The sequence below is a fragment of the Agromyces sp. NPDC055658 genome, assembly GCF_053618155.1.
On the sequence record NZ_JBSHHD010000010.1, the window covers coordinates 1 to 56,697 of the forward strand.

Consider the following 56,697-nt stretch of genomic DNA (forward strand, 5'->3'; position numbering starts at 1 on the left):
CGTTCGCGTCGCACGGGCCGCGGCTCGCATGCGTCCGCACCGCGTGCCGGGTGTAGCGTCGAAGGCGATGACCGACTCCGCCGCCCCGTTCTCGTGGCGCGGCATCGTCCTCCCGGCCTACCTGCCGACGCTGCTGTTCTCGCTCGGCGAGGGGGCGATCATCCCCGTCATCCCGGTCGTCGCGACCGAGCGCGGCGCCTCGCTCGCGCTCGCGGGGCTCATCGCCGCGATGCTCATGGTCGGCGAGCTCGTCGGCGACCTGCCCGCGGGGTGGGTCGTCGCCCGCATCGGCGAGCGCAACGCCATGATCGGGGCGGCGCTGCTCGCGGTGACCGGCGTGCTCATCGCGCTCGCGTCGCCGACGACGGTCGCGCTCGGTGTCGGGGTGTTCCTGCTCGGGCTCGCGACGGCGGTGTTCGGGCTCGCCCGCCACGCATTCCTCACGAGCTACGTGCCCGAGCGGGTGCGCGCCCGCGCGCTGTCGACGCTCGCGGGCGTGTTCCGCGCCGGCTGGGCGGTCGGCCCGTTCGTCGCGGCGGCGATCATCGCGTTCGCGGGCTCCTCGGAGCCGGTGTTCTGGGTGCTCGTCGCGAGCTGCTTCGCGGTCGTCGTGGTGCTCGTGCTGCTGCCCGACCCCGAGCAGGCGTTCGGGGCCGCACGGCGCGCGCGTGAGGCATCCGCGGTCGAAGTGCGTCGCGGCACCGCCGGCGAGGCCGACGCGGCGGCCGCATCGCACGGCGTGTTCCGCGCGATCGTGGTGCACCGCGAGGTGCTCGCACGCATCGGCACGGGCATCGGCATCCTCGCGGCGCTGCGCGCGAGTCGCACGATGATCCTGCCGCTGTGGGCGGTGTCGATCGGCATGCCGCCCGAGCAGGCGGCGCTCGTGATCGGCATCTCGGCGACGATCGACTTCGCGCTGTTCTACGTGAGCGGGCAGGTCATGGACCGGTTCGGCCGCATGTGGAGCGCCATCCCCGGGCTGCTCGGGCTCGCGGTCGGGCACCTCGTGCTCGCGTTCACCCACGACGTGCCCGCTGCGGCCGCGTGGTTCACGGCGGTCGCGCTGCTCTTCGGCGTCGCGAACGGGCTGTCGAGCGGGGTGATCCTGACCCTCGGCGCCGACCTGGCACCGAAGGCGAACCCGGCCCCGTTCCTCGCCGCGTACCGCACGATCGGCGACACCGGCCAGGCGGTCGCGCCGCTCGTCGTCGCGGGCGTGACGTCGCTCGTGTCGATCATGGCCGCGAGCGCGACGATGGGCATCGTCGGCCTCGTCGGGGCGGGCGTGCTCTGGCGCTACATCCCGAGGTACGTGCCGCGCCGCCTGCGCTGACCGGCGCCGTCAGCGGCCGTTGACCTTCTCGAGCTGCATGACGAGGATGACGCGGTCGGCGTGGTCGGCGGGCACCGCGGTGTCGGGGTCGCCGTACCGCTGCCCGAGGTGCACGTAGAACGCCCCCTCGGGGTCGGGGACGACTTCGGCGAGCCGGCCGCGCACCTCGACGTACTTGTGCGCGTTCTCGGGGTCGGTCATCGCGAGCGTCATCGCCGGGTTCTTCTGCAGGTTGCGGAACTTCGCACGCTTCGTCGTGTGCGTGAAACGGATGGTCTGGGTGTCGGCATCGAACTCGAACCACATCGGGTTGACCTGCACCTCGCCGTTCGGGCGCGTGGTGCCGAGGAAGGCGAACACGGGCGCGTTGAGGATGCGGGCGAAGTGGTCTGAGATCTCGATGGTCATGCTTCAAGTCAATCAGGCGCGGGCGGCCGCATATTCCCGATCAGGCAGCGCGCGGGCCATCGTGCGTCAATGGAAGACCGACCGCGCGGTCGCCGTCACCTCGATGGGCACCGCCACCGGGATGAGGTCTGTCGAGATCGGCGCGTGCCACACGGCGCGCAGGGTCACGGTCGCGGTGCGGCCGTCGGTCGACGTCGCCTCGACGAGTTCGACCGCGTCGAGTTCGTGCACGGCGTCGCCGAGGTAGTCGTTCGCGGCGCGCAGGACGCGGGCGTCGTCGAGTTCGACGGAGAGCGCGCCGTCGTCGACGCGCACCTCGTCGAGGTTCCACATCTCGGCGCCGGCGAGCGCGGCCCCGTCGGCGAGAGTGAAGAGTCGCTTCCGGTCGAGATAGAGCGATGTCGCCGATGCGACCACGAGTACGAGGGCGAGCCCGAGCGCGCAGAAGAAGATCGTGAGCAGCATCGTGGATCCGCGTTCGTCGCCGCCGGCACCGGCATGGCACTCGCGTCTCGGCTCCGCTCCCCGGCGGAACCGTGCGGCCCAGCGCGTCACGGGCGATCACCCGCGAATCGCGACACCGTCTGCGTCGCGCTCGCATCGAGCGGAACGCTGCCGACCCGGTCGAGGTCGAGCACGTCGGGGACGAGGGGCAGGCGCACCGTGGCCCGGACCGACACCCGCACCCGGCTGCCGGGTGCGGCGCAGTCGCCCGCCTGGCAGTCGAGCTCGACGGACGCCTCGCCGGCCTCGATCCCGTAGTCCGCGAGCGCGACCGCCACCGCGCGCTCGACGGCGATCTCGGCGTCGCCCCGACCACCCGCCTCGACGGCGACCCGGGCGGCCTGGCGGGCGGCACCCTCGACCGCGAGCGCACCGCCCTGCACGGCGGCGATCGCGAGCACCAGGTAGACGAGCGGCACGAGCAGCAGCATCCCGACCGTCAGGAACTCGAGCGACGCGGAGCCCCGCTCGCCGTCGTCGCCACTCGGGCCCGCCGGCCACCGCAGGTCAGCCGAGGCGTTCGACCGCCGCATGCCCGGTCACCTCCAGCCCGCGATCGAGGCCGAGCAGTCCGACGACGGGCAGCGTCGCACGAACGGTCACTGCGACGACCGGAACGCCGTCGATCGTCGTGCGCGACGCGCTCACCTCGCCCGCATAGTCGCTCGAGATCGCAGCCGAGATCAGCTCCCGCGTGCGCACGACGCCGTCGGCATCGCTCGACCCGGCGAGCGATGCGTACCGGGCTCCCTCGGCCGCAGCATCGAGCACCGTGTTGCGCACATGGAGCGCGAGCCCGAGCTGCACGACCGCGAGCGCGAGCACCGTCAGCAAGACGCCGACGAGGGTGAACTCCGCGACCGCCGAGCCTCGTTCGTCGGCGAGTCGCGCCCGCACCACCGCGAGCGAGCGCCGGATCAGATGCCGAGCACTCGATCGATCGCCTGGTTGAAGACGTCGCTCAGCGCGGGACCGGCGAGGCCCCAGATGACGATCACGAGCCCGGCGGTCATGAGGGTGATCAACACCCAGCCGGGCACGTCGCCGCGCTCGTCGTGGATTCGGCGCATGATCTGCTGTCGCATGGGAGTTCCTTTCGTCGTCGGGCATCAGAAGCCCGCCTGCAGTACGAGGTAGCCGGGGAAGAGCGCGAAGGCGATCGTGACCGGGAGGATGAGGAAGATCAACGGCACGAGCATCGCGATCTCCTTGCGGCCGGCCGCCTCGATGATCGAGCGCTTCGCGGCCTCGCGGGCGTCGCCGGCTTGGGCGCGCAGCACGGCGGCGAGGGGTGCCCCGCGCTCGAGCGCTCCGAGCACCTGATCCAGCGCGCGAGTGAGCCCGGGATGGTCGACACCGTCGCGCAGCTCGGCGAGCGCCGTCGCGAGCGGTACGCCGGTGCCGACCGTCGCGACGACCCGACCGAACTCGGTCGGCAACTCGCCGGTGCCCGCTGCCGACACCCTGCGCAGCGCGTCGAGCATGCCTTCGCCTGCGGTGAGGCTCAGCGTCAGGAACTCGAGGACGGTCGCGAGCTCGGATGAGATGCGGGCGAGGCGCCGTCTCGCGCTCCGCTGCAGGACCCAGTCACGTCCGATCGCGCCGAGCGCCGCCGCGATGAACGGAGCCGTGATCCGCACGATCGCGGGCAGCGTCGCGAAGCCGGGTGCCGCCACGGCGAGAGCTGCCCCGAACACGAACCCGCCGGCCGCCCACGCGAGCTGCTCGCCGCGGAATCGCTCGACACTCGCCGACGAGCCCGCCTGCCGCAGGCGCCGTGCGATGAGGTCGTTGCCGCCGAGCCACGACGACAGCACTCCGCGCAGCCGCTGAGCGGTCGGCGCGACGAGCGCTGCGAGCACGGGGCCCGGGTCGGCGGGTCGTCGTGCGAGCATCGCCCGTGCCTCCGCAGAGAGGTCGGCGACGTATGGTGCGACGCGTTCCGCGAGGCGCGGACGGCCGATCCGCGGCAGCGTCGACACGAGCATCCAGAGACCGAGGCCGGCGGTGACGCCGAGGACGAGGCTCAGTGCCCCGACGGTCGTCAGTTGAACCATCGTCGCTCCTCGGGAAGCCGGCCGAGCGCGATCATGGCGCGGTACGCAACGAGGGTCACGCCGAGGCCGACGAGGATGAGGACGGCTCCGGCCGGGCTGTCGTAGGCGATGATCGCCTCGTGCCGCGAGGCGAGCACGAGCAGCAGCAGCCAGGGGGCGGCAACGCCGAGCCGAGCCGCGTTGCGGATCCAGGACTGGCGCGAGACGACCTCGGCGCGGAGTGCCGCGTCTTCACGGAGGTACCCGGCGAGCGCGCGCAGGACTGCGGTCACGTCGCTGCCGCCGACCTCCCGCGCCATGCGCAGTGTTTCGAGGATCCGGTCGGAGACGGGATCGGCGAGCTCGGCCTTGAGCCCGTCGAGGCAGGCGGAGAAGTTCGCCGTGCGCCGGTACTCGCGTTCGAACGCGGCGAACGCGGGTCGCGTCGGAGCCGGGCCGAGCTCCGCGAGGGCTCCGAGGCTGTCGGGCAGCGACATGCCCGCCCGAACCGACGCGACCAGGTGGTCGACGACGTCGGGCCAGACCGCGCGATTCGCCGCGCGCCGGCGGGCCGCGCGGCCGCGCACGACGAACGGGACGAGCGCGCCACCGAGGAGCGCACCGATCGCGGTCAGGAACGGTATGCCGAAGATCGCCTGCGCGAGGGCGGCGCCGACGAGGGCGAGCGCGAGGCCGACGGCCACGATGACGGGCAGCGGCACGCCGCCGAGCCCCGCCAGGGCGAGTTCGCCGCGAAGGCGGTCGAGCGAGTCCGTCGCCCTCGCGGAAGCACCCGCGACGCGCGGCCAGAGCAATGGTGCGGCGATGAGCAGGATGCCGAGGCCGAGCACCGCGCCGAGCACGAGACTCATTCGACCACGCCCAGGACGTGGTCGGGGTCGAAGCCGCGGGCCTCGAACTTCTCGAGGCGGGCCGGGCGCGCCCCGGTCGCCCTCAGCACGCCGTCGCTCGTCGCGAAGATCGCCTCCGCGTCGACACTCGCCCCGCTGGCTGCACCGGTGGGCGCGAGGATCTCGGCGACGCGGCGGTGTCCGTCCCGGTCGATCGCGAGGTGGACGACGAGGTCGATGCAGCTCGCCACCGTCGGAACGACGAAGGCGGAGTCGATGTTCCGTCCGGCGAGCAGCGGCAGCGTGCACAGCTTCGCGAGTGCGTCGCGAGCCGAGTTCGCGTGGATGGTGCACATGCCGGGAAGACCCGAGTTCAGCGCGATGAGCAGGTCGAGGCTCTCGGCCTCTCGCACCTCGCCCACGATGAGCCGGTCGGGGCGCATGCGCAATGCTTCCTTGATGAGCCGTCGCAGGGTGATCTCGCCGGTTCCCTCGAGGCTCGGCTGCCGGCACTGGAGGGCGACGAGGTCGCGCACGTCGAGGTCGAGCTCGAAGGTCTCCTCCACGGTGACGACCCGGTCGCCCGTCCGCGCGCCCGACATGAGGGCGTTGAGCATGGTGGTCTTGCCGGTGTGCGTCGCCCCGGAGACGAGGATGTTCGCTCCGGCGAGCACCGACATGCGCAGGTACTCGGAGGCCTGGACCGTCAGCGATCCGAGCTCGACGAGCGCCGCGAGCGACCTGATGCGCCGCTGGAACTTTCGGACGTTGACCGCCCAGTGCTCCCTCGCGACGTCGGGAATCGCCACGTGCAACCGCGATCCGTCGGGCAGCGAGGCATCGACGAACGGCGAGCTGAGGTCGACGCGCCGTCCGGTGTGCGCGAGCATGCGCTCGACGAGTTCGCGCACCTCGCGGTCGCTCAGCACGAGGTTCGTCAGTTCGGAGACGCCTCCGCGCGCCACGAACACGCGGGCCGGACCGTTGATCCAGATCTCTTCGACGGTGTCATCGTCGAAGAAGGGCTGCAGGGCGCCGTACCCGGTGAGCGCGGCGACGACGTCTCGCGCGGTGCCCGCCTCGTCGACGAGCCCCGAATGGGCGCCCGCGAGCGCCCGCTCGCTGTACCGTCTCACCTCGTCGTGCGCATACCGGGCGGCGACGTCGTCGTCGCCCGCGAGATCGACCCCCTCGCGCAGCACCCGCGTGCGCACGCGCTCGGCGATGGTGCGGACGGCGTCGGACATGGCATCCATCATGCGGTGGGGCCCGACGACTGCGTCGAAGTTATCCACAACGCCAGCCGCGAGCCATCCACGTCGTCGGCGCACCACCCTGCGACATCCATTTCTTGTTCACATTTATTACTTGATCTGTTACAGTACTTCACATGATCCAAGATTCAGCGGCATCCGGCGACGCCTTCGCGGCCGACCTGCTGCGCGGGCACACCGACACGATCGTGCTCGGCGTGCTGCGCGAGCACGACAGCTACGGCTTCGAGATCTACAAGCACATCCGCGATGCCACGGGCGGAGGCTACGAGATCAAGGAGGCGACCCTCTACGCCAGCTACCGCCGGCTCGTACGCGACGGTCTCGCCGAGGCGTACTGGGGCGACGAGTCGCAGGGCGGCCGCCGCAAGTACTACCGCATCACCGACGCGGGCCGCGCCGCCTTCCGCCAGAACGTGGCGAGCTGGGTGGCCACCCGCACCGTCATCGACTCCCTGCTCGGCAGCCAGACGGCGCCGGCGAACACGAAAGGCTCCCTGCGATGAGCGACAACCGCAGCCCCCGCACCTCGACCGAGGTGCACCGCCTCCTCGACGAGGCCTTCGCGGGCATCGACCCCACCCCCGAGGCGCAAGACCTGAAGGAGGAGATCCGCGACAACCTGCTCTCGCGGGTCGCCGAGCTCGAGGTCGCCGGCGCCTCCCCCGCCGAGGCCGCCCGCCGCGCCGTCGACGAGCTCGGCGACGTGCGCGAGCTCGTCGCGGCGGCGACCGGCGACGCGGATGCCTCGGCACCCGCCGCACGCGCCGCTCGCCCCGCGGCATCCGCGGCCCAGACGGCCCTGCGCCACCGGGTGCGCCCGAAGCCCGCGTTCGTCGTGCGCACCGTCGTGCTCTCGATCGTCGCGGCGGCGGCGCTCGTGACCCTCGTGCTCGGCCTCACCCCGCTCATGCCGCTCGCCGCCGGGCCGCTCATCGCGATCGCCGCCGCGCTCGGGCTCGCGATCGGCGTCATCACGGCCGACGCGCTCCGCCAGGAGACCACGACGAACTACCCGCTGCCGACCGGCCGCGCCGTCGCCTTCGGTGCGGCGACCGGCACGCTCGTCGCCTCGCTGGGCTTCGCCGCCGTCGTCGTCTGGCGGCTCGAGCTCGTCTGGCTCGTGCTCGCCGCGGTGCTCGCCGTCGCCGCGATCGCCGTGCTGAGCGCGCTCGGTGCCACCCAGACGAACCGGCACAAGCCGTGGGTGGTCGCGATGCACCGCGACGCCGTCGAGGTCGGCAACCGCTTCGAGCAGGACCCGGCCGCGGCCGCCCGCTTCGGCATCTACAGCGCCGTCATCTGGCTCACGGCGTTCGCGCTCGTGCCCGTGCTCGGCTTCACGGTCGGCTGGTGGTGGGCGCCGCTGCCGGTGGTCGCCGCGTTCATCGTCATGATGCTCGTGCTCGCGCGCATGCTGTTCGGCCACGACGCTCGCTCATCGCACTGATCGCGCTGTCGGCCCCGTCGCGCCCACCGCGCCGGGCAGGCCGAGCGGGCGCCGCGACCCCCGTCGAGGCCGCTGCGACGGCCGACGGCGAAAGCGCACCCGCATAGACTGAACGGGCACTCGCGGGAGTGGTGAAATCGGCAGACACGCAGGATTTAGGTTCCTGTGCCTTCGGGCGTGTGGGTTCAAGTCCCACCTTCCGCACGCGACGCGACGCGACGCAGCCCGACGGCGCTGCGTTCGACCGTTTCCGTCCGACCCGACTCGCCATGCATCAGGCCACGGGCCCCGTCAACCCCTCGCGGAGGAATCGGTTCCCGTGTTCTGCTGAGAGAGTCGCAGGGACGACGCCCCGGTGGTTCGGTCATCGGGATCAGGGGAAATACGGCCCGGGCTCGTGTGATCGACGCGAGCCCGGGCCGACTCCGTGTCAGCGGTCGATGACGGGCGGACCCGCCGCGAGCCGCGCTCTCGAGTACTGCTCGATGCGCTCGGCGGGCACCGACCAGTCGGTGTCGAGCCACCACGTCGCCCCCGCCTCGGCCCAACTGCGGACGACCGCGGCGTCGGAGGCCGGGTCGAGCCCCGCCGTCGTGCCCTCCTGCACCCAGTCGAACGGCTCGTCGGCGAGGCCGAGGCGCTCGCGCTCGGCGCGCAGCCACGCCATCGCCTCGGCGCCGATCTCGGGCGTGAACAGCTCGCGCTGGGCGTCGGGCCCCGCGGCGCCCTCGCCGGGCGGCGCGTAGTTGGGCAACCACCCGTCGAGGCGGGCGACGCGTCGCATGGATTTCGGGCGCGGCCACAGGCCGACCGCCCAGATCGGGATGCGCGGTTGCTGCACGGGCGGCAGCGGCAGCATGCGGTCGGTGCGCCGCACCGTGTAGTGCGCCCCCTCGTGCTCGAAGGGCTCGCCCCGCCAGAGCTTCGGCAGGAGGTCGAGCGACTCGTCGAAGACGTCGGCCCGCTCGCGCCGGCCCGGGTCGTGCTCGAAGATCCAGAAGCGGTCTTCGGCGTCTTCGGCGACGCCGAGCCCGGCCGACAGGATGACGCGCCCGCCCGAGAGCCGGTCGACCGTCATCGTCTGGCCCGCGAGCTCCCACACCCGGCGGCGGGGCACGGGCGTGAGCATCGTGCCCAGTCGCACGTTCGTCGTGCGCATCGCCGCCGCCGCGAGCACCGACCACGGGTCGGTCGCCCAGATGCCCTCCCACACGAAGAAGCCGTGCCAGCCGTACTGTTCTGCGAGCCCGGCCAGCTCGACCGCGAGTTCTGGGTCACTGCCGGGATAGATGAATCCGTAGCGCATGTCGGCGACCCTACGCGCGACGACCGACACGCTGCGACCTCGCCGACGGCGGCGGCGCGCGGACGAGCGCGGCCGGTGCCGCGCATCTCACCCCGCGGGGTGAGCCCCGGGTCATCCTGCAGTCGGATGCCGCGTCCAGGGGCCGCTCGGTAGACTCACGTCATACCCACGCCGCCCGCCGACCCGGTACCGCCGGGTCCGACGACTGGAGCCCATCCGCATGGTCCACACCGCCCTCATCCCGTGGCTCGACCCCGAGACGATCATCGGCGGCGCCGGGCCGTGGGCGCTGCTCGTCGTGTGCGGCATCATCTTCGCCGAGACGGGCCTGCTCGTCGGGTTCCTGCTGCCCGGCGACACTCTCCTCGTGATCTCGGGGCTGCTCTCGCACCCGCTGCCCGGTTCGCCCGAGGGCGTCTTCGGCATCAGCGTCTGGTGGGTGTCGCTGCTCATCGGACTCGCCGCGTTCATCGGCGGCGAGGTCGGCTACCTCATCGGCCACAAGGCCGGCCCGGCGATCTTCGAACGAAAGGAATCGGGCCTGTTCAGCGTCAAGAACGTCGAACGCACGAACGCCTTCTTCGACCGGTTCGGCGCCCTCGCGGTCATCCTCGCGCGCTTCGTGCCGATCGTGCGCACCTTCACCCCCGTCGCCGCAGGCGTCGGCCACATGCACAAGGGCAAGTACACGCTCTACAACCTCGTCGGCGCCGTGCTCTGGGGCTTCGGACTCACGATGTTCGGGTACGCGATCGGCTTCATCCCCCCGATCGCCGACTTCGTCAAGGAGTACATCGACCTCATCCTGCTCGCCGCGGTCGGCGGCACGGCCATCGTGACGCTCTGGCACTACCTGCGCGAGCGGTCGAAGGCGAAGAAGGCCGCCGCCGCCGGCGAAGACGTCGTCACCGACGAGACCGAGGCCGCCGAGCTCGTGCTCGACGCCGACGTCTTCGAGCGGGGCCCGAAGCACGACGAGCACTGACGGGGATGCCTCGGCCGAGGCATCCGCTCGCCTGAACCGCGCCTCGCGGCTTCAGCCCGCGTACCACCCGCTCGGCGCGACCTCGGTGCCCATCCGCGGCACGTACTGGTCGAAGTAGACGCGCGAGATGAGCTCGCGACGGCTGCGCACCCCAGCCTTCTCGAACACCGACTTCAGGTGGTCCTGCACGGTGTAGGCCGAGACGTGCATGGTCGCCGCGATCTCCTTCGTCTCGACGCCCTGCAGCACGAGCCTCGTGACGTCGCGCTCGCGGGGCGTCAGCCCGAACGCGGCGACCACGAGTGCGACGATCTCGGGCGGGCGCGCCTCCTCGATCGTGATGACGACGTCGCCCGCTGCGCCGTCGGGACCGGCCAGCGGCGAGGCGTGCAGTACGAGCCAGGTGCCCGCGGCGGTGCGCACGCGCGCCCGTGGGATCGGCGAGCCGGGCACGGCGAGCATGCGCCGGGCCGCGCCGACGAGCGAGGTCACGAGGCTCAGCGGGTCGCCGCTGTGCTGGGTGGTCGCGAGCTGGGCGAGCCGCTCCTCGGCACCCAGGCTGATCTGCGAGACCTCGTCGTCGGTTCCCACGATGACGACCGCCGGCCCGCAGACGTCCGACTCGGCGACCGGTGACGCCGAGAGCCGGGTCAGCATTCCGGCGCGGACGCCCCGGGCGAACGACTCCGACAGGGTGCCGAGGAAGTCGACCTCATCGCGCGAGAACTTCGCGTCGTCCGTTCCCCGGAACATCGCGAGGCACCCCCACACGCCCGCACCGTCGCGGAACACGAGGCGGGCCTCGTCGCCGAAGCCGTAGACCGGGCGCATGAGGCGGTTCGTGCGCTCCGACCGGTCGGCGTCGACGTCGTCCGAGGCGTGCATGCCGATCGCGCGCGCCTCCGACCTGGCGAGCGCGCGGAACGAGCTCGGCTCCTCGGCCCCGTACTCGAGGAGGCCGAACAGCATGTCGTGCTCGTTGTTCGCGACGAGCGAGCCGTACTTGCGGGCGCTCGTCAGCATCATGGTCGACGGGTCGTGCGTGCCGACGCACGCGCCCACCCACGGCGTCGCCCGGCCGACGGTCTCGGTCGCCTCGGCGATGAAGTCGTCGAGGTCGAGGCCAGCGCGCGAGAGCACGTCGAGATCGCCGCGAGCGCGTTCGGCGCGCAACCGGTTGTGCATGCGATCAGTATGCGCCCGCCGGCCCCCGCCGCGATATCCCAGAACACTGGGATCCGGAAATCCCCCCACAACTGGGATGGCTCGGGGCCGGCGCCGTTCGCAGGCTTGGATCCGTGACCACCACGATCCACTCCGAGCCCGTCGACGAGCGCGGCGATCTCGTGCACGCCGACGACGCGACCGCGCAGCTGTGCCTCGCGTTCGTGCGCCTCGAGCACGACATCGTCGACCGCGGGCTGCCGCTGACCGCGCTGCGCCGGCTTCGCGTGCACAACGCGTCGGCCGAACCCGCCGACGAGCTCGTGGGCATCCTCGCCGAGCGACTCGGCGACGCGACCCGCGACGTCCGCGTCGAGGTCGTCGCCGACGAACGCGAGCGGCCCGCGGGCATGCTCGTGCGACTCGAGGCGACGGTGGCCGCACCCGCTCCGACCCATTACGAAGGAATCAGCATGAACCCGATCCTGACCGGCCTCGCCGCGCTGCGCGAGCTCGAGGTCGTCCTCCTGCCGGGCGACACCGGCTACGACGATGCCTGCCGCCCGTGGAACCTGGCCGTCTCGCAGCGGCCGGCCGCCGTCGCCGTGCCCCGCACCGTCGCCGAGGTCGTCGCCGCCGTCACGGCGGCCGGCGCCGACGGACTGCGGATCGCGCCGCAGAGCACTGGCCACGCGGCATCCGCCATCGCCGGCGACCACCTCGAGGAGGCGCTGCTCCTCCGCCTGCACGCCCTCACGGGTGTCGAGGTCGACCCGGCCCTGCGTACCGCGCGCGTCGCCGGCGGCACGCTCTGGCAGGACGTCGTCGCCGCGGCGGCCCCGCACGGCCTGACCGCGCTGCACGGCAGCGCGGGCGACGTCGCGGTCGCGGGCTACCTGCTCGGCGGCGGACTCTCGTTCTACGGGCGCGCGCACGGGCTGGCCGCTTCATCGGTGCGGGCGATCGAGCTCGTCACGGCCGACGGCGAGCTCATCCGTGCGAGCGCTGAACAGCACGCCGCCCTGTTCTGGGCGCTCCGGGGCGGCGGTGGCGGCTTCGGCGTCGTCGTCGCCGTCGAGATCGACCTGCTGCCCATCGCCGACGTGGTCGCGGGAATGCTCCTGTGGGACCTCGCGGCGGCGCCGCAGGTCGCCCGCGCGTGGGCGGAGTGGACGAGCACGGTGCCCGAGTCGGTAACGACCTCGCTGCGCCTCATGCGCTTCCCGCCGCTGCCCGAGCTGCCGCCCTTCCTCAGCGGCCGCGAGCTCGTCGTCATCGACGGCGCGCTGCTCGAGGACGACGAGCGGGCGGCCGAGCTGCTCGCCCCCCTCCGCGACCTCGCACCCGAGCTCGACACCTTCGGGCGGATGCCGTCGTCGGGGCTGCTCGCGGTCCACATGGACCCGCCCGCGCCGACCCCCGGCGTCTCCGACCACGCGATGCTCGCCGGCCTTCCGGAGGCGGCGATCGACGCGCTGCTCGCCGCGGCGGGGCCCGGCGTCGAGACGCCGCTCATGATCGCGGAGCTCCGTCACCTCGGCGGGGCGCTCGCCCGCCCGCACGACGGCGCGCTCGCCCGCCTCGACGGCGCCTACGCGCTCTTCGCCGTCTCGCCCGCGCCGACCCCCGAGCTCGCCGAGCTCGGCGAGCAGGTCACCGCCGCGGTCGCCGGCGCGCTGCAGCCCTGGTCGACGGGCGGCACCTTCCCGAACTTCGCCGAACGCCCGGAGGCGAGCTCGGCGTTCTCCGAGGCGGCCGACCGCGAGCGGCTCGTGCGCGTGCGCGACCTCTACGACCCGCGACGCGTCTGGATCGCATCGCACGCGGTCGAGCGCGACTGAGCGTCGCGCGGCGGCATCGGACCCCCGAACTCGGCCACCCGCACCGAGCCGCACCCGCACGCAACCGCACGCCGAACCCGCACCCGAACCCGAACCCGAACCCGAACCCGAACCCGAACGAAGGAGACCACCACCATGCGCACCATCCACCGCACCATCGCCGCGACGCTCGTCACCGCCGCGGCCGTCACCCTGTCGGCGCTGCCGGCGCAGGCCCACGGCGGCGAACACCCGCTCGACGCCGGCCCCACGACGCCCGAGATGCGGCGCGTCGTCGCCGACGTGCGTGCCGCGACCGCCCGATTCCACGACGTCGACGCCGCGATCGCGGCCGGCTACGTGCCCGCCGGCGAATGCGCCGCGAGCCCCGACGGAGCGATGGGCTTCCACTACGTGAACCCGGCGCTCGTGCGCCCCGGCGCACCGGTCGACCCCGCCGCGCCGCCGATGCTCACCTACGGGCCGTCGCCGTCGGGCGAGCTCCGGCTCTGGAGCGCCGAGTTCTTCGAGCCCGACGTCGGCCAGCCCGTGCCGATGCTCGGCACGCGGCCGTTCGACGGCCCGATGCCCGGGCACGAGCCAGGCATGCCGACGCACTACGACCTGCACGTGTGGGTCGGAGCGCACAACCCGGCGGGCGTCTTCACGCCGTTCAACCCCGCGGTGAGCTGCTGATCGCCCTCGGCAGACGGCGCCGAGGCCCGCTTCGCATCCGCGCGGTGGGCCTCGGCCGCTTCGCGCGCGCCGGTCAGCAGTGCGAGCCCTGCTCCTGCTCCGCCCGGCCGGCGGGCTCGAGCTGGAAGGTCGAGTGCGCGACGTCGAAGTGCTCGCTGAGGCATCCCCCGAGCTCGTCGAGCAGCGCACCCGCGCGCCCCGCCTCGAAGACCTCGGGCTCGACCTCGACGTGCGCCGTGAACACCGGCTGGCCCGAGGTGATCTGCCAGACGTGGATGTCGTGCACCGCCACCACTCCGGCGGTGCCGAGCAGGTGGTCGCGGATCTCGGCGACGTCGGTGTCGGCGGGCGCGCTCTCGCTGAGCACTCGCACGACGTCGCGCAGCAGCGACAGCGCGCGCGGCACGATCAGCACCGCGATGCCGAGCGAGGCGATCGGGTCGGCCGCGTTCCAGCCGGTCAAGAGGATGACGATCGCCGCGACGATGACGAGGGCCGAGCCGATCGTGTCGCCGAGCACCTCGAGGTACGCGCCGCGCAGGTTGATCGAGTCCTTCGCTCCGCCGCGCAGCACGAGCATCGCCGCGATGTTCGCGACGAGCCCGAGCACGGCGATGACGAGCATCATGCCGCCCTGCACCTCGTGCGCCTCGCCCTCCGCGCCCGTGACGAGCCGGCCGATCGCGCCGATCGTGACGGTCACTGCGACGACGACGAGGATCACGCCGTTGATGAGCGCACCGAACACCTCGGCGCGACGGAACCCGTAGGTCTGCCGGTCGGTCGCCGGGCGGGCGGCGACGAACGCGGCGACGAGCGCGACGATCAGGCCGATGAGGTCGCTCGTCATGTGCCCGGCGTCGGCGAGCAGTGCGAGGGAGCCGCTCAGCAGGCCGCCGATGACCTGCACGAGCACGAACGCGCCGATGATCGCGATCGCGATCCAGAGTCGGGTGCGGTTCGCCGTCGCAGCGTGGTCGTGCGCGTGATCGTGTGCCATGTCGCTTCCAGCGTAGGTCGGCCGGGGCGCGCTGGGAGCGAATCGCCCCAATCAGGAATGAGTCGCGTTCTCACCGGCATGGCAGCGCACGGGGGGGTCGCGGTCGCTGCGGCTCCCGCCCTAGGCTGCGGTGCATGCCCTCGCGCCGCACGCTCGCCATCGCCCTGACCGTCGGATGCCTCGTCGCCGCGCTCTCCGCATGCGCGGGCGGTCCCGGAGGCGGCGGCGGAGCGACGAGCGGCGCCGACGCGTCGGCGACGGCCGAGCCCGCCGCCGAGCAGCCCACGCCGCCCTCCGAGCAGTGCGGCGACACCGGCGTCGAGTCGAGCGCGATGCTGCTGCCCGTCGGCGAGGCGCTGTTCGACGTCGGCGTCGCAGGCTCCGGCACGACGACCGCGATCTTCGCGCACCAGCGGAATCAAGACGAGTGCGGATTCTGGCCGTACGCGTCGAGCCTGGCCGAGCAGGGCGTGCAGGTGCTGCTCGTCAACAACTGCGGCTACGGCGCGACCGAGTGCCCCTCCGGCGCGAACCACGTCGTCGACGACGGTGCCGACGCCCTGCTCGCGGCCGCCGACTGGGCGCGCGAGCACGGGGCGGAGCGGGTCGTCGTCATCGGTGCCTCGATGGGCGGAACGGCGGCCGTCGTCGCGGGCGGGCGGGACGGCGATGCCGCCGTCCTCGACGGCGTCGCCGACCTGTCGGGACCGATCTCGTTCCGCGGCTACGACTCGATGGACGACGCACCGGCGCTCGCGGCGCCGCTCTTCCTCGCGGTCGCCCCCGACGACTCGACCGTGAGCGTCGACGAGTTGCAGCAGCTCGCCGACGCGAGCGCGAGCGACGACGTGACGATCGTCGGCGACGGGGTCGGCCACGGGTGGGCGATGCTCACCACCGGCACGGCGTTCAACGAGTTCGCCGACCGGTTGACGGCGTTCGTCACCGGGTGACGTCGGGCTTGGGCAGGGGCATCCGCTATTCGGCGGGAGTGACGCCCGCCGCGATGCGCTCGAGCTCGGGGATGAGCGCCTCGAACGCCCGCGCCCGGTGGCTGATCGCGTTCTTCTGCTCGGGCAGCAGCTCGGCGGCCGTCACCTCGTGCCCCTCGGGCTCGAACACGGGGTCGTAGCCGAATCCGTGCGAGCCGCGCGGCTCGTAGGCGAGCGAACCTCGCCAGAGTCCCTCGGCGACGAACTCCTCGTCGGCATCGGCGTCCCGGAGCACGGCCGACGGCACGACGACCGCGATCGTGCAGTGGAAGGCCGCGCCGCGATTCGGCCGGCGCACGTCGCCGAGCTGCGCGAGCAGCAGCCGCACGTTCTCCTCGTCGCCGGCGCGCTCGCCCGCCCAGCGGGCTGAGAAGATGCCGGGGGCGCCGCCCATGACGTCGACCGTGATACCCGAGTCGTCGGCGAGCGCGATGCGCCCGGTGTGCTCCGCCGCGGCGCGAGCCTTGATGAGCGCGTTCTCGGCGAAGCTCGTGCCGTCCTCCACGGGCGACGGGCCGTCGTAGGCGAGCACCGTGAGTCCCGGCATCCGCTCACCCAGGATGCGCTGGAACTCGGCCACCTTGTGCGCGTTGTGGGTGGCGAGCACGACCTCGAGCGCACCCGATGCGGCCGTGGCGTTCGCCCCGGTCACGCGCGCTCCCCCGCCGCCTCGGCGAGCGCGGCGCGCTGCAGCTCGGTGAGCGATGCGGTGCCGGCGAGGGCGAGGTCGAGCAGCGAGTCGAGCTCGCGCCGGTCGAACGGCGCACCCTCGGCGGTGCCCTGCACCTCGACGAAGAGCCCGCGCCCGGTGGCGACGACGTTCATGTCGGTCTCGGCGCGCACGTCCTCGACATAGGCGAGGTCGAGCATGGGGACGCCGTCGATGATGCCGACCGACACGGCCGAGACGGTGTCGATGAGCGGAGTCGCCTTCTGCCCGATGAACTTCTTGTCGCGGGCCCACTCGATGGCGTCGGCGAGCGCGACGTACGCGCCCGTGATCGCGGCGGTGCGCGTGCCGCCGTCGGCCTGCAGCACGTCGCAGTCGATCACGATCGTGTTCTCGCCGAGCGCCTTGGTGTCGATGACGGCGCGGAGGCTGCGACCGATGAGGCGGCTGATCTCGTGGGTGCGCCCGCCGATGCGGCCCTTCACGCTCTCGCGGTCGTTGCGGGTGTTCGTCGAGCGGGGCAGCATCGCGTACTCCGCCGTGACCCAGCCCTTGCCCTTGCCGGTGAGCCAGCGCGGCACGCCGTTCGTGAAGCTCGCGGTGCACAGCACCTTCGTGCCGCCGAACGAGATGAGGGCGCTGCCCTCGGCATGGGCGCTCCAGCCGCGCTCGATGGTCACCTCGCGCAGCTGGTCGGGCGCGCGCCCGTCGGCTCGGACGATCGGGGTGGCGGATGCCTCGGTCATGCGTTGTTCTCCTGTCGAAGCCGTGCGCGGTCGGGAAGGGGGATGACGCCCGTCTGCACGAGCTCGACGCTCGGGATCTCGGGGGCGATCAGTCGGTGTGCGAGGTCGAGGAAGGCGCTCGTCGAACGACCGGTCGCCTCGTAGCGGTAGCTGGGCGGCGTCGGGTCGCGCCGCTCCATGCCCGTCGAGACGAGCACGCGGTAGACGTCGTTCGCGGTCTCGACGTCGCTCGAGACGAGGGTGACGCCCTCGCCCATGACGTACGAGATGGCGCCTTTCAGGAACGGGTAGTGGGTGCAGCCGAGCACGAGCGTGTCGATGTCGGCGCGGCGCAGCGGCGCGAGGTACTCCTCGGCGACGGCGAGCAGTTCGTCGCCCGTCGTGATGCCCGCCTCGACGAACTCGACGAAACGGGGGCACGCCTGCGAGAAGAGCTCGAGGTGGGGTGCCGCGGCGAACGCGTCGTCGTACGCTCGCGACGAGACGGTGCCCTGGGTGCCGATCACGCCCACCCGGCCGGTCTTCGTCGCCGCGACCGCCCGGCGCACGGCGGGCTGGATGACCTCGACCACGGGCACGTCGTAGCGCTCGCGCGCGTCGCGCAGCATCGCCGACGAAGCCGTGTTGCACGCGATCACGAGCATCTTCACGCCCTGCGCGACGAGGTCGTCGAGCACGGCGAGCGCGTAGCCGCGCACGTCGGCGATCTTCTTCGGCCCGTAAGGCGAGTGCTCGAGGTCGCCGATGTACAGGATCGACTCGTTCGGCAGCTGGTCCTTCACCGCGCGGGCGACGGTGAGGCCGCCGACCCCTGAGTCGAAGATCCCGATCGGTGCGTCCGTCACGAGGTTCAAGCTTAGGCGAGCGGGCCGGTCGCGTAGGCCTCGCGGATGGCGCGCGCCAGTCTCGTCGTCGCCGGATGCCGCCACGATCGGTGCCAGGCGAGGTGCACCTCGATCAGCGGCGCATCGGTGAGCTCGGCGAACACGATGCCCGGCCTCGGGTACTGGTGGGTCGTGGCCGCCGCCGTGACGCCGATGACCTCGCCGGCGGCGATGAGGTCGAGCCAGTCCTCGAAGTCGGTCGTGTCGGTGATGCGGGGCGGTTCGAGCCCGGCGTCGGACCACAGCGAGGTCGTGGTCGTGCCCGTGTACCGGTCGACCGCGACGACGAACGGCGTGAGGTCGGCGAGTGCGACCCGCGACCGGTCGGCGAGCTCGTGATCGACCGGCATCGCCACGTAGCGGCGTTCGTGGCCCACGACCTCGTCGACGACGTCGGGCACGCGCACGTCGCCGCGGATCACGGCGAGGTCGACCCGGCCGTCGGCGAGGCCGGCGTCGCGCCGGTTGATGCGGCTGAGCCGCAGCGGCTCGTCGGGGTGCGCGCGGTTCCACGCGCGGAGCACGGCGGTCGTGTGCGCCCCGAGGGCCGCCCACGAGTAGCCGAGTCGCACCTGGGACCGTTCGCCTCGCAGCTCCGCGACCGCACGGTCGAGCTCGGCGTTCAGCCGGCGGGCCGTGCCCGCGAAGGCGGCGCCCGCGGCCGTCGGCTCGACCCGGCGGGTGGTGCGGTGCACGAGCGGGGTGCCGAGCTCGTGCTCGAGCGCCGCGATCGCCCGCGAGACGGCCGCCTGCGAGAGCCCGAGGCGCGCCGCGGCCGCGGTGAACGAGCGCTCCTCGTCGAGTGCCACGAGGACCCGGAGGTGGCGGAGCTCGACATCCATGCGTCTAGCGTATCGATCGTCCGTGATTGCATTTCACTTCGAACGCAATGCGACCTAGCGTCGAATCATGGAATCGACACGAGCGGCGAGCCTCGCCATGGTCGGCAGCGCGACCTCGGTCGCCGTCGGCGCCGCGATCGGCGCGACCGTCTTCCCGATCGTCGGGCCGGCCGGTGTCGTCGCCCTGCGCCAGGCGGTCGCCGCGATCGCGACGCTCGCCGTGGCCCGCCCCCGGCTCCGCGCGATCGGCTGGCGCCGACTGCGCCCCGCCGTGCTGCTCGGCGCGGTGCTCGTCGTCATGAACCTCTCGCTCTACGCCTCGATCAGCCGGGTCGGCCTCGGCCTCGCGGTCACCCTCGAGTTCCTCGGCCCCCTCGCGGTCGCGCTCGTCGGTTCGCGCCGGCGGCTCGACCTCGCCTGCGCACTCGGAGCGGGGCTCGGCGTCGTGCTGCTCACCGGCACGGTCGCCGGCCTCGACCCGCTCGGCATCGCCTTCGGCTTCGTCGCGGCGGGCGCCTGGGCGGCCTACATCGTCATCGGCCAGCGGGCCGCGCTCGCGCTGCCGGGCCTCACCGCGACCGCGGTCGCGAACACCGCCGCCGCAGCGGCCACCTCGCCGCTCCTCGTGCTCGCGCTCATCGGGCTCGACCCGGCGGAGCTTCCGCGCGTGCTCCTCGTCGGGGTCGCGGTCGGCCTGCTCTGCTCGGCGCTCCCCTACGCGATCGACATGTGGGCACTGCGACGCGTCTCGAGAGCCAGGTTCGGCGTGCTGCAGAGCCTGCACCCGGCCGCGGCGACGCTCTTCGGCTTCCTCATCCTCGGGCAGACGCTCACCGGATGGCAGCTCGCGGGCATCGCGCTCGTGATGCTGAGCAACGTCGTCGCGACCGCACGCCCCGCCGACGCATCCGGCCCGCCCGACGCCGCGTCGCCGCGACCGGGGTCGCGTCGGCTCCGGCTAGGCTCGGGGGCGTGACCGGCTCAGCTGCCCTCTTCACCGACCGCTACGAACTGACGATGGTCGATGCCGCCCTGCTCGACGGCACCGCCCACCGCGAGAGCCTCTTCGAGGCGTTCGCGAGACGCCTGCCCGACGGACGCCGCTACGGCGTCGTCGCCGGCACCGGGCGCCTGCTCGAACTCGTCCAGCGGTTCCATTTCGAAGACGCCGAGCTCGAGTGGCTGCGCGAACAGGAGATCGTGCGCCCCGCGACGCTCGACTGGCTCGCCGACTACCGGTTCACGGGCGACATCTGGGGGTATCGCGAGGGCGAGGCGTACTTCCCGGGCTCGCCGCTGCTCACCATCCAGGCGTCGTTCGCCGAGGCCGTCATGCTCGAGACCGTGGTGCTCTCGACGCTCAACTACGACTCCTCCATCGCGAGCGCCGCAGCACGCATGGTGTCGGTCGCACTCGGCCGACCGATCGCCGAGATGGGTTCACGTCGCACGAGCGAACGCTCGGCGATCGCCGCCGCGCGCGCCGCCTACATCGCCGGGTTCGACGCGACCTCGAACCTGGAGGCCGGCCGCACCTGGGGCATCCCGACGATGGGCACCGCGGCGCACGCCTTCACGCTCCTCCACGACAGCGAGGAAGACGCGTTCCGCGCCCAGGTGGCCGCATTCGGCCCGAAGACGACCCTCCTCGTCGACACGTACGACATCACCCGCGGCGTCGAGCTCGCCGTGCAGGTCGCCGGTCCCGAGCTCGGCGCGGTGCGCATCGACTCGGGCGACCTGCCGACGGTCGTCGCCGCGGTGCGCGAGCAGCTCGACGCGCTCGGGGCGGTCGATACGAAGATCACCGTGACGAGCGACCTCGACGAGTTCACGATCGCGGGGCTCTCGGGCGCACCGGTCGACTCGTACGGCGTCGGCACCGCCGTGGTCACCGGCTCGGGCTTTCCCGCCGCAGGCATGGTCTACAAGCTCGTCGCCCGCAAGGACGACGCGGGCGAATGGGTGCCGGTCGCGAAGGCCTCGACCCAGAAGGCGAGCGTCGGCGGACGCAAGAACGCCGCCCGCAGGCTCGACTCGACCCGTACCGCTCGCGAGGAGCTCGTGTTCGTGGGCGACGGGCCCGACGGCGAGGCCGAGTTCGAGGCGGGAGACCGGCTCCGTCCGCTCATGGTCCAGCTGGTCGCGAAGGGCGAGCCCGACCCGGCGCACCTCGGTCCGGCCGGCACGGCCGCTGCGCGGGCGCACCGCGCCGAGGTCATGCAGGAGCTGCCGATCGAGGCGTTCCGCCTCGGCCGCGGCGAGCCGGTGATCCCGACGAGCTACCGCTGAAGAAGGTGCGCGCCTACGAGCGACGCATCTTCTCGTAGATCTCCTTGCAGGTCGGGCACACCGGGAACTTCTCGGGGTCGCGACCCGGCGTCCACTTCTTGCCGCAGAGCGCCTTGACCGGCTTGCCGGTGAGCGCCGACTCGAGGATCTTCTCCTTCTGCACGTAGTGCGAGAAGCGCTCGTGGTCGCCCGGCTCGATGGCCTCGTCCTCGAGGAGCTTCTCGAGTTCGCGGTCGAGGACGTCGGTGCCGCCGCCCGGCTGGCCGGGGTCGGCGATGCTGGCGCGCACGCTGTGGATCATGACGAAGAGTCTACGCGCGGCTCAGGCGCGGATGGCCGCGGCGAGCGTCTCGGGGCCACGGGCGTCGAACACGCGTCCGCCCCACCACACGCCGATCGCGAGTGCGCCGAGCCCGAGGCCGACGCCGGCGGCGAACGCCGCCGCATGCCACGACGGGTCGACGAGCACGCCCATCGCGGCGAAGATCAGGGCCGGAGCCGCGATGAGAACGGAGGCGAGCATCGTGAGCGACTGCACGAGTGCCGTGAGCCCGCCCGTGGCCTGGGGCTGCTGGAACGGGCTGTCGCCCGGCTTAACCGCAGGATAGGGGAACCGCGCGGACGCGACCGAGCCGACTCCGAGCCCGGCGAGCAGCAGCGCGGTGCTCACGCCGAGCAGCGACGGCAGGAGGCGCCAGTCGTCGAGCACGAAGACGGTGACCGCGCTGCCGAGGCCGATCACGAGGACGCCTGCGAGGAGCACCGGCACCAGCCGGCCGAACCGGTCGGAGACCCCGCGCACCCCGGACACGACGTGCAGCCAGATCGCGGTCGAGTCGTACGCGGTGTCGTTGTGCAGGCTCCAGCCGAGGAACAGGCACATGAGCGGCACCGGGATGAGCCCGAGGTACTGGGTCGGCACGCCGGCGACGCCGAGCGGCACCATCACGAGCACGGGCACGATCGGGATCATCACGACCGACACCCAGTAGCGGGCGTCGCGGAACCAGTACGTGAAGCTGCGGGCGGCGACGGCGCCCGTCGCGCCGTGCGGCATCCGATCGAACCAGCCGAGCCCGCGATAGCTCTTCGCCGAGGCCTCGCGGCCGGGCGTGACGAGCATCTTCGCGACGAGCGCCTGCCAGGCGAGCCAGACGGCGCCGAGCGTGGCCGCGGCGATGAGGAGTTCGAGCACGGCCGGACCCCACGCGCCGGCCGAGGCGTCGCCGGGCACCGCGAAGGCGGCGCCGAACGGCGTCCAGCCGAGGAGTCCGCCGAGGGTCGAGAGGATGCTCCGCCCCGAGTTCGCCCAGTCGAGGGTCGCGATCGCGACGATGATGGGCGAGAGCATGACGATGAGCAGCAGGCCGATGACGCCGAGCAGTTCGCGGGCGCGTCGCGTCGACAGCAGGAACGATGCGAGCGCGGTCGTCACCCGGGCCAGGAGCAGGCAGGTCGCGAACGCGAGCGCGGCGGAGATGAGCGCGAGCAGGGTCTCGGCGACACCGCGCGACCAGGTGACGACGGTGCCGAGCAGCACGATGCCGAGCACGAGCGCCGGGATGCCGACGAGCCCGGCGACCGCGAGGCTCAGCGCGAGCGTGCGGTCGGGCAGGCCGAAGAGCGCGAACTTGCGCGGGTCCATCGTGTCGTCGGTGCCGAACACGAGCGGGAACACGATGAACCCGACCATCGTCGCCGACCCGGCGATGACGAGCGCGTTGCGGATCGTCTCGACGTCGCCGACGACGCGCAGCGCGACGAGCGAGAGGAACAGGACGATCGCGAGCCCGAGCCCGTAGACGAGCCCGACGACGATGCCGACGACCTGCCAGGTGCTCCGTTTGAAGATGTTCGCCAGCAGGCGCAGTTTCAGTCCGAGAAACTGTGCAACCATTCCATGCCTTCCGCAGCCTTGCGCCCGCCCGCGAGCTCGACGAATCGGTCTTCGAGCGTCTGGCCGGCGCGCACCTCGTCGAGGGTGCCGGAGGCGAGCACGCGGCCCGAGACGATGATGGCCGCCGAGTCGCACACCCGCTCGATGAGATCCATGCCGTGGCTCGAGAGCACCACCGTGCCGCCGCCCGCGACGTACCGTTCGAGGATCTCGGTGAGGTTCGCGGCCGACACCGGGTCGACCGACTCGAAGGGCTCGTCGAGCACGAGCAGCCGGGGCGAGTGGATCAGCGCGCACGCGAGCGCGATCTTCTTCGTCATGCCGGCCGAGTAGTCGGCGACGAGCCGGTCGACCGCGTCGTCGAGCCCGAATGCGGAGATGAGGTCGGCGCTGCGATCGCGCACCGTGCGGTTGTCGAGCCCGCGGAGCACGCCCGAGTAGTAGAGCAGCTGGCTGCCGGTCAACCGATCGAACAGGCGCAGGCGGTCTGGCAGCACGCCGGTCACGCGCTTCGCGGCGCGCGGGTCGGCCCAGGCGTCGATGCCGTGGATGGCGACCGTGCCGGCGTCGGGCCGCAGCAGGCCCGTGACCATCGAGAGCGTCGTCGTCTTGCCCGCGCCGTTCGGCCCGACGATGCCGAAGAACGACCCCGCGCGCACCGAGAGGCTGATGCCGTCGACCGCCGTGTTCTCGCCGAAGCGCTTCACGAGGCCGGAGATCTCGAGCACGCGCGGCGCATCGACGGGCGGCGCCGGCCGCGCCACCCGGAGGGTGCGCTTCTTGCGCGGCGCCGTCGACTTCTTCGCGGGGATCACGGTCACGGCCTGGGCAGCGATGGTCGGTGCGGATGCCTCGGCGGCGGGTGCGTCGTCGAGCACGCCGTCGGCGCCGGGCGCCTCGGCGGGCGAGGTCTCGGCGAGTGCCGCCGAGCCGTCGGGGTCGACCGCGTCGGCCGGCGGCGTCGTGACGCCGGCGGCGGGCGCTTCGTCGGATTCGTGGACCGGCACCTCCGTCGCCGCGGTCGCCGCCGTCGCCGCCGTGCGCTTGCGTTCGGTGGTCGCCTCCAGGTCGAACGCCCCGTCCTTCGCCGGGGCCTCCGCGGGCTCGACGGCGGGGGCCGCGGCGTCGCCGCCCTTGCGCGGGCCGCGTTCGGCGGCGGTGGTCTCAGTGGTGAGCGAGGCCGCCACGCGCTGCGACTGGCGATGCGCCGACGCCGACGCGGCGGCGCGATTGCGCGTCTCGGCGGCACTCGCGACGCTCGAGGACCGGGTGGCCCCCGTCGATCGCGCGGCCGCGCTCCGCGCCGAGCTCGCCGAGGCCGACGCGGCGCGGGAGGCACCGCTGCGCTTCGATCCGGACGCCTCGGCCGTCGTGCTCGAGGGCGACTCGCCCTCGGCCGCCGCGGCTGCCGCGGCGGCAGCGGCGGCCTTGTTGGCCTTGCGCGTCGCTGCGGCCTTCTTCGCTGCCGCCGAACGTGCCGCCGAACGCTCGGCGGGCGTCATCGCCGCGGTCTTCGACGTCGTCGAGGCCGGCTTCGCGCCGCCCTCGTTCGAGCCGGCCGGCTTCGCAGCTGCACCCTTCTCGGAGCCCGCCTTCGAACCGGCTGATGAGCCGGCGCTCGTCGAGCGGGCGCCGGAGCCGCCGGTCGACCCGGTCGGGGCACCACCCTGCTCGGACGCCCCCGCACCGGTGCCTTCGACAGCTTCGTCGTCGTGGTCGGAACGCGAAACGGAAGTCACCAAGCCAACCTACCAATGACCGCCCGTCGAGCGCGCCCCCGCCCTCGGCGGCGCTTTCTGTGCATTGCCTGTGCGTCGTATCACGATCCGACTACGACCGTCCGGCCCGAATGGCCCGTTCGGCAGGCGCCCCGATAGTCTGTAGTCCGGCATAACGGCGTGTCCATATGTGAACTTCCGGATGAACTCCGGGCGAAATCCTCGGTTCGAGGCCGCCCGGTGGGGGCGTCCGACCACCGAAGGAGATGCAGTGACCACCCAGATCGTGATTCTCGCGGCCGGCATGGGGAGCCGACTCGGGCGATCCCTCCCCAAGCCGCTCACCGAGCTCAGCGACGGCCGCACCATCATGCGCCAGCAGTTCGACAACATCGAGCACGCGTTCGGCGGCACCGCCGACGTGACGATCGTCGTCGGCTACAAGCTCGAGCACATCATCGAGGCGTTCCCGCAGGCGTCGTTCGTGTACAACGAGGAGTACGACCAGACGAACACCTCGAAGTCGCTCATGCGCGCCCTCGCCGCGTCGCAGCAGGGCGGCGTGCTGTGGATGAACGGCGACGTCGTGTTCGACCCGGCGATCCTCGACCGGGCCCTTCCGCTCATCGCGCGCGACCAGTCCTTCGTCACGGTGAACACCGCGAAGGTCTCCGACGAAGAGGTGAAGTACACGACGAGCGCCGAGGGCTACATCAAGGAGCTCTCGAAGACCGTCAAGGGCGGCCTCGGCGAAGCGGTCGGCATCAACTACATCTCGAGCCGCGACAAGGCCACGTTCCTCGCGCACCTGCAGCGCGTCGGCGACCAGGACTACTTCGAGCGCGGTCTCGAGCTCGCGATCGAGCACAACGGCCTCCTCGTCGAGCCGATGGACGTCTCCGACCTCTACGCGGTCGAGATCGACTTCGCCGAAGACCTGGAGCGTGCGAACCACTTCGTGTGACCTGCAGCACACAGCGCAATGACGAAGAGCGGATGCCTCGAGGCATCCGCTCTTCGTCGTTCAGGGCACGTCAGGCGAGGGTGCGCGCGACGCCCGCCCGTGACAGCGAGCGCGCGATCACACGACCGAGCCAGGTGAAGACCACGGGGCTCAGCGTGAACATCGCGAGGTAGAGCACCCAGAACCAGGGCGCGTAGTGCTCGGGGCCGAGCGCGACGAACGTTCCGGCCGCGAGCGCGAGCCCCGATCCGCCGGCCGCGGCGTAGAACAGCCACGGCGACCACGAGCGGTAGCGCGTGACGAAGAACGGGAGTTCGAGGAGCGCGCCGACGAGCAGGCCCGTGAGCAGGAACCGCCAGATCCACTGCGGCGCGAACGCGGCGCCAACGAGCCCCGCGATGAACCCCGTGAGGATGCCGACCCCCGGGCGCTTCAGCAGTGCGAGTGCGACGGCGCTCGGCAGGAAGTGCGAGCCGATCGTGATGCCGTAGAGCATTGGCGCGATGCCCGCGATGAGGCCGGCGAAGTAGCCGGCTCCCGCGGCGAACAGGCCGCCGCCGACGCCGATCGCGGCGCAGCTCAGAATGACGCGGGTGCTGGTGCGGTGCACGGGTGCGCGGCTCCTCTCGACCGGGCTCGGCAGGTCGCCACCCGTCCGCATCAAATCTACCCCGCCCGGGCATCTACGATGAGATGCGTGACGAGCACCGCACCGGTCGCCTACGGCGACGCCCATCCGCTCCAGCGGACGCCGTGGGCGCGGTACCGGCACGCGCTCTGGCTGCTCACGACGCGCGACCTCAAGGTGCGCTACTCGACCTCGGCGCTCGGCTACGTGTGGTCGGTGCTCGACCCGCTGCTCATGGCGGGCATCTACTACTTCGTGTTCACGATCGTGTTCCAGCGGCTGAGCGGCACCGAACCGTACATCGTGTTCCTGCTGTCGGCGCTCCTGCCGTGGATGTGGTTCAACGGCGCGGTGTCCGACTCGACGCGCGCGTTCCTGAAGGATGCGAAGCTCGTTCGGTCGACGATGATCCCCCGCACGATCTGGGTCAACCGCATCGTGCTCGCGAAGGGCATCGAGTTCATGCTCGCGATCCCGGTGCTCGCGCTGTTCGCGATCGTGTTCGGCGCGACCGTCTCGTGGGAGCTCGTGCTCTTCCCGCTCGGGATCGCACTGCAGGCGCTGCTCACGGTCGCCGTGTGCCTCATCGTCGCGCCGCTCGTCGTGTTCTTCCGCGACCTCGAGCGCGCGGTGAAGCTCATCCTGCGGTTCCTGTTCTACGCGTCCCCGATCGTCTACGGCGTCTCGAACCTGCCGGCCGACCTGCGCCCGTGGGCCGCCTTCAACCCGCTGACCGGCATCTTCAGCCTCTACCGCGCCGGGTTCTTCCCGGGCGAGCTCGACTGGTTCGCGGTCGCGGTGTCGACCGGAATGTCGCTCGTGCTGCTCGCGCTCGGGCTGTGGGTGTTCCGTTCGTGCGAGCGTCAGGTGCTGAAGGAGATCTGATGACGGAAGCCACCACCGCCGTCTCCCCCGGCGCCGCCGCCCCGCCACCGCCGACCGCGATCCGCACGGAGGGCCTCGGCATCCGGTTCCGACGCAACCGCCGCGGCCGCCGTTCGTTCAAGGACCTGTTCGCCGGCAAGCGCCGCCGCAACCGGCCGGGCGAGTTCTGGGCGCTCCGCGACGTGTCGATCGAGGTGCGCCCCGGCGAGGCCATCGGCGTCGTCGGACGCAACGGCCAGGGCAAGTCGACGCTCCTGAAGCTCGTGGCGGGGGTCATGCTGCCCGACGAGGGCACGGTCGAGATCACGGGCGGCGTCGCGCCGCTCATCGAGATCACCGGCGGGTTCGTCGGCGAGCTCACGGTGCGCGACAACGTGTACCTGACCGCGGGCCTGCACGGCATGACGCGGGCGCAGATCGATGCGAAGTTCGACGAGGTCATCGGGTTCGCCGAGATCGGCGATTTCCTCGAGACGCCGTACAAGCACCTCTCGAGCGGCATGAAGGTGCGCATCGCCTTCGCGGTGATCTCGCAGCTCGAGGAGCCGATCCTGCTCGTCGACGAGGTGCTCGCCGTGGGCGACGCCGCGTTCCGCGAGAAGTGCTATCGGCGCATCGACGAGCTGCTCGCCGGCGGCCGCACCCTCTTCTTCGTCTCGCACAACGAGCGCGACCTGCGCCGGTTCTGCACGCGCGGTCTCTACCTCGACAAGGGCAGGCTCGCGCTCGACGCGCCCATCGACGAGGTGCTCGAGCAGTACAACAAGGACTACGGCACGAAGAAGTAGCGACGCTCGCGCGGTCGAGGAGCGCGCGACGGTGGGCCTTGTGCCTCGGGAGCCGTCTCGCAGAGCTCAGGCGAGTGCGTCGCGCTCGATGATCGCCCGGATCGCGGCGGCGTCGTTCGCCGTCTCGGTCACGACCTGCGGCGCGTCGAGGAGTTCGCGCAGGTGCTCGGGCACCTCGGGCGTCCGCCCGATCGCCTCCTCCACGATGTCGGGGAACTTGGCGGGCTTCGCGGTCTCGAGCACGAGCATCGGGATGCCTCGTTCGAGATTCCGACGCGCGACGGCGAGCCCGTCGGCCGTGTGGGGGTCGACGACCACGCCGTAGCGCTCGTGGGTCTCGCGGATCGCGGCGACCCGGTCGGCGTGCGTGCTCGAGCCGCTCACGAACCCGAACTCGCCGGCGAAGCGCTCGCGTTCTGCCGACAGGTCGAGCACGCCGTCGCGTTCGAGGCCAACCCAGGCCTCGCGGAGCCGCTCGGGGTCGCGCCCGAGCACCTCGAACACGAACCGCTCGAAGTTCGACGCGCGGGAGATGTCCATCGAGGGGCTCGACGTCGCGAGGGCCTCGACGCCGGCGCGCGGCCGGTACACGCCCGTGCGGAAGAACTCGTCGAGCACGTTGTTCTCGTTCGTCGCGAGCACGAGCCTGCGGATCGGCACGCCCATGCAGCGGGCGAGGTAGCCCGAGAAGATGTTGCCGAAGTTGCCCGACGGCACGGTGACGTCGATGCGTTGCGCAGCGCGCTCGGCCTCGGGCAGCGCATCGGTGACGCGCAGCCACGCCCAGACGTAGTAGACGACCTGCGCGCAGACGCGTGCGAAGTTGATCGAGTTGACCGCGCCGATGCGATAGCGCCGCTTGAACTCGGCATCGCCGGCGATCTGCTTCACGAGGTGCTGGCAGTCGTCGAAGTCGCCCGCGACGGCGATGTTGTGGATGTTCTCGTCGGTGAGCGAGTACATCTGTGCGCGCTGGAACCGGCTCATGCGCCCCTGCGGCGACAGCATGAACACCGCGATGCCGCGCTTGCCGCGCAGCGCGACCTCGGCGGCCGAGCCGGTGTCGCCCGACGTCGCGCCGAGGATGTTGAGGGTGGCGCCGTCGTGGGCGAGGGCGTACTCGAGCGCCTGCCCGAGGAACTGCATCGCCATGTCCTTGAAGGCGAGCGTCGGCCCCTCCGAGAGCCCCACGAGCGCGAGCTCGTCGTCGAGGCGCCGGATCGGCACGATCTCGTCGCGGTCGAACAACGCCGGGTCGTAGGCGGCGCGGCAGAGCCGTTCGAGGTCGTCGCGCGGGACGCCGTCGGCGTAGCGGCCGATCACCTCGATCGCGAGGCCGGCGTAGTCGAGCCCGCGCCACGCCTCGAGCTCGGCAGCCGACACCTGCGGCACCGTCTCGGGCACGACGAGACCCCCGTCGGGTGCGAGGCCCTCCACCAGGATCTCGGAGAACGGCGACGGCTGCATGCCGCCGCGGGTCGAGACGTACTTCACGGCGCTCCTCCGGGATCGGTGCGGAACTTCGATCGTATCGAGGATCGGCCGAGTGCGACGGCGGGTGACGCGGATGCCCCGAGCCGTCGACCGGCCCGAGGCATCCGTTCCCGCTCCGCCGTCCGTCGTCAGTCGGTGTCGCAGATGAAGTTCTCGAAGTGCCCGGGCGTCGACGAGAACGCCTTGCCCGAGTTCTCCTTCAGGTCCTTCGTGTAGACGATCGCCGCCTCGCGATACGCCGACCCGCTCGCGGACTGCACGTCGGCGAGGGTCGGTGCCCCGTCGAAGTCGGCGCGGGCGCCGGTCACGTAGGCGAGCTTCTCGAGCCCGAGCAGGTTGTTCGGGTCGAGCTTGCGCACGTTGTTCCATCCGCCGTAGGCCGCGTTGCAGGCCGTGTAGAGGTTGTACGCGCCGTTCCAGTCGAGCAGCTTGTCGCCGTCGTTCGGGCCGTTCGCCGAGACATCCGCCTGCAGCACGTCGCGGTCCCAGCCGCCGTACAGCCAGTCGGTGCCGTGGTGGTGCTGCCTGGTCTCCGCGCCGGCGTTCTCCGGCGCGGTGTCGGCGTACGCGGCGACCATCGTCTGCCACACGGCCGGGTCGGTGCCCGGTCGCGGCTGGTAGTCGAGGACGTCGGCGCCCGCCTCGGCCGCGGACTGGCCGTGACCGCCGAACAGCACGTCGATCCACTCGCCGTCCTCGCCCGGGTCGTTGCGGCCCGGCAGGTCGGGGCTGCCGACCGTCGGGTCGCCGCGACCGCCCCACATCACGTCGGCGCCGTCGTCGCCGTACGCGTAGTCGCCGCCGGAGTCGCCGTTCATGAGGTCGGCGCCCTCTCCTCCGTGCAGCGAGTCGTGCCCGGGTCCGCCGCGCATGCGGTCGGCACCGCCGACTTCGTGCCCGTTCTTCTCGAGCACCGAACCGTCGCGGTCGTGCGTGAGCGAGGTGCCGCGGTAGAGCGGGTGCGCCTCGAAGGGATGGAGCACCGCGTCCTGCGCGCCCGAGTCGGGGCCGCCGAGGTTGATGCCGGGAGGGCCCTGGCTGTTGTGCGTGAGGAGATCGGGATCGTCGCCGTCGCTGCCGTCGACCTCGACGAAGCGGGTCTGCACTCCGCCGCGGTCGCCCACCATCGCGTCTTCGCCGTCGCCGCCCCACATGGTGTCGTCGCCGAGCTCGCCGAACTGGTCGTCGTCGCCGTCCTCGCCGAACAGCCGGTCGTTGCCGTCCTGACCCCATTGGCTGTCGTCGCCGTCGCCGGCGCCTGCGGAGATGAGCGGGTTCGTGCCGTTTCCGCCGAAGACGAGGTCGGCGCCCCAGACCCCGGCCGCCGCCGGCGCTCCGACGTCGTAGCGGGTGACGTCGCGTTCGATCACCGCGGAGCCGTCGTCGGGCGGGTCGTTGTCGGGGTATCGCTCCTCGTAGACCGCGTAGGCGGCGGCGTCGCCCTCGCCCTCGACCGTGCGGTCGAGCTCGCCGTTGTCGCCGAGCTGGAAGTCGGCTTCGCCGTCGCCGAAGAGCCAGTCGCCCGTGTCGCGGTGGCCGGCGAGGTTCGATCCGCCGAACTGGTCGTCCTGCCCGTCGGCCTGCGCCGGGCCGACGAGGTCGGCGCCCGTGCTCGGGGAGCCGGGCAGGCCGGCCGGCACCGCCGGGAGCGCCGGCAGTACTCCGCCGACCTCGGGCGGCAGGGCGATCCCGCCGTACGCCGCGACCGGCCGGTCGCCGACGACGATGTCGGCGTCGCCGTTGCCGTGCTGGAAGTCGGCGCCGCCGTCGCCGAAGAGCGCGTCACCGCCGTCCTGGCCGAACTCGGCGTCGACGCCCGAGCCGCCGTTCAGCGTGTCGCGCCCGAATTCGCTCGGGAACGGCCCGTCGAGGTCGTGGTAGACGAGGCCGCGCCGCGTCTCGACGCCGAGCTGGCTCGTGACGTAGTGGAACTCCTCGGGCGCCGGGTCGTCGAGCTCGGGGCACGAGCTCGGGTCGAAGTCGACGCCGGGCACGTCGCGCACGACGCACGCGTTGTCACCGGCGAGCACGTCGGCGCCGCCGCCGCCCCAGAGCACGTCGCCCGTGTCGGGCTGGTCGGGGAACGACGAGCCGCCGATGACGTCGTCCTCGTCGGCGTTGCCCTCGAGCCAGTCGCCGTCCTGGTTGCCCTCCACCAGGTCGTCGTCGGCGTTGCCCTTGGCGAGGTCGTTGCCGCCCTCGCCGAAGATCCGGTCGTTCTCGTCGTTGCCGGCCATGAAGTCACCGCCCGAGACCTCGGCGAGGTCGGCTCCGGTCTTGCCGGTGTCGAGCAGGGTGACCTCGCGGAAGACCCCGCCCGTGACGGGATCGGTCTGCCAGGCGTTCGGGTCATCGGGGTCGGCGTGACGCGTCAGCACCGCGTTGTCCCCCGTCATGACGTCATCGGCGCCGTTGCCCTGCATCTCGACCTCGCCCTCGTCGAGCGCGTGGTCGAATCCGTCGGGGTCGGCGAGCGGGTTGACCGGCGACGATCCGCCGATCAGGTCGTCGGCGCCGTCGGTCGAGTCGTCGGCCGTGTGGTCGCTCTCCTCGTCGAAGCCGAAGATGCGGTCCTGCCCGCCGTTGCCCTCGAGGTGGTCGTCGTGCGATCCGCCGCGCAGGGTGTCGGTGCCGTGTCCGCCGAATCCGCGGTCGTCGCCGCCCGTCGGCCAGGGGGCGGCCGCCGTGTCGAAGTCGCCCCAGATCGCGTCGCCGCCGCCCACGGTGGGCGCCACGAGGCTCAGCTCCACGTCGGGCGAGCCCTGCGGGGTGCCGGGCTTCCAGCCGCCCGCGGGCGGCTCGATCTCGCGAGCCGGCGGCGCGATCGTCCCCTGGTCGCCGATGATGTCGTCGGGATCGGCACCGCCCACGAGGTGGTCGCCCGCGAGCTCGCCGAAGAGCTGGTCGTAGTCCTCGGCGCCGTAGAGCCGGTCGACGGCGTCCTGGCCGTGCAACTCATCGAGGCCCGTGCCGCCGTCGCCGATGTCGTCGCCGTAGGTGCCCACGACGAACGACGGCTCGAACGTCACGTCGTCGAGCGCGTCGAGCCCGGGATCGAACGCACCGTTGAACCCGCCGTCGACGTCGATCGAGACGTCGTCGCCGAACGTGCGGTCGTCGTCAGGCCCGCCGTACATGGTGTCGCCCGCATCGGCGCCCGCCGGGTCGTCGTGACCGCCGACGATGAGGTCGACGCCCTCCTGGCCGTGCAGCTGGTCGCTGCCGGCGTTGCCGATCACGACGTCGGCGCCGGGACCGCCGTAGCCGAAGTCGTCGTCGCCGTCGCCCCTGACCTCGTCGTCGCCGAGCTCACCGTAGAGGTGGTCGGCGCCGCCGTTGCCGTGCACCAGGTCACGACCCGCTCCGCCGTAGGCGTTGTCGGCGCCGCCCTCGCCGTAGACGCGGTCCTTGTCGGCACCGCCCGAGAGCGACGGGTCTCCGACGCCGACCGTCTCGCTCGGGTGCGCGACCCGTGCACCGGGCGCGCCGTCGATCGTCCCGTTGTCGCCGAGCACGAGGTCGTTGCCGTCGCCGCCGTCGGCCGTGTCGCCGCCCATGGTCGCGGCATCCGCGCCGTCGCCGTCGCCGATGAGCTCGTCGTTCCCGGCCTCACCGTTGATCGTGTCGGCGCCGGGTCCGCCCCACATCCGGTCGTCGTCGGGCCCGCCGTTCAGCGCGGGGTCGGCATCGGACTGGCCGTGCACCTCGTCGGCGCCGGCCTCGCCGTTGACCGCGTCGGCCCCGCGCCCGCCGTAGAGCAGGTCGGCGCCGTTCGACCCGTACAGCTTGTCTGCACCGTCTCCGCCCTGGAGCTGGTCGGCCGAGTCGTCGACACCGCTCGCGACGAGCCGGAACCCGCCGTACAGTTCGTCGGGGGCGCCGCCGCCGAAGATCACGTCGGCTCCCGCTTCGCCCTCGATGCGGTCGACGCCATCGGTGCCGGGTGCCGCCGCGCCTTCGGCCTCGACGGTGTCGTCGTCGGGCGTCGCGTCGGGCGGGTCGTCGCCGAAGAGCCGGTCGCCGCCGCTGCCGCCGAGGAGCGTGTCGGCGTCTGCGCCGCCGATGATGAGGTCGCCCGCATCGATCTTGTTGGGCTTGTCCTGGGGCGGCGTCTGGCCCGGCGGCACCGACAGCTTGTCCTTGCCGCCGCGCAGGGTGTCGTTGCCGGCGTCGCCGCGGATCACGTCGGCCGCCAGCCCGGCGTCGATGTTGTCGTTGTCACCACCGCCGCTCAGGGTGTCGACGCCCTCGCCGCCCGTGATCGTGTCGCGCCCGCTGCCCGTACCGTCGGAGTTGTCGCCGGCTGCGGTGTTGGTTCCGTCACCGAGGTTGATCGTGTCGGCCCCGTTGCCGCCGTTGACCGTGTCGTCGCCCGAGCCCGTGATGATGCGATCATCGCCGTCGCCGAGCGTCTGCGCGTCGACCGGTGCGCTGAACGCCCACTCGCCCGCCTCGGGCGGCTCGGCCTCGGGGTTGAGGTCGCCCGGCTTGGCGCCGGCGCCCGATCCGTTGAACAGGAACGAGTCGTTGCCGCCGAGCGCGTCGATGATGCGCACACCGGCGCCCTTCTCCGTCTCGGTGTAGCCGAATGCGCTGATGCTGAACTCGTACTCGCCGCCCTGCGGTTCGGCGCTCAGCTGATGCACCGTGAACGACTCGTTCTCGACGTCCTCGAACGCCCCGCGCACGTCGGCACGACCGCCGACGTTGAGCACGACCCAGCCGCCTTCGACGCTCGCGAGATCGGGTGTCTTCGCCTCGCACGACGACGAGAACTCGAACAGCGTCACCTCGGCGAGACGCCAGCTGTCGGAGTAGCAGAACGGGCAGGGCCCGAACTCGGCGTACACCTCGAGGAAGGCGATGAGTTTGCCCTCGATGTCGAACAGGCAGATCGGCGTCTTGAACTTCGCGACGATCTCATCGATGTGCATGCGCCCGTCGGCCTCGGGGCTGTCGTTGAGATTGAGCCCGAACGTCGCGGTGATGCCGCCCTTCACGCCGGCCTCGGCGATGAAGATGTCGAGCTTCGCGCCCGCGGTGATCGTGCCCGACACCGAGAACTCGGGGATGTCCTTGCCCTCCGCGTCGAGGTCGGTGAGATAGAGGCTCTGCAGGAAGGCCTCGCCGGCCTTCGTCGCCGCGTCGAGTGCGCTGTCGACCTCACCGCCGATGATCGACTCGGCGAGCATTCGCACACCGCGCGTCGAGACGCCGCCGCCGACCTGGGCGTTCACGTCGAGCGCGCCGCCGATCGTGATGTACAGCACGCCGAAGAACGGGCCGAAGCTCTGCGTGTACTCCATGTGCACGGCGAGCGGGTCGGGCCGCCACTCGACGACGGCGCAGTCCTTGCCGAGCAGGAGGCCCACGAGGCAGGTCGGGTCGTCGAACATCGGGAAGGAGAAGTCCGACTCCCCGGCCGGCGCACCCTTCTGCCGCAGCTTGTCGAAGTCGCCGGATGTGCCGCCGAGCGCGGTGCCGACCTGGGCCTCCGGGTCGCCCGTCATCGCGGCCGAGCCTTGCACGGCCTTGAGCTTCTGATCCTGCGTGAGCGGAGCGCCACGGGCGGTCTCGGGCGAGAGCTCGAGCTCGTCGACGAGGATGAACGGCGAACCGTTCGCGAGTCCTTCGATCATCTCGAGGAAGTCGAAGAGCTGGTCGATGTCTTCGAGCAGCGACACGTCGACGACGCCGAACGCCTTCGCGAGGGTGGCCATCGTCACCGGGTCTCCTCCGAAGTACTCGGAGAGGTCGCTGATCACGGGGATCGGCGAGAACAGGAACTCCCGCACGGGCTTCGTGGGAGCGAGGATCGGGTCGAGTGTCTTCAGCACCGAGCCGAAGAGCTTGGTGAACATCTCGCCCGGCGCAACGCCGATGTTGCGCAGTTCGAGCTCGAGGTCGCCCGCGCCGGTGCCGTCGAACTCCCATGTGAGCCCGAACTCGGCGGTGAAGGTCGGCAGCGTCGTGTTGACGTTGCCGCCGTCGGCGATGCCGGTGTCGATGTCGAGGTCGAGTGCGATGCCGCCGTCGATGCGCGGCTCGGTGAGCAGGCCGCCGATGTCGCCCGAGAGGAACGACGAGATCGGGATGACGCTCGTGCAGTGCGCTCCACCGGTGACGCCGTTCCCGTACGTGGCCGGGTCGAGGTCCTCGCAGCCGTCGGCCTCGAGCCCGAGTTGTGCCATCAGACGTGCGCCGCTCGGCTGGTTCGGGTCGGTGCTGCGGTCTTCGGCCTGCATCCCGATGAAGCCGATGCGCCCGGTGATGGGTACCCCGGCGGTGAGGTTCGCCCCGACGTTCACCCGGATCTCCTCGAGGGCGTCCGCTCCCTCTGGAGTGGCCTCGCCCGTGCCGGGCACGGGGTTGTCGAGCAGGTAGAACCCGTCGTCGCGCGAGACGCCGAAGCCGAGCTCGACGGTCCAGCCGGCGCTCGCGGTGACCTTGCCGGTGAGCGAGAGCGGCAGGCCCGGCAGCCCGAGGTCGAGTGGGATCTCGCTCACGCCCGGGCACGCCGCGGCATCGCCGACGGGGCAGCCGCCCGTCAGGTCGCGTGCGCCCTGCCCGAGTTCGAGCTCGAACCTCAGGTCGACGAGGTACATCAGCGACTCGGTGCCGTCGCAGAGCTCGTCGCTGCCGCTGTCGTTGCAGATGGCGACGACGCGGATGTCGGTGGCGCTCGGGTCGTCCCCGGCGTCGCCGGGGAACACGCCGACGGCCTGGTAGTCGCTGTCGCGCAGTACCCCGGCTGCGATGAGCTTCTGCGCGAGCACGTCGCGGATCCCGCCCGCGCCGTACACCGCCGCGTTCACGTCGGAGTCGGGCAGGCCCGGGATCTGCGGGTCGTCGAGGAACGCCTTCACGTCTCCGAGTCCGTCGGCGAGTGCGGTGAGGTCTTCGCCGACGACCGGGAGGTCGCCGCCGGCCTTGCTCGCGTCGATCGCGAGGCCGAGGATCTTGCTGATCGACTTCAGTCCGTCGCCGAAGCTGTCGAAGCTGAAGCTCGCGGCGTCGAGCACGCTGGCGAGAGCCGCGGGCGCATCGACCTCCAGGTCCGTGAGGCCGCTGGACGGGTCGGCGGGGTCGCCGTACCTGACCGTGAGGTAGTCGTCCGCAGTGGGTGCGGTCGCCGGCGCGCCGCTCGGAAGCTCGGGGCCGGAACCGAGGTCGACGAGCACCGGCAGTGCAGCGCACGCGAACTTGCCCTCGACGGGCGCCTGTCCCGGGGCGGCGCACGTGTACTTGCCGCCCTCGGCGGGCGAGGTCACGCCGGCCGTGAAGTCGCCGTCGAAGAACGCGTCGAGTTCACGAGGCTCCTCGGCCGGGTCTCCCGGCTGGGGTGCATTCGTGCGCTCGAGCGCGAATCGCACGCCGACCGCGATGCGACCGGTCTTGTTCGTCGCGTCGCCGAGTTGCGCCGAGAACGGCCCGAGGTGCACGCCGAGCTGCACCGACCCGGGCGGCTGCTCGGTGACCTCGGCCTTCACGCTCACCCGGCTCGAGTCGAGCAGGCGCGGAGGTGCTGCGGCGGCATCCTCATCGAGACCGACGACGAGCCCGAGGGCGAGCTTCGCCTCGAGGACGGCGTGCAGTGTGCCTTCGCCCTCGGTGCCCGCGATCGAGGGAAGCTCCGCATTCACGAACGACATCGGCACCTCGGCCTCGACCGACTTCGTGCCGTCGAACGCCGCGATCAGCGCGGGCTCGATCGCGCCGCCGTCGTCGAGGTCGCGCAGACGGAACTCGACCCCGAGGCCGAGCGCGTCTTCGAGGCCCTTCTCGAGCTTGGCGAGGTCGGTCGGCAGCAGCCCGCCGCGGAACTCGTTGTACTTGTCGCGGAGGCCGGTGACCTCCCGCAGGATGCTCTCGACGCCACGGTTCAGGAACGGCACCGTATCGCCGCCGACCACGCTGTCGACGGCGTCGAGCCGGTCGACCACGGCGCCGATGCCGTCGAGCGCGCGGCCGAGCAGCACGTCGGGCTCGGACGTGTCGATGTTCAGCGCCGCGAGCAGGGTCATCTCGTCGTTGCCGAGCACGACCGTCTGCCCCGGCTGGTCGAACGCGGGGCCGTCGACCGTGAACGTGCCGGGTGCCTCGGTCAGGTGCTGGGCGGCATCGAAACCGTGCCCGACGACCGTGTAGTCCGCGTCGATGAGGCCGCGCCGTACGGCCGCGGCGACCGGGTAGACGGCGGGCTCGCCGTCGTGCTCGTAGAGCCCGGCGAGCAGGTCGACGATGCGCGGCGTGGCGGTCTCGCCGGAAGCCGGGTCGACGTCGGCGCCGGTCGTCGGCGAGGTGCCGTCCTGCAGCAGCTTCCAGGTGCCGCCGATCGCCGCCGGCACGATGCCGAGCTGGCCCTCGCCGTGCACCGCGGCCTCGGCCTGCTCGGTGATGGTGAGCTCGGCGCCATCGATGAGCTCGGTGCCGAACCGCTCGTAGACCATCGGCGACTCGAACTCGACGACGGCGGTTGCGGCGTCGTCGGCTGCGGGCTCGGCCTCGTCGAGGTCGATGAGGATCGGCAGGTCGATGTCGTACGCGACGTCCGTCTCGACGGTCTCGGGGTCGCCGCTCGCCGAGACGCCGCGCAGGCCGGTCGTGTCGAGCAGTTGGTCGCCGAAGGCGGCCTGCCCGGGCGGCGGGGTGTCGTCGGTCGGCTGGTCCTCGAGCACCGGCGGCACGTCGGGCTGATCGTCGAGTGCGTGGTGCACGACGAAGTCGAGCCGCACCTCGGCGGCGTCGCGGTCGTAGACGGGCGTGATGGTGGCGGGTGCACCGGGGATGTCGCTCTCGATGCGGTCGGCGAGGTCGCCGACCGTCGAGATGCCGACATCGATCACGGGCTGGGGATCGGCCGGATCGGGGTCGGGGTCGGGTTGGACGTCGATGAGATCCTCGGCGAGCTTCGCGAACTCGCCGCCGAGGTCGTAGAGCTCGCTCAGCGTGCCGCTCGCGAGCGGCAGAGGGGCGTCGACGTTGGTGTGTCGCTGCAGCGCCCGCAACAGGGTGCCGTACTGGATGATGCCCGAGACGAGGTCGACCGGCCCCAGGCGGGTGAAGGCCTCGAACGCGGCGAGATCCCCGTCGCTCGCGACGAGCTCGGCGAGCGGTTCGGGGACCTGCGCGAGGTCGGCGTCCATGGTCAGCGAGGGCGCCGGGTCGGACGACAGCCCGAGCAGCGACGACCCGAAGCGGATGTCGGCCGTCGCGGTGCCGGCGAGCTCGAACGTCGTGAGCTGGTCGGCCGGCACGGTGAGCTCGCCCGGCGTCTGCTCCCCACCCTCGAACGCCGGCGGCTCGAACATCGCGAGCCGGCCGTCGCCGTTGACGTCGTCGATCGTGCCCGACCATTCGGCGGAGACGTCGACGGAGCTGTCGTCGAGGATCTCGACGTCGCCCACGCCGATCGCGGCCGCGCCCCCGGGGAAGGCGAACGCGTCGTCGCCGGCGAGTTCGGCGGTGACCTCGACGGTGGGCTCGCCCGACGCGGTGTCGAGCCAGAAGCGCAGGCCCTGCGGGTCGGTGCGGACCGTTCCCGTGAACTCGAACGCGATCTCGTACGGAGCGGGGTCGGCCTCCGCGGTCACGAGGCGCAGCGGCTCGCCCCCGGGGCCGTCGGGGTCGACGATCGCGATGGGCGAGTCGACGGTACGCGAAGCGCGGATCGCGAGGTCGAAGCCACGCGTGTCCCCCGAGTCGACGAGGTTCGACGTCGTCAGCTCGAGCTGCGTCCCCGCGACGTCGGCGTCGAGTCCGTCGACGCCGGCCATGAAGTCGGCGGTCGTGGCCTGCTGCGCGAGGCCGAGGAGCGCCGTCTTCACGCCGACGATGAACGTGTTCGTCAGCTGCAGCGCCGCGCCGGGGCGGACGACTGCGACACCCGGTGCCGTGTCGGCGAGCGGCAGCGGAGCCGCGAGCGGGCCCACGTCCTCGTAGTCGCCGAGCGCGACCTCGGCGAGCGCCGCGATGCCCGCACGGAGCTGGGCGACATCGGCGGAGTCAGTCACGGGGTCGGCGTAGGCGACCTGCGCGCCGGTCAGGGCAAGCGCCCAGGCGCCGACGACGGCGATCGCCCGGAACGGCCATCGCCGACCGTCCTGGCGGCGCCGTCGGATCACGCCTTCGGCCTGCGTGTACGAACGGTTCGGGACGTTCTTGGCGCGCATGAGACTCCCCCAAGTCGATGCCGGCACGGTGCACGCCGTCGGCGTATGCACCCGTCGCCCGTTGTACTCCTCCGGAGAACGCGCTGACAAGAGAAACCCTCACTTTGGGGGGCAAAATAAGTCGGGGCGATCTAGGATCGACGGCATGACCGAGCCGGTGCACACGATCACGTCGATGGACTCCGGTGCGCCTCGCGAGCACTCCGGGCACGCCGACGAGCACTCCGGGCACGCGAACGCCGATGGGCGGCCGTCAGCTGCACCGACCGTCGATGGGGGACGTGCCCATGGCGTCGAGCATGCGATCGATCGTGCGCTCGCCATCCAGCGACCGGTCGTCGTCGCGCACCTCCGGAGCATCCGCCGGCGAGCCCCCGGCGCGACGCCCGATCAGCTCGTCCGCATCCTCGAGCGCCGCTACCTCACGGCCGTGACGACCGGCGGCGCCGCCGTCGGTGCGACCGCGGTGATCCCGGGCATCAGCACCGGCATCACGCTCGCCCTGTCGGGGGTCGAGACCGCCGGCTTCCTCGAGGCCACGGCCCTGTTCGCCCAGTCGGTCACCGAGGTGCACGGCATCCCGCTGGAGAATCCCGAACGCGCGCGTGCGCTCGTGATGACCCTCATGCTCGGCGACGAGGGCAGTGATCTCGTCCGCCAGTTCGCGGGCCAGGTGACCGGCTCCGGCGTCGCACGCAGCGCGTACTGGGGCGAGCTCATCACGAACAGCCTGCCGAAGGCGGTGATGGGCACGGTCGTCGACCAGCTGCGCCGCACGTTCATGAGGCAGTTCGCCGTGCGCGGCGGCGCGGGGATCATCGGCAAGGCGATCCCGTTCGGCATCGGCGCCGCGATCGGCGGCGTCGGCAACCACATGCTCGGCCGCAAGGTGCTCGCCCAGTCGCGGCTCGCGTTCGGGCAGGCGCCCGCACTGCTGCCGTCCGAGCTCGAGCCCGTCGGCGACGACGCGGCCGTCGTGGCGGCGGGCCGGCGAGTCGCTCGTGCTGCCGGCGTCGTCGGCGGCGCGGTCGGGCGCGCGGCGAAGCGGCCGTTCGCGCAGATCGCAGCTCGACGCGCGACCGCGGAGACCGATGCCCGCGACGCCGCAGATGCCCGTGACACGCCGACCGCAGATGCTGGCGGCGGCGGCGGCGAAGCGGCCGCGCCTCCGGCCTGACCGGGGCCGGGCCTCGAGCGCAGCCCCCTATCCCAGTTCCACTCCGAGCAGCCCCGCGAGTTCCCGCGTCTCGACGTCGAGCACGTCTTCGGCCTTGCCGGCGTCGCGGCGCACCCGGTAGCGCCCGGCGAGGGCCGCGATGCGGTCGTCGACGTCGTGCTCGGGGTCGCGCTCGACGCAGCGCAGCGCGATCACGAACCAGCGCTCCGCGAGCTCGAGCTCGTCGGCCAGCTCGAACACCTCGGCGACGTCGAGCAACCGCCACCAGTCGTCGAGCCGGGCGGCGCGCAGCCGGTCGGCCTCGGCGATCGCCGCGTCGCGCTCACCGAGATCGAGCAGGATCGACACGAGCGTTCCGCCCGCCTCGCCCGGTTCGACATCGGATGCCTCGGCGGCACGCCGCGCGACCGCGAGTGCGCGATCGAGCTCACCGGCCGCTTCGAGGTGCTCGGCCGCGATGAACAGCAGCTGCGCGCGCCGCACTCCGTCGCCGAGCACGAACCCGTCGCCCTCGACCGCCCATCGCTCGAGCAGCTCGGCCTGCGCCGTGTGATGGCCCGGGCCGTCGGAGACCCGGAGCTCGAGGTCGTCGAGGTCGGCTTCGGTGATGAGCTGCGCCATGACGCCAGTGTAGGTCGACTTCGGAGGGACGCGACGGGTTTCGAGACGCGTCACCGCTTCGCGTCGACGCTCCTCGACCAGCGGGCGTGGTCGTGGCCTGGAGACGGCGCTGCGCGCCTACTCGACCGGCGAGCAGGGTGTCACCCGAGCTCGGCCTCGTCGCCCGCGCCCGATTCGGCCGCCTCGCCCTCGACGTCGTGATCGTCGACCTCTCCGTCAGCGGCGTGCAGCGCCGCGAAGCGCTCCCACTCGGCCATCAGGTGGTCGATCGCCGCATGGAACCTGGCGGTCGTCACCCCCGGCGTCGTGTCGCCGAAGTAGCGTTCGACCCAGAACTTCAGGCGCTCGAGCGCCTGCTCGTCGTGCGCCACCTCGTCGACGCGTTCGACCATGGCCGAGGCATCCCCGGCGTCGAGCCACTCGCACGCCTGCAGGTAGCCGCCCGTGTCGATCTGCGCGGCCGGGTTCGCCGGGCGCGTGATGAGCAGCGGCTTTCCGGCGGCGAGGCGGTCGTAGACCATCGCCGAGATGTCGACGATCGCGACGTCGGCGGCCGCGAGCTGCCAGCCGAGCTTCGGCCCGTCGTCGAACACGTGCTGCGCGGTGGGGTCGGCGGCGTTCGCCTGCTCGAGCGCGGCGATGATGCGCTTGTTCGCGGCGGCGTACTGCTCGTCGAGCACTCCCGAACGCGGGTGCGGGCGGTAGATGACCCGGTGCCGCCCGGTGGCGAGCAGGCCCTCGACGAGGGTGACGCCGTGCGACGCGATCGAGCCGTATGCGGCGGCCGCGCGGTCGCCCTCCCAGGTCGGCGCGTAGAGCACGACCTCGCGCTCGTCGGGCGTGTACGGCAACGGGCTGCCGTCGAGGTAGTGGTCGGCCTGCGGGCGCCCGATCGGGATCGCCCGCTTGTCGAAGTCGTAGTCCCACAGCACCTTGTCGAGCCGCGCGCGAGCCGCGTCGCCCGCGATCAGGGCGTAGTCGTACGCCTTGAACTGGTTCGTGGTCATGTACATCTTGTCGGACTCGCCGTGGTTGATGAACACGTGCCAGCGGCGCCCGTAGCGCATCATCTGGAAGTTCTTCGCGTTCTGGTTCACATAGAGGATGACGTGCAGGTCCTGCTCATGGATGACCCGCTCGAGGTCGGCGACGCGACGCACGTACGCGACCGGCAGCGGCGACTCGTCGAGGAGCTTCAGCGCCGCGCCCGAGGCTCGGCTGAGGATCAGCACGGGATGCGTCTCGGCGAGCTCGGCGAGCGGGGCGTACCACTGGCGCAGCTGGTAGAGGTTGACCTTGCCGTCGGCGAAGTACACGCCGACACGGTAGCGGTGCGGCTCGAGCGGCGGCCGGTCGGCGAGCTTCGCCTTGAGCGACCGCTGCGCCCGCCGCGACCACATGATGTCTTTCGCGAGCTTCACGGCGCGACGCGCGTCTTTCCTCAATCCCACCGTCCAAGGGTAGCGAGCCCCGGCTGGGCGGATGCCTCGTGGCGGATGCGCGGCCGAGACCGAGAGCCGATCGTTACGGCGGCCGGTGGTCAGTCTCAGCAGCCCGGACCCGAGGGGTTCGCCTTCCAAGCACCGATCGTGAGCACCGTGTGTCGACCTCACTCGCGAGCGACCTGGTACCCCGCGACCGCGAGAACGCCCGAGATCGGGCCGCCACCCCGAATCGCCGAACCGATACTCCGCCGACAACACCGCCTCGAGGGTCACCGTGTGCTCAGTGCGCTCGGCAGAGACAGAGCCGGTGCGGGTCGGGCTGGACTGGTTGGCGTCGAGGTCGGCCCGCCTCGCACCCGGCGACGCACTCTCCACCACTCCGCCGTCGCTGTGCGGCCACCGGAAAGCGTGCGATGAGCGGGTCATCCACAGAGTGGCGGCGGCGTCGGGTGCGGCAAGTTGCAGGACTCTGCGGTCGGCACCCCGCGTTGGGCGCCTGCCGACCCGATCGTCCTGCGTTCGTCGAGTCGACGCGGCAGCTGCGGTCGTCCGCGCGGCGGCACCGGTGGCAAGCTGCAGGACTGTTCGGCGGGCACCGTGCATGAAGAGCCGGCTCGACGGATCGTCCTGCATCTGGGTCTCGATACGTCGCCTGCGGCGGCGCCAACGACCAGCGAGACAGCGAGACTGCGAGACTGCGAGACTGCGACGCCACGCTACTCGACCACCGGGGCCGGAGAACGGCCTCAGACGACGGGCGGGCGCCCTGCGCGAGTCATCCGCCAGACGGTGCGCCAGGAGATCGGCCGTCGCTCGCCGGGCGACTCCCGCCACCCGGCCCGCCACCCGCCGAACCAGGCGCCCAGCGCAGCGGGCCGCCGCGCCCAGCGCAGCACCTGGATCGCCGTCCACGAGCCGACGTAGAACGGCACGAGCACCGCGGGCAGGTTGCGTCGCGCGAGCCAGACCCGGTTGCGGGCGTTGAGCCGGTAGTAGTACGAGTGCCGGGCCGGATCGATCACCGGGTGAGCGGCCTCGAGGCCGCCCTCGTACCAGGCGATGTGCCCGGTGTCCCACACGCGCCACGCGAGCTCGATGCCCTCATGCGCGTAGAAGAACGGGTCGGCCCAGCCGCCCGTCGCGTCGAAGACCGCGCGGGGCATGAGCACCGCGCCCTCCCAGCAGGAGAAGACCGGGCTCGAGTGCGCCGGGTCGCCCTTCCGGATCCGGGGTATCCAGCGGCGCGGAGAGGCGAGACCGGTCGGGTCGACGACCCGGGGCTGGATGAGCCCGAGCTCGGGTCGCTCGGCGAGCAGACGGCAGCCGTCGGCGAGGAACGTGTCGCTCGGCAGGGACGCATCGTCGTCGAGGAAGAAGAGCACCTCGCCCGCGACGAGCGGCACGCCGGCGTTGCGACCCGCGGGGATGCCGAGGTTCTCGGGAAGGTGCCGGGTCTTCACCCCGGCCGGCAGCGACGGGTCGGCGGTCGCCGGGTCCCAGCCGTTGCCGACCACGACGACGTCGACCTCCACGCCGCGCTGGTCGAGCACGCTGCGGATGCCGCGGGCGAGGTCGTCGGGCCGCTTGCCCATCGTGAGCACGACGACGCCGACGGTCGCGGTGCCTGCGCCCGCCGCGGGCGGGAGCGGAACGTCAGGACCGGACACGACGGCTCGCCATGATCGCGACGAAGTGGCCGATCACCGCGAGCACGGCGAGCGGCAGCAACGCCGCGACGACGATGCGGTCGACGAGGGGCTGGCCGGCGAAGAGCCCGACGACTGCCGCCGCGAACGCGATGAGCGTGAGCTCGACCGAGTGGTAGAGGCGGTGGAACGGCACGAACCTCGCCGCCCTGCGCAGCTTCGCGACGAGTCCGCCGCGGGGCGCCGTCTCGCCGTGCGTGTCGGCGAGCTTCGGCAGCCCGGCGTTCGCGCGGGCGACGTGCACCATGTCGTTGAGCGCCTTGTTGAGCACGATCACGAGCGCGAGCATCGCACCGATCGTGGTCCACAGGAAGTCCTCGGGGAACTCGAGCGGGTACGCGGCCGCGCGGATGCCGAGCGCGATCGGGATGAGCGCCTCGGTCGTGTAGTGGCCCACCTTGTCGAGGAACACGCCCGCGGGCGACGACGTGCGCCGCCAGCGCGCGACCTCGCCGTCGCAGCAGTCGACGAGCATCTGCAGCTGCCCGAGCACGACCGCGAGGAGCGCGCCCCAGACGCCCGGGATGAGGAGCGCGGCGGCCGTCGACCAGCCGACGAGGATCATGAGCCCGGTCACGCCGTTCGCCGAGATCCTGGTCTTCAGCAGCGCCCACGTGAGGTAGATCGAGAACCGGCGGAGGTACAGCGAAGCGGTCCAGTGCTCGGCGTTGCGGCGGCCGCGCACCTCAGGCGGCTGCGCGACGGCGCGCAGCTCTGCGATGTTCGCCGGCCTGGTCGTCACCGGTCGGGCGTCAGTCATCCCGTGCTCACCTTCCCGTGTGCCGTGCGATGTTGCTCGTCAGCGACAGGTAGCCGAGCACGAAGCCGATGCCCCACGTGACATGTATGCACGGCAACACTACGAGAAACCAGCCGGCAGTGCCCGCACCCCGGCCGCGGGCCTCGGCGATCGTCGCCGCCACGACGAAGGCCAGGTACACGAGCGGTGCGGCGAAGCCGAGGAGCAGCCACGGCGCGGCCCCCACGGCGAGCTGCACGAGCCCGCCGATGCCGAGCAGGAGGCCGATGGTCACGCCGACGACCATCGCCGGCGGAACGAAGTAGCGGAGGCCGTTCGATGCCGGGAAACGGCGGGCGAGCTCGCCCCGCCAGAGGCCCGTCGAGAACATCTGCCGCGCGAGCCGGTCGAGGCTCGAGCGCGGTCGGTACGTCACCGCGAGCTCGGGGGTGAACCACACGGTGCCGCCGGTCTCGCGCAGGCGACGGTTCAGCTCCCAGTCCTGGCCGCGCTTGATCGACTCGTCGAAGAGCCCGACCCGCTCGAGCGCCGACCGTCGGAAGACGCCGAGGTACACCGTCTCGGCCGGGCCCTCGACCCCGCCGACGTGGAACGCCGAACCGCCCAGCCCGACCTTGGTCGTGTAGGCCAGCGCGACCGCTCGTTCGAAGGGGGTCTCGCCACGCGCGTCCATGATGCCGCCGACGTTGTCGGCCCCCGTGCGCTCGAGCGTCTCGACGGCGATGCGCGCGTAGTCGACGGGCAGCATGGAGTGGGAATCGACCCGGACGACCACGGGGTACTGCGCGGCGCGGATGCCGATGTTGAGCCCCGCGGGGGTCGAGCCCACCGCGTTCTCGAGCACGCGCACCCGGTCGTCGCGCGATGCGAGGTCTCCGACGAGCTCGGCCGTGCCGTCGATCGACGGGCCGAGGGCGATGAGCACCTCGACCGGGCCCGGATAGTCCTGCGCGAGGATCGATTCGACGGCGGCCCGAACGTGGGTGGCGTCGTTCAGCACGGGCATGACGTACGACACGCCGACGAGCGACGACGGTGCCGTCTCGGGGTGGTGCTCGGGCATGTTCCTCATTCGTGCTCGGGTCGATCGAGCCTAACAGGCGACGCCTCGCGGCGGGCGCCGCGCCGGGCGACGCCGAACGGGGCCGGATCGAATCCGATCCGGCCCCGTCGCGTGGCCTCGGGCCGAGGCATCCGTGCCGTTCTGGGTCAGCCCTCGAACGTGTCGAGCTCGACCGTCACGGTCTTGGTGTCGCCGTCACGGGTGACGGTGAGCTCGGCCTTGTCGCCGCCGGCCAGTGCACGCACCTGGGCGGTGAGGTCGGTCTGGTCGGTGATCGGCAGGCCGTTGAAGCCGGTGACGACGTCGCCCTGCTTGAGGCCGGCCTTCTCGGCGGCGCCGCCCGACGAGACGTCGGTGATGAGCGCGCCGACCGTGTCGCTCTGCTCGTCGGCCGCGGCCGAGGTGACCGTCGCGCCGAGCAGGCCGTGGGTGGCCGAGCCGTTCTCGATGATCTCCTTCGCGATGCGCTCGGCGAGGTTCGACGGCACGGCGAAGCCGACGCCGATGTTGCCGCTCTGACCGCCCGACGAGTCGCCGGTGCCGAGGATCGCAACGTTCACGCCGATGAGCTTGCCCTCGCTGTCGACGAGCGCGCCGCCCGAGTTGCCCGGGTTGATGGCCGCATCGGTCTGGATGACCGGCAGCGCCACCTGGCCCGCGCCCGCAGCCTGCTGCTGCGGCGCCTGCTCCTGCGACTGGCCGCCCTCGTCGGGGATGTCGAAGAAGAAGTCGAACGGGCTGTCGCCGTTCTGGCCGCCGTCGCCCTGACCGCTGTCGCCCTGGCTGTCGTCGCCCTCGGTGCTGTCGTCGGGGGTCGACGGGGCCGCCGAGGAGGCGACGTCGATCGAGCGGTTGAGCGCCGACACGATGCCGTTCGTCACGGTGCCCGAGAGGCCGAGCGGCGCGCCGATCGCGATCGCCGTGTCGCCCACGTTGAGCTTCGACGAGTCGGCGAACTCGAGCGGGGTGAGGCCCGACGCGTCGACCAGCTTGATGACCGCGAGGTCGCTGAGCGGGTCGGTGCCGATGAGCTCGGCCTTGTAGAGGTGGCCGTCGTTCGTCTTGACCTGGATGGTCGGGTCGGCGGTCGCCCCGTCGAGGGTCACGACGTGCGTGTTGGTGAGCACGTAGCCGTCCTTCGAGAGGATGATGCCCGAGCCGGTGCCCGCGCCCTCGCCGCTCGAGACCGAGATGGTCACGACGCTCGGGCTCGCCTTCGCGGCGACCGCCGAGATCTGGTTCACCGAGTCGGGGTCGTTGACGACGATGTTCTGCGCCGAGTTCGACGCGGCCGTCGAGTTCGCCGGCTGGTTCGCAGCGACGAGCGCGGTGATGCCGGCGCCCGAGGCACCGCCGATGAGGGCGGCGGCCGCGATCGCGGCGGCGACGCCGAGTCCGACCTTGCGCTGCTTGGGCTCCTTGGCGGAAGCCGCGGGGCCGTGCTGGCCCGGGGCGCCGGCGATCGGCGCCGTGGGCTGCGACGGCTGCGGGCCGCCGAAGGCCGGGGGGACCTGGCCCGCGACCGGAGCCGTCGGGGCGGTCGCCTGCGTCTGCTTGGCGTACTGCGGGGCGTGGTAGGGCTGGGGCGCCTGGCCCGGCTGGTACACGACGCCGGTCGCGGCGGCCGGGGCCGCGGGCGCGGCAGGGGCCGGCTGCGGCGCGGCGGGAGCCGGGGCGGCGGGCGCCTCCGCCTTCGCGACCGTCTCGACGGCGGTCGTCTCGACGGCGGCGTCGGGCGTGGTGGTGACGGCGGTCGTCTCGACGGCCGCCTCGGGCGTGGTGGTCTCGTGGGCCTCGGTGGGGCCGGCCCCGGTCGCGGCCGAAACGGCGGCAGCGTCGGTGGTGCTGGTCACGGGCGTGGTCTGCTCCGCGGGGACGTCGGCCTCGCGGGGCTCCCCCGTGGCGCCGTTGGTCGTGTCGGTCATGTCTGCTCCTTCCAAAGCGATGCCAGCATCCCGCGGCAGCCTGTGCGGGGGATTTGCGGAGTCTATGTCTCGGCTATCAGCGAGCAGTGATTCATCCGGCAGTGGTCCGCCCCGGGCCCGGGCGACCCGAGGGCCCGGCGCCAGCGTACCGGCCCGAGCCTCGCGTACGGTGTGAAGATGAGCGACTTCTCCCCCGTGACCGCCGGTCTCAGCCCGTGGCAGCGCACGGCGGCCGGGGCGGGCCTGCTCGGCGCCGACGGTGCGATCGCCACCACGATCTTCGCCGAGATGAGCGCCCTCGCCGCACGCACCGGGGCCATCAACCTGGGCCAGGGGTTCCCCGACGAGGACGGCCCGGCCGCCGTGCTCGACGCGGCCCGCGATGCGATCGCGGCCGGGCTCAACCAGTACCCGCCCGGCATCGGCATGCCGGTGCTGCGCGAGGCGATCGCGCGCCACTGGTCCCGGTGGTACGGGATCGAGCTCGACGCGGCGTCCGAGGTGCTCGTGACCGCTGGCGCGACCGAGGCGCTCGCCGCGACGATCCTCGCGTTCGTCGACACCGGCGACGAGGTCGTGACCTTCGAGCCGTACTACGACGCGTATGCCGCGCTCATCGCGCGCGCGGGCGGCGTGCACCGCACGGTGCCGCTCACATTCCCCGGCTGGCGGCCCGATCTCGACTCGCTCGCCCGCGCGATCACCGACCGGACTCGCATGATCATCGTCAACTCGCCGCACAACCCGACGGGGGCCGTGTTCGACGACGACGTGCTCGCCGAGATCGTGCGCCTCGCGGAGCTCCACGACGTGCTCATCGTGACCGACGAGGTGTACGAGCACCTCGTCTTCGACGCGCCGCACCGCCCGATCGCGACGTTCCCCGGTGCCCGCGAGCGCACGATCTCGATCTCGTCGGGCGGCAAGACGTTCTCGACGACAGGGTGGAAGATCGGCTGGCTCAGCGCGCCCGCACCGCTCGTGAGCGCCGTGCTCGCGGTGAAGCAGTTCCTGACCTACGTGAACGGGGCGCCGTTCCAGCCGGCGATCGCGACCGGGCTCGACCTGCCCGACGAGTTCTTCGCCGGCGCCGCGGCGGCGCTCGCCGCGAAGCGCGACCTGCTCGCCGCGGGCCTCGAGTCGGCCGGGTTCGCGGTCTCGCCGCCGCAGTCGGGCTACTTCGTCGTCGCGGATGCCTCGCCGCTCGGCCACTCGGACGCGGCGCGGCTCTGCCGCGAGCTGCCGGGGCGAGCGGGCGTCGTCGGGGTGCCCGTGTCGGCGTTCGTGCACCCCGACCGCCATGACGCGTATCGCAGCCTCGTGCGCTTCGCGTTCTGCAAGCGCATGCCCGTGCTCGAGGAGGCCTCCGCGCGTCTCGCCTCACTCGGTCGCGGCTGAGCGGGGCACGACCGCGTACCGACGCAGCGCGAGCGCCGGGTTCACCCGCCTGACGGCGGCGACGCGCTCGCGCGACACCCAGGCGACCGCGACGCCGGCCTGCTCGCCGAGGCCCGCGAGCTCGGTGCCCATGGGGTCGATGACGAAGCTGTTGCCGACCGCGACGGGCGGCGTCTGGTCGGCGGCGGCGAGGTACACGGTGTTCTCGATCGCGCGCGCGGTCGCGAGCGTGCGCCAGTGGTGCTCCTTCAGCGGGCCGCGCACCCACTCGGCCGGCACGAGCACGAGTTCGGCCCCGGCGTCGACGATCGTGCGCGTGACCTCGGGGAATCGCAGGTCGTAGCAGGTCTGCATCCCCACCGGCACGCCGTCGACGGTGAAGATCTCGGGTGCGTCGACCGCCCCCGCGACCACCCGGTCGGACTCCCGCTGCCCGAACGCGTCGTAGAGGTGCTGCTTGCGATACGTCGCCACGAGCCGCCCGTCGTCGTCGAACGCGACGAGCGTGTTCGAGAAGCGCTCGGGGTCGGAGGCCTGCTCGAGCATGCCCGCGACGAGGTGCACGCCGAGGTCGCCCGCGAGCGCGCCGAGCGCGCCCGCGAAGGCGCCGTCGATCGGCTCGGAGGCATCGGCCATCTCCTGGCCGAGCTCGGCGGTGAAGAACATCGAGTACTCGGGGAGCACGACGAGCCGCGCGCCGCGCGCCACCGCCGTGCGGGCGAGCCCCTCGATCGTGTCGAGATTCGCCGCGACATCCGCAACAGGTGCGAACTGCGCGACGGCGACCCCCAGGTCACCGCCGGATGCCTCGCCGTCGCTCCGTTCGTCATCCATCACGACCTCGCCGTCCACCATGCCACCAGCGTAGGCCCGGGCCTGGCCGCGAAGCGTCGCCCGCACTCCCGATCGGCGGGTGGCGACGCGGTACTGCGCATCACGGGCGGGTGTGCAAGCCCCTTCCGATGAGAATTCCGAGGTGCTGTACTGGCCGGGTTCATCACGGAGGCCGCGACGACGCGGACTCCGAACAGATCGGTCCCGCGCGACGAAGGGCAGACCGTCCGGCGCCACGGGTCCACGAGAGAAATGGGACACCGCCGTGCTCCGAGCACCATCAAGGGCGGTCGGCGCCGCCACGAGCATCGCCGTCGCCGCCGCGGCCTTCGTCGCGGCATCCGCCATGCCGGCCCAGGCCGACGACCACCTGAACCTTCCGGGCGAACCGACGATCACGCTGCCGATCAACGACAGCGAGGCCGGCGGCACCTACGACCAGGACTTCACCCGGGTCTACGCGGGCACGACGCCCGACGACACCCCCGTGTACATCTACGTGCCCGTGGGCACGCCGCTCGACGGCAGCGCGCCGACCGGCGTCGACAGCCTCGACCCCGCCTTCGACCCCACCCCCGACGACGAGTTCGTGCCGTGCGCCGACGCCGACGTCGCCGACTACACGCTCACGCAGGCGCAGATCGACTACATGGGCGCCGAGCTCTCGAACCAGATCGTCGCCGTCGACGAGGAGCACTTCGGGCCCATGGACGCGGCCGACCCCGACGAGCCCGCGAGCGACTCGCTCGTCATGGTGGTCTACAACGTGCAGGACACCCAGTACTACGACTGCACGGAGACCACGTACACCGCCGGGTACTTCGCCCCCGAGTTCATCGACTCGTCGGGCATGAACGCCATCGTGATCGACGCGTACGACTGGGCGAACCGGGTCGGCCCCGCCGACTCGGAGTGGAACGACGACGACCCCGACAACGACCAGCCGACCCTCTACGAGGGCGTCATCGCGCACGAGTTGGAGCACCTGCTGCACAACTACAGCGATCCCGGGGAACTCTCCTGGGTCGACGAGGGTCTCGCCGACTTCGCGGTGTTCCTCAACGGCTACGACGTCGGAGGCTCGCACCTCACCTACCACCAGGTGTTCTACGCCGAGACGTCGTTGACCAGGTGGGGCGGCGGCCTCGAGAACTACGGCGCCGCGTACACCTTCTTCCAGTACCTGTGGGAGCAGGCCGGCGGCAACGGCGACGGAACCTACGAACCCGATCTCGAATACGACGGCGAGGGCGGCGACCTGCTGATCAAGCTCATCTTCGAGAACCCGGCCGACGGCATGGAGGGCGTGCAGGCCGCCATCGACGCCTTCAACGGCGAGACGGGCGCCGAGCTCCGCTCGGCCGAGGACCTCTACCGCGACTGGGCGGTCGCCGTCTACCTCGACGACGAGGCATCCGACCGCTTCGACATCAAGGCCGTCGACTTCGGCGACCCCGCGTTCACGAACTGGACCTTCGACATCGCCGACGACCAGTTCTGGGAGGGCCGGGGCTCGAACCAGGGCGCCCAGCCCGAGGCCAAGTGGCTGCGCCGGGCGAACCCCTCGAGCGACGTGGCGCTGCCGTACGGCATCCAGGTCGAGCGTTTCCGCAACCCCGGGCCGACCGTCACCGTCGCGCTCGACGGCGACGACACCACGCGGATCGCACCCCACACCGGCGACACGCACTGGTACGCCGGCTACGAGAGCCAGTCGGAGAACGTCCTCGACGTGGACGTCACCGGAGCGGTGACCTCGCTCGACTTCTGGACCTGGCACTTCATCGAGGAGGGCTGGGACTACGGATTCGTCGAGGCGCTCGTCGGCGGCGAGTGGGTCACGGTGCCCCTCGTCGACGACGCCGGCACCGCGGTGACGACTGATGACGACCCGCACGGCAACAACCCGACGGGCAACGGCCTGACCGGCACCTCGGGCGGTGAGTACTTCGTCGACGAGCCGGTGTACGTGCACTACACGGCGCAGCTGCCCGCCGGCACGACCGACGTGCAGTTCCGGTACTCCACCGACGCGGCGTACCTCGACACGGGCTGGTTCGTCGACGACGTGATGGTGAACGGCACCGCGGCGACGCTGTCGTCGGACGAGGGCGAATGGTTCGAGACGACGGGACTCCAGGACAACAACTGGACGCTCCAGATCGTCGCGACCTGCGACCTGACGCCGGGCGTCGACTCGCCCTTCGAGATCACCGACGACGCGGGCAACTTCGTCTACCGGCTCGAGGGCGACGCGATCTCGCAGGCCGGCTTCCAGACGAAGTGCGCGAGCGGCAACAACCGCGACTTCGTGACGCTCGTGTCGAACCTGCCGACGGGCGACCTGACGTACCTCGACGCCGGGTACACGCTCACGGTCACGAACACGGGGAACCGCAAGTCCGGCTGAGGCCGGGCCGTCGGCTCGGCGTGCCGAGCCGCTCGGGGCCGGGAGGATTTCGCACCCTCCCGGCCCCGGCATGCGTCAGTCGAACCGCGCCGCGATCGCCTCGACGGCCCAGCCGTAGTGCCCGCCGAGACACTCGTGCGCGGGCACCGCGAGCGGCTCGCCGAGCCAGTCGAACCGATCCGCATCGAAGAGCACGTCGCCGCCGATGGCCGACACCCGCGCGAGGGCGGCGGCATGGCTCGCCTGGACGCGGGCGAACGCCCGCGCGACGTCGCGCACGCGGTACTTGTCGCGCAGCGACTGGTTGAGTGCGTCCAGGTGCTCCCAGTCGTAGCCCTCGGCCGGATAGGCCGGCGTCGTGCCCGCATCGATCGCATCGAGCCAGCCGAGCAGCAGCTCGTGCCACGCGTGCAGGTGGTTGAGCACGTCCTGCAGGTCGCGGTCGCGCCCGGCGCCCGGAACGCCGGATGCCTCGGCGGACGCAGGGGCGATCGGGAACGGCCGATTGCGAACGGCCGGCGGGATCACGTCGATCACGTCCTCGAGCGTGCGGAATCCGCGCATCGCGGCGGCCTGGAGGGCGACGGCGGTCTCGGGTACGGGCATGTGGCCATCGTAGGGGCCCCACGGCGGCGGTCGGCCGGGTCGGTGCACGTCGATCGCCGTGAGCCGCGTGCGCGCCCGGTTACCTGTGAGTGCGCACATGTTGAGTGCCGATACTGCGAAGCGGAGGACATCACGGACTCCGGGCGCTGAAGAGGAGGTGCCCATGAACAAGAAACGCGCTCCACGCGAAGGCGCTCGAGCGGACGAGCGTTGGGAGACCGAAGGCGGATCGCTCGACGCCTCCGGAAACGAGGCCGACGCCGCCGACGCCCAGGCTGACGCCGACGCCCGGGTCGACGCCCAGGCTGACGCCGACGCCCGGGTCGACGCCGAGACCGACGCCGATGCGGCGGCCGGTCGCGGGGCGGCGCAGCGACGAGAAGGCCGCTGGCGCGCGGCGCAGGGCGAGCACTGGCACAAGGCCGACTACACCGACGAGACGAAGCGACGCGATGGGAATTGACGCCGCCGCAGACGGTGACGTCTCCCGTGCAAGTGCCCGGCGCAGAAAAGCAGAAGGCCCGGAATCTCGACGATTCCGGGCCTTCTTCTCGTTGCGGGGGCAGGATTTGAACCTACGACCTCTGGGTTATGAGCCCAGCGAGCTACCGAACTGCTCCACCCCGCGGCACAAGAGAAAACACTAGCACGGGAAACGGGCACCGTCCAATCGGCCGCCTTCTCGACCCCGCGACCGCTGCGGCGAGCACGCTCATCGGGAGGCGGAAATCACGCCGAGCCCTCGGCCGCGGGTGTGCAGCATGTGCACGCCCGCGCGATTCGATTGGAGGTCTCCACAGCGACCGTGCGGCTTCGCTCGCGACATCCGCGAACCTTTGTGAGGAGTCTTAACTTACGTGGACGGCCTTGGTAGTGTCCCGGCAACCGCCGCACCCGCGGCGGCCGGCAGACCACGATCGATGAGGATTCCATGTCACCACGCCCCCTCCTGCGCGGCGCGGCCATCGCCGCCGCCACCACCGCGCTCATCGCCGCCTCCGCGGCCGCCCCCGCCGTTGCGAAGGGCCACGACGGGCCCGAAGGCCCGAGCGACATCAACGGCTACCGCAGCGTCGGCTACCTGATGGCCGACACCCCGGTGACCCGTGACTTCGAGATCGAGGACCTGCTCACGACGGGTGCCATCGAGGACGTCACCCACATCAACTACGCGTTCGGCAACGTCACCGCGAACCTCACCTGCGAGATCACGGATGTCGCGGGCGAGGGCGATGCGTACAACGACTACCTGCGACTCGTCTCGCCGCAGGACTCGGTCGACGGCAAGCGCGACCTGCCGAACCGGCATCAGCGCCTCGCCGGCAACTTCAACCAGCTCAAGAAGCTCAAGGCCGTGAGCCCCGAGACGAAGGTGCTCATCTCGCTCGGCGGCTGGACCTGGTCGGACAACTTCTCGGCCGCCGCGGCGACCGCCGAGAGCCGCGAGCGGCTCGTTTCGTCGTGCATCGACCTCTACCTGAAGGGCGACCTGCCGAGGGTCGGCCATCTCGGCGGCCCCGGCGCCGCGGCCGGCGTCTTCGACGGCATCGACGTCGACTGGGAGTGGCCGGTCAACGGCGGCGAGACGGCCAACGCCTCCCCCGCCGACCGTGAGAACTTCCTCGCGCTCATGGAGGAGTTCCGCCGCCAGCTCGACGCGTACGGCGCCGAGACGGGCGAGGACTACCTGCTGACCGCGTTCGCCCCCGCGGGCGGCTGGAACACGAACGCGGGCGGCTGGACCGACCCGCGCCTCTTCGACGTCGTCGACTGGCTCAACATCCAGGGCTACGACTACGCGGGCGGCTGGACGGGCAACACGGGCCACCAGGGCAACCTGCACCCCGACGGCTCGAACAACTGGGGCCTCGCCCTCGACAACGCGGTCGGCCTCTACACGGCCGCCGGCGCCCGGCCGGAACAGCTCAACGTCGGCATCCCCGCCTACGGCCAGGGCTGGACGGGCGTGACCGTCGGCGACCGCGCCGTGTGGACGCCCGACCCCGCCGTCAGCTCGATCGGCACGAAGCCGTACTACGAGATCCGCTCGATCGGCGAGGGCTACTACGACCCCGCGATCGGCGCCTCCTGGCGCTACGACGCGGCGACCGGCCAGTGGTGGAGCCTCGACGACCCGAAGTCGGTCGAGCAGAAGGCCGAATGGCTCGCCGAACAGGGCTACGGCGGCGCGATGTGGTGGGACCTCTCGGGCGACTACCGCAACGAGCTCGGCGGCGCGCTCGGTGAGACGCTGCGCGCGGCCGAGGAGGGCCCGCTCGGCTGATTCCCCGGAGGACGGCGGATGCCTCGGAGCGGGCACGCTCCGAGGCATCCGTGCTGCTCGCGGTCGCGGGCCCGACGCGCGTCGCTACGCCGCCGGCGGGTTGCGCGCGACGATCTCGTAGGAGAGCGGCAGCCAGTGCTCGGCCGGCCAGCCGTACATGCCCTCGCCGAGCGCGGGCGTCGCCGGGTAGATCTGCCACGGCACCGAGTAGTGCTCGTCGAACGCCTCGATCTCGAGGCCGGCGTCGCGCAGCGCGCCGAGCACCGTGCTGAGCGGATGCAGCCATTCCCAGTTGCGGGAGTTGACGAGCTTCGCCCCGGGGTCGGCGTAGTCGCTCGGATCGTCGAGCACGTCGGGCTGCCCGGCGTTGTCGTACGCGTAGCTGATCGTCGGCAACCCACCGGGTCCGTCGGCCCCGTCGAGCACCATCGCCGACGGATGCCCCTCGGCGAAGTACAGGCGACCGCCCGGCTTCAGGAACCAGGCGACGATGCGCGCCCACTCGGCGATGTCGGGCAGCCAGTTGATCGTGCCCCAGGTCGCGAAGACGAGGTCGAACGACTCGGGCTCCGGCAGCATGTGCCGGGCGTCGTAGACGTTGGACTCGATGAACCGCGCGCGACCTTCGACGCCGAGCTCGGCGGCCATGCGCCGAGCCTCGGCGAC

General features: G+C 71.9%; 48 protein-coding genes and 2 tRNA genes (1 of these 50 only partly in view). 19 read left to right on the top strand and 31 right to left on the bottom strand.

All coding sequences use genetic code 11. From position 1 onward, the window contains the following. The first annotated feature begins 67 nt into the window (after positions 1-67). Positions 68-1,336, top strand: a complete 1,269-nt coding sequence (locus tag ACWGPE_RS06580; protein WP_231430612.1) for an MFS transporter — start codon at positions 68-70, stop codon at positions 1,334-1,336. A 9-nt stretch (positions 1,337-1,345) separates the two neighbouring features. Here ACWGPE_RS06580 and ACWGPE_RS06585 read toward each other — a convergent pair whose 3' ends face one another. The 8 genes from ACWGPE_RS06585 to ACWGPE_RS06620 form a co-directional block, all read right to left on the bottom strand. Further along, positions 1,346-1,744, bottom strand: a complete 399-nt coding sequence (locus ACWGPE_RS06585; protein WP_231430611.1) for a TIGR03618 family F420-dependent PPOX class oxidoreductase — start codon at positions 1,742-1,744, stop codon at positions 1,346-1,348. A gap of 66 nt (positions 1,745-1,810) precedes the next feature. Beyond that, the gene (locus ACWGPE_RS06590; RefSeq protein WP_231430610.1) at positions 1,811-2,209 is read right to left on the bottom strand and encodes a pilus assembly protein TadG-related protein; all 399 of its coding nucleotides are present in this window, start codon (positions 2,207-2,209) and stop codon (positions 1,811-1,813) included. A gap of 86 nt (positions 2,210-2,295) precedes the next feature. Continuing rightward, on the bottom strand, positions 2,296-2,781 hold the full coding sequence (locus ACWGPE_RS06595; protein ID WP_376931436.1) for a hypothetical protein: 486 nt from the start codon (positions 2,779-2,781) through the stop codon (positions 2,296-2,298). Further along, on the bottom strand, positions 2,756-3,145 hold the full coding sequence (locus tag ACWGPE_RS06600) for a TadE/TadG family type IV pilus assembly protein (RefSeq protein ID WP_231430607.1): 390 nt from the start codon (positions 3,143-3,145) through the stop codon (positions 2,756-2,758). The genes ACWGPE_RS06595 and ACWGPE_RS06600 overlap by 26 nt, the downstream gene beginning before the upstream one ends. 20 nt (positions 3,146-3,165) lie before the next feature. Continuing rightward, positions 3,166-3,333, bottom strand: coding sequence for a hypothetical protein (locus tag ACWGPE_RS06605; protein ID WP_231430606.1), 168 nt, complete (start codon positions 3,331-3,333; stop codon positions 3,166-3,168). A 24-nt stretch (positions 3,334-3,357) separates the two neighbouring features. Further along, positions 3,358-4,305 (bottom strand): type II secretion system F family protein, encoded by a 948-nt coding sequence (locus ACWGPE_RS06610; protein ID WP_452048385.1) that lies wholly within the window; start codon positions 4,303-4,305, stop codon positions 3,358-3,360. After that, on the bottom strand, positions 4,293-5,156 hold the full coding sequence (locus tag ACWGPE_RS06615) for a type II secretion system F family protein (protein WP_231430599.1): 864 nt from the start codon (positions 5,154-5,156) through the stop codon (positions 4,293-4,295). Before ACWGPE_RS06615 ends, ACWGPE_RS06610 begins: the two co-directional genes overlap by 13 nt. Continuing rightward, positions 5,153-6,382, bottom strand: a complete 1,230-nt coding sequence (locus ACWGPE_RS06620) for a CpaF family protein (protein WP_275505727.1) — start codon at positions 6,380-6,382, stop codon at positions 5,153-5,155. Before ACWGPE_RS06620 ends, ACWGPE_RS06615 begins: the two co-directional genes overlap by 4 nt. 143 nt (positions 6,383-6,525) lie before the next feature. Here ACWGPE_RS06620 and ACWGPE_RS06625 point away from each other — a divergent pair, with 143 nt between their 5' ends. From ACWGPE_RS06625 to ACWGPE_RS06635, 3 genes are all read left to right on the top strand, one after another. Beyond that, positions 6,526-6,915: a PadR family transcriptional regulator gene (locus ACWGPE_RS06625; RefSeq protein ID WP_275505726.1), complete on the top strand. Its 390-nt coding sequence runs from the start codon at positions 6,526-6,528 to the stop codon at positions 6,913-6,915. Further along, positions 6,912-7,859 carry a permease prefix domain 1-containing protein gene (locus ACWGPE_RS06630; protein ID WP_452048386.1) on the top strand — a complete coding sequence of 316 codons (948 nt, stop codon included), beginning with the start codon at positions 6,912-6,914 and terminating at the stop codon, positions 7,857-7,859. The genes ACWGPE_RS06625 and ACWGPE_RS06630 overlap by 4 nt, the downstream gene beginning before the upstream one ends. 122 nt (positions 7,860-7,981) lie before the next feature. Further along, a tRNA-Leu gene (locus tag ACWGPE_RS06635) sits at positions 7,982-8,063 on the top strand. Between the two features lie 226 nt (positions 8,064-8,289). On the opposite strand, the gene ACWGPE_RS06640 is transcribed toward ACWGPE_RS06635, so the two are convergent. Then, complete coding sequence (locus tag ACWGPE_RS06640) at positions 8,290-9,165, bottom strand: LLM class flavin-dependent oxidoreductase (RefSeq protein ID WP_275505723.1); 876 nt, start codon at positions 9,163-9,165, stop codon at positions 8,290-8,292. A gap of 220 nt (positions 9,166-9,385) precedes the next feature. On the opposite strand from ACWGPE_RS06640, the gene ACWGPE_RS06645 reads away from it, so the two are divergent. Beyond that, positions 9,386-10,150 carry a DedA family protein gene (locus tag ACWGPE_RS06645; protein ID WP_231430592.1) on the top strand — a complete coding sequence of 255 codons (765 nt, stop codon included), beginning with the start codon at positions 9,386-9,388 and terminating at the stop codon, positions 10,148-10,150. Positions 10,151-10,201: 51 nt separating this feature from the next. Here ACWGPE_RS06645 and ACWGPE_RS06650 read toward each other — a convergent pair whose 3' ends face one another. Continuing rightward, on the bottom strand, positions 10,202-11,335 hold the full coding sequence (locus ACWGPE_RS06650) for a response regulator transcription factor (RefSeq protein WP_231430591.1): 1,134 nt from the start codon (positions 11,333-11,335) through the stop codon (positions 10,202-10,204). Between the two features lie 113 nt (positions 11,336-11,448). Here ACWGPE_RS06650 and ACWGPE_RS06655 point away from each other — a divergent pair, with 113 nt between their 5' ends. Further along, entirely contained in the window at positions 11,449-13,155 is a 1,707-nt protein-coding gene (locus tag ACWGPE_RS06655) for an FAD-binding oxidoreductase (protein WP_452048387.1), read from the top strand. Positions 13,156-13,290: 135 nt separating this feature from the next. After that, positions 13,291-13,830, top strand: coding sequence for a hypothetical protein (locus tag ACWGPE_RS06660; protein WP_452048388.1), 540 nt, complete (start codon positions 13,291-13,293; stop codon positions 13,828-13,830). Between the two features lie 73 nt (positions 13,831-13,903). Here the strand turns inward: ACWGPE_RS06660 and ACWGPE_RS06665 are convergent, their stop codons facing one another. Beyond that, a complete protein-coding gene (locus ACWGPE_RS06665) occupies positions 13,904-14,830 on the bottom strand; it encodes a cation diffusion facilitator family transporter (RefSeq protein ID WP_452048389.1) in 927 nt (308 codons plus the stop codon). Positions 14,831-14,964: 134 nt separating this feature from the next. Between ACWGPE_RS06665 and ACWGPE_RS06670 the strand changes: the two genes are divergently transcribed. Beyond that, positions 14,965-15,783, top strand: coding sequence for an alpha/beta hydrolase family protein (locus ACWGPE_RS06670; RefSeq protein ID WP_231430586.1), 819 nt, complete (start codon positions 14,965-14,967; stop codon positions 15,781-15,783). 25 nt (positions 15,784-15,808) lie between these two features. On the opposite strand, the gene rdgB is transcribed toward ACWGPE_RS06670, so the two are convergent. From rdgB to ACWGPE_RS06690, 4 genes are read right to left on the bottom strand one after another with little or no spacing between them, the layout of a single operon-like run. Continuing rightward, complete coding sequence (gene rdgB, locus ACWGPE_RS06675; protein ID WP_231430584.1) at positions 15,809-16,474, bottom strand: RdgB/HAM1 family non-canonical purine NTP pyrophosphatase; 666 nt, start codon at positions 16,472-16,474, stop codon at positions 15,809-15,811. Continuing rightward, entirely contained in the window at positions 16,471-17,238 is a 768-nt protein-coding gene (rph, locus tag ACWGPE_RS06680) for a ribonuclease PH (protein ID WP_231430583.1), read from the bottom strand. Before rph ends, rdgB begins: the two co-directional genes overlap by 4 nt. Further along, positions 17,235-18,083, bottom strand: coding sequence for a glutamate racemase (murI, locus tag ACWGPE_RS06685; RefSeq protein ID WP_275505718.1), 849 nt, complete (start codon positions 18,081-18,083; stop codon positions 17,235-17,237). The genes rph and murI overlap by 4 nt, the downstream gene beginning before the upstream one ends. An 11-nt stretch (positions 18,084-18,094) precedes the next feature. Beyond that, positions 18,095-18,964 carry a LysR family transcriptional regulator gene (locus ACWGPE_RS06690; RefSeq protein ID WP_452048390.1) on the bottom strand — a complete coding sequence of 290 codons (870 nt, stop codon included), beginning with the start codon at positions 18,962-18,964 and terminating at the stop codon, positions 18,095-18,097. A gap of 67 nt (positions 18,965-19,031) precedes the next feature. On the opposite strand from ACWGPE_RS06690, the gene ACWGPE_RS06695 reads away from it, so the two are divergent. Beyond that, positions 19,032-19,940 (top strand): EamA family transporter, encoded by a 909-nt coding sequence (locus tag ACWGPE_RS06695; RefSeq protein ID WP_275505716.1) that lies wholly within the window; start codon positions 19,032-19,034, stop codon positions 19,938-19,940. After that, on the top strand, positions 19,937-21,256 hold the full coding sequence (locus ACWGPE_RS06700) for a nicotinate phosphoribosyltransferase (RefSeq protein ID WP_275505715.1): 1,320 nt from the start codon (positions 19,937-19,939) through the stop codon (positions 21,254-21,256). The genes ACWGPE_RS06695 and ACWGPE_RS06700 overlap by 4 nt, the downstream gene beginning before the upstream one ends. A 13-nt stretch (positions 21,257-21,269) precedes the next feature. Here ACWGPE_RS06700 and ACWGPE_RS06705 read toward each other — a convergent pair whose 3' ends face one another. Genes ACWGPE_RS06705 through ACWGPE_RS06715 form a run of 3 tightly spaced genes read right to left on the bottom strand, consistent with a single transcriptional unit; the run spans position 21,270 to position 24,340 of the window. After that, positions 21,270-21,557: a DUF3039 domain-containing protein gene (locus ACWGPE_RS06705; RefSeq protein WP_231430578.1), complete on the bottom strand. Its 288-nt coding sequence runs from the start codon at positions 21,555-21,557 to the stop codon at positions 21,270-21,272. 21 nt (positions 21,558-21,578) lie between these two features. Next, positions 21,579-23,153: a hypothetical protein gene (locus ACWGPE_RS06710; RefSeq protein ID WP_231430577.1), complete on the bottom strand. Its 1,575-nt coding sequence runs from the start codon at positions 23,151-23,153 to the stop codon at positions 21,579-21,581. Beyond that, on the bottom strand, positions 23,129-24,340 hold the full coding sequence (locus ACWGPE_RS06715; protein WP_452048391.1) for an ATP-binding cassette domain-containing protein: 1,212 nt from the start codon (positions 24,338-24,340) through the stop codon (positions 23,129-23,131). Before ACWGPE_RS06715 ends, ACWGPE_RS06710 begins: the two co-directional genes overlap by 25 nt. A gap of 82 nt (positions 24,341-24,422) precedes the next feature. Between ACWGPE_RS06715 and ACWGPE_RS06720 the strand changes: the two genes are divergently transcribed. Together ACWGPE_RS06720 and ACWGPE_RS06725 are read left to right on the top strand one after the other, a co-directional pair. Beyond that, a complete protein-coding gene (locus ACWGPE_RS06720) occupies positions 24,423-24,911 on the top strand; it encodes a hypothetical protein (protein WP_452048392.1) in 489 nt (162 codons plus the stop codon). Between the two features lie 231 nt (positions 24,912-25,142). Then, entirely contained in the window at positions 25,143-25,835 is a 693-nt protein-coding gene (locus ACWGPE_RS06725) for a phosphocholine cytidylyltransferase family protein (protein WP_231430574.1), read from the top strand. Positions 25,836-25,905: 70 nt separating this feature from the next. Here the strand turns inward: ACWGPE_RS06725 and ACWGPE_RS06730 are convergent, their stop codons facing one another. Beyond that, entirely contained in the window at positions 25,906-26,445 is a 540-nt protein-coding gene (locus tag ACWGPE_RS06730; protein WP_231430572.1) for an ECF transporter S component, read from the bottom strand. A gap of 87 nt (positions 26,446-26,532) precedes the next feature. On the opposite strand from ACWGPE_RS06730, the gene ACWGPE_RS06735 reads away from it, so the two are divergent. Both ACWGPE_RS06735 and ACWGPE_RS06740 read left to right on the top strand, forming a co-directional pair. Next, complete coding sequence (locus ACWGPE_RS06735; RefSeq protein ID WP_452048393.1) at positions 26,533-27,348, top strand: ABC transporter permease; 816 nt, start codon at positions 26,533-26,535, stop codon at positions 27,346-27,348. Further along, complete coding sequence (locus ACWGPE_RS06740) at positions 27,348-28,136, top strand: ABC transporter ATP-binding protein (protein ID WP_231430569.1); 789 nt, start codon at positions 27,348-27,350, stop codon at positions 28,134-28,136. Before ACWGPE_RS06735 ends, ACWGPE_RS06740 begins: the two co-directional genes overlap by 1 nt. A 66-nt stretch (positions 28,137-28,202) precedes the next feature. Here the strand turns inward: ACWGPE_RS06740 and thrC are convergent, their stop codons facing one another. Continuing rightward, positions 28,203-29,630 (bottom strand): threonine synthase, encoded by a 1,428-nt coding sequence (thrC, locus tag ACWGPE_RS06745; RefSeq protein ID WP_231430568.1) that lies wholly within the window; start codon positions 29,628-29,630, stop codon positions 28,203-28,205. A gap of 128 nt (positions 29,631-29,758) precedes the next feature. After that, a complete protein-coding gene (locus ACWGPE_RS06750; protein WP_452048394.1) occupies positions 29,759-39,802 on the bottom strand; it encodes a hypothetical protein in 10,044 nt (3,347 codons plus the stop codon). A 145-nt stretch (positions 39,803-39,947) separates the two neighbouring features. Between ACWGPE_RS06750 and ACWGPE_RS06755 the strand changes: the two genes are divergently transcribed. Beyond that, complete coding sequence (locus ACWGPE_RS06755) at positions 39,948-40,979, top strand: hypothetical protein (RefSeq protein ID WP_452048395.1); 1,032 nt, start codon at positions 39,948-39,950, stop codon at positions 40,977-40,979. A gap of 27 nt (positions 40,980-41,006) precedes the next feature. On the opposite strand, the gene ACWGPE_RS06760 is transcribed toward ACWGPE_RS06755, so the two are convergent. From ACWGPE_RS06760 to ACWGPE_RS06785, 6 genes are all read right to left on the bottom strand, one after another. Further along, positions 41,007-41,600: a hypothetical protein gene (locus ACWGPE_RS06760; protein ID WP_275505709.1), complete on the bottom strand. Its 594-nt coding sequence runs from the start codon at positions 41,598-41,600 to the stop codon at positions 41,007-41,009. A gap of 140 nt (positions 41,601-41,740) precedes the next feature. Then, positions 41,741-43,051 (bottom strand): CDP-glycerol glycerophosphotransferase family protein, encoded by a 1,311-nt coding sequence (locus ACWGPE_RS06765; protein WP_231430564.1) that lies wholly within the window; start codon positions 43,049-43,051, stop codon positions 41,741-41,743. 740 nt (positions 43,052-43,791) lie between these two features. Beyond that, the gene (locus ACWGPE_RS06770; protein WP_452048409.1) at positions 43,792-44,637 is read right to left on the bottom strand and encodes a glycosyltransferase family 2 protein; all 846 of its coding nucleotides are present in this window, start codon (positions 44,635-44,637) and stop codon (positions 43,792-43,794) included. A 61-nt stretch (positions 44,638-44,698) separates the two neighbouring features. Further along, a complete protein-coding gene (locus tag ACWGPE_RS06775) occupies positions 44,699-45,511 on the bottom strand; it encodes a CDP-alcohol phosphatidyltransferase family protein (protein ID WP_231430562.1) in 813 nt (270 codons plus the stop codon). 7 nt (positions 45,512-45,518) lie between these two features. Beyond that, positions 45,519-46,574 (bottom strand): glycosyltransferase family 2 protein, encoded by a 1,056-nt coding sequence (locus ACWGPE_RS06780; protein WP_275505708.1) that lies wholly within the window; start codon positions 46,572-46,574, stop codon positions 45,519-45,521. 146 nt (positions 46,575-46,720) lie between these two features. Further along, positions 46,721-48,499: a trypsin-like peptidase domain-containing protein gene (locus ACWGPE_RS06785; RefSeq protein WP_452048396.1), complete on the bottom strand. Its 1,779-nt coding sequence runs from the start codon at positions 48,497-48,499 to the stop codon at positions 46,721-46,723. 177 nt (positions 48,500-48,676) lie between these two features. Between ACWGPE_RS06785 and ACWGPE_RS06790 the strand changes: the two genes are divergently transcribed. Next, a complete protein-coding gene (locus tag ACWGPE_RS06790; RefSeq protein ID WP_452048397.1) occupies positions 48,677-49,897 on the top strand; it encodes an aminotransferase class I/II-fold pyridoxal phosphate-dependent enzyme in 1,221 nt (406 codons plus the stop codon). Here the strand turns inward: ACWGPE_RS06790 and ACWGPE_RS06795 are convergent. Continuing rightward, positions 49,880-50,731: a carbon-nitrogen hydrolase family protein gene (locus tag ACWGPE_RS06795; protein WP_452048410.1), complete on the bottom strand. Its 852-nt coding sequence runs from the start codon at positions 50,729-50,731 to the stop codon at positions 49,880-49,882. The genes ACWGPE_RS06790 and ACWGPE_RS06795 overlap by 18 nt on opposite strands. Positions 50,732-50,996: 265 nt before the next feature. On the opposite strand from ACWGPE_RS06795, the gene ACWGPE_RS06800 reads away from it, so the two are divergent. Further along, positions 50,997-53,141 carry a hypothetical protein gene (locus tag ACWGPE_RS06800; RefSeq protein WP_376931420.1) on the top strand — a complete coding sequence of 715 codons (2,145 nt, stop codon included), beginning with the start codon at positions 50,997-50,999 and terminating at the stop codon, positions 53,139-53,141. A gap of 75 nt (positions 53,142-53,216) precedes the next feature. On the opposite strand, the gene ACWGPE_RS06805 is transcribed toward ACWGPE_RS06800, so the two are convergent. Then, positions 53,217-53,747 carry a ClbS/DfsB family four-helix bundle protein gene (locus ACWGPE_RS06805; protein ID WP_452048398.1) on the bottom strand — a complete coding sequence of 177 codons (531 nt, stop codon included), beginning with the start codon at positions 53,745-53,747 and terminating at the stop codon, positions 53,217-53,219. A gap of 163 nt (positions 53,748-53,910) precedes the next feature. Between ACWGPE_RS06805 and ACWGPE_RS06810 the strand changes: the two genes are divergently transcribed. Beyond that, on the top strand, positions 53,911-54,210 hold the full coding sequence (locus tag ACWGPE_RS06810; RefSeq protein WP_452048399.1) for a hypothetical protein: 300 nt from the start codon (positions 53,911-53,913) through the stop codon (positions 54,208-54,210). Positions 54,211-54,301: 91 nt separating this feature from the next. Here the strand turns inward: ACWGPE_RS06810 and ACWGPE_RS06815 are convergent. After that, a tRNA-Met gene (locus ACWGPE_RS06815) sits at positions 54,302-54,375 on the bottom strand. Between the two features lie 303 nt (positions 54,376-54,678). Here ACWGPE_RS06815 and ACWGPE_RS06820 point away from each other — a divergent pair. Further along, a complete protein-coding gene (locus ACWGPE_RS06820) occupies positions 54,679-56,031 on the top strand; it encodes a glycoside hydrolase family 18 protein (protein ID WP_452048400.1) in 1,353 nt (450 codons plus the stop codon). An 84-nt stretch (positions 56,032-56,115) separates the two neighbouring features. Here the strand turns inward: ACWGPE_RS06820 and ACWGPE_RS06825 are convergent, their stop codons facing one another. Further along, positions 56,116-56,697: the 3' portion of a class I SAM-dependent methyltransferase gene (locus tag ACWGPE_RS06825; protein WP_452048401.1), read on the bottom strand. 282 nt of this gene lie beyond the right edge of the window; only the last 582 of its 864 coding nucleotides appear in the window; its start codon lies off the right edge, out of view; it ends in the stop codon at positions 56,116-56,118.

Coding starts and splice junctions, on each gene's coding strand:
- ACWGPE_RS06740 (WP_231430569.1), top strand. CDS start 27,348: ATGACGGAAGCCACCACCGCCGTCTCCCCCGGCGCCGCCGCCCCGCCA.
- ACWGPE_RS06710 (WP_231430577.1), bottom strand. CDS start 23,153: ATGGTTGCACAGTTTCTCGGACTGAAACTGCGCCTGCTGGCGAACATC.
- ACWGPE_RS06690 (WP_452048390.1), bottom strand. CDS start 18,964: ATGGATGTCGAGCTCCGCCACCTCCGGGTCCTCGTGGCACTCGACGAG.
- ACWGPE_RS06590 (WP_231430610.1), bottom strand. CDS start 2,209: ATGCTGCTCACGATCTTCTTCTGCGCGCTCGGGCTCGCCCTCGTACTC.
- ACWGPE_RS06645 (WP_231430592.1), top strand. CDS start 9,386: ATGGTCCACACCGCCCTCATCCCGTGGCTCGACCCCGAGACGATCATC.
- ACWGPE_RS06650 (WP_231430591.1), bottom strand. CDS start 11,335: ATGCACAACCGGTTGCGCGCCGAACGCGCTCGCGGCGATCTCGACGTG.
- ACWGPE_RS06750 (WP_452048394.1), bottom strand. CDS start 39,802: ATGCGCGCCAAGAACGTCCCGAACCGTTCGTACACGCAGGCCGAAGGC.
- ACWGPE_RS06620 (WP_275505727.1), bottom strand. CDS start 6,382: ATGTCCGACGCCGTCCGCACCATCGCCGAGCGCGTGCGCACGCGGGTG.
- ACWGPE_RS06820 (WP_452048400.1), top strand. CDS start 54,679: ATGTCACCACGCCCCCTCCTGCGCGGCGCGGCCATCGCCGCCGCCACC.
- ACWGPE_RS06580 (WP_231430612.1), top strand. CDS start 68: ATGACCGACTCCGCCGCCCCGTTCTCGTGGCGCGGCATCGTCCTCCCG.
- ACWGPE_RS06790 (WP_452048397.1), top strand. CDS start 48,677: ATGAGCGACTTCTCCCCCGTGACCGCCGGTCTCAGCCCGTGGCAGCGC.
- ACWGPE_RS06755 (WP_452048395.1), top strand. CDS start 39,948: ATGACCGAGCCGGTGCACACGATCACGTCGATGGACTCCGGTGCGCCT.
- ACWGPE_RS06670 (WP_231430586.1), top strand. CDS start 14,965: ATGCCCTCGCGCCGCACGCTCGCCATCGCCCTGACCGTCGGATGCCTC.
- ACWGPE_RS06695 (WP_275505716.1), top strand. CDS start 19,032: ATGGAATCGACACGAGCGGCGAGCCTCGCCATGGTCGGCAGCGCGACC.
- ACWGPE_RS06760 (WP_275505709.1), bottom strand. CDS start 41,600: ATGGCGCAGCTCATCACCGAAGCCGACCTCGACGACCTCGAGCTCCGG.
- ACWGPE_RS06625 (WP_275505726.1), top strand. CDS start 6,526: ATGATCCAAGATTCAGCGGCATCCGGCGACGCCTTCGCGGCCGACCTG.
- ACWGPE_RS06785 (WP_452048396.1), bottom strand. CDS start 48,499: ATGACCGACACGACCAACGGCGCCACGGGGGAGCCCCGCGAGGCCGAC.
- ACWGPE_RS06640 (WP_275505723.1), bottom strand. CDS start 9,165: ATGCGCTACGGATTCATCTATCCCGGCAGTGACCCAGAACTCGCGGTC.
- rph (WP_231430583.1), bottom strand. CDS start 17,238: ATGACCGAGGCATCCGCCACCCCGATCGTCCGAGCCGACGGGCGCGCG.
- ACWGPE_RS06605 (WP_231430606.1), bottom strand. CDS start 3,333: ATGCGACAGCAGATCATGCGCCGAATCCACGACGAGCGCGGCGACGTG.
- ACWGPE_RS06585 (WP_231430611.1), bottom strand. CDS start 1,744: ATGACCATCGAGATCTCAGACCACTTCGCCCGCATCCTCAACGCGCCC.
- ACWGPE_RS06595 (WP_376931436.1), bottom strand. CDS start 2,781: ATGCGGCGGTCGAACGCCTCGGCTGACCTGCGGTGGCCGGCGGGCCCG.
- ACWGPE_RS06610 (WP_452048385.1), bottom strand. CDS start 4,305: ATGGTTCAACTGACGACCGTCGGGGCACTGAGCCTCGTCCTCGGCGTC.
- ACWGPE_RS06795 (WP_452048410.1), bottom strand. CDS start 50,731: ATGGATGACGAACGGAGCGACGGCGAGGCATCCGGCGGTGACCTGGGG.
- ACWGPE_RS06665 (WP_452048389.1), bottom strand. CDS start 14,830: ATGGCACACGATCACGCGCACGACCACGCTGCGACGGCGAACCGCACC.
- ACWGPE_RS06660 (WP_452048388.1), top strand. CDS start 13,291: ATGCGCACCATCCACCGCACCATCGCCGCGACGCTCGTCACCGCCGCG.
- ACWGPE_RS06770 (WP_452048409.1), bottom strand. CDS start 44,637: ATGGGCAAGCGGCCCGACGACCTCGCCCGCGGCATCCGCAGCGTGCTC.
- ACWGPE_RS06630 (WP_452048386.1), top strand. CDS start 6,912: ATGAGCGACAACCGCAGCCCCCGCACCTCGACCGAGGTGCACCGCCTC.
- ACWGPE_RS06810 (WP_452048399.1), top strand. CDS start 53,911: ATGAACAAGAAACGCGCTCCACGCGAAGGCGCTCGAGCGGACGAGCGT.
- ACWGPE_RS06775 (WP_231430562.1), bottom strand. CDS start 45,511: ATGACTGACGCCCGACCGGTGACGACCAGGCCGGCGAACATCGCAGAG.
- ACWGPE_RS06805 (WP_452048398.1), bottom strand. CDS start 53,747: ATGCCCGTACCCGAGACCGCCGTCGCCCTCCAGGCCGCCGCGATGCGC.
- ACWGPE_RS06705 (WP_231430578.1), bottom strand. CDS start 21,557: ATGATCCACAGCGTGCGCGCCAGCATCGCCGACCCCGGCCAGCCGGGC.
- ACWGPE_RS06780 (WP_275505708.1), bottom strand. CDS start 46,574: ATGCCCGAGCACCACCCCGAGACGGCACCGTCGTCGCTCGTCGGCGTG.
- ACWGPE_RS06615 (WP_231430599.1), bottom strand. CDS start 5,156: ATGAGTCTCGTGCTCGGCGCGGTGCTCGGCCTCGGCATCCTGCTCATC.